Annotated in this window: 59 protein-coding genes and 1 tRNA gene; 24 read left to right on the top strand and 36 right to left on the bottom strand. The window is 72.1% G+C overall.

Translation table 11 applies throughout. The features are described 5' to 3' along the window. Window positions 1-166: 166 nt before the first annotated feature. Together ACFXOZ_RS27600 and ACFXOZ_RS27605 are read right to left on the bottom strand one after the other, a co-directional pair. Window positions 167-856 (bottom strand): HAD family hydrolase, encoded by a 690-nt coding sequence (locus ACFXOZ_RS27600; RefSeq protein ID WP_375883249.1) that lies wholly within the window; start codon window positions 854-856, stop codon window positions 167-169. Between the two features lie 34 nt (window positions 857-890). Further along, the gene (locus ACFXOZ_RS27605; RefSeq protein ID WP_380593130.1) at window positions 891-1,562 is read right to left on the bottom strand and encodes an NUDIX hydrolase; all 672 of its coding nucleotides are present in this window, start codon (window positions 1,560-1,562) and stop codon (window positions 891-893) included. A gap of 299 nt (window positions 1,563-1,861) precedes the next feature. On the opposite strand from ACFXOZ_RS27605, the gene ACFXOZ_RS27610 reads away from it, so the two are divergent. After that, complete coding sequence (locus tag ACFXOZ_RS27610) at window positions 1,862-2,629, top strand: CDP-alcohol phosphatidyltransferase family protein (RefSeq protein WP_380593131.1); 768 nt, start codon at window positions 1,862-1,864, stop codon at window positions 2,627-2,629. Window positions 2,630-2,772: 143 nt separating this feature from the next. After that, window positions 2,773-3,342, top strand: a complete 570-nt coding sequence (locus ACFXOZ_RS27615) for a hypothetical protein (protein ID WP_380593132.1) — start codon at window positions 2,773-2,775, stop codon at window positions 3,340-3,342. A gap of 3 nt (window positions 3,343-3,345) precedes the next feature. On the opposite strand, the gene ACFXOZ_RS27620 is transcribed toward ACFXOZ_RS27615, so the two are convergent. Continuing rightward, window positions 3,346-3,753, bottom strand: coding sequence for an ArsR/SmtB family transcription factor (locus ACFXOZ_RS27620; RefSeq protein WP_380593133.1), 408 nt, complete (start codon window positions 3,751-3,753; stop codon window positions 3,346-3,348). 110 nt (window positions 3,754-3,863) lie between these two features. Between ACFXOZ_RS27620 and ACFXOZ_RS27625 the strand changes: the two genes are divergently transcribed. After that, entirely contained in the window at window positions 3,864-4,853 is a 990-nt protein-coding gene (locus ACFXOZ_RS27625; protein WP_380593134.1) for a zinc-binding alcohol dehydrogenase family protein, read from the top strand. A 40-nt stretch (window positions 4,854-4,893) separates the two neighbouring features. Here the strand turns inward: ACFXOZ_RS27625 and ACFXOZ_RS27630 are convergent, their stop codons facing one another. Beyond that, entirely contained in the window at window positions 4,894-5,256 is a 363-nt protein-coding gene (locus ACFXOZ_RS27630; protein ID WP_380593135.1) for a hypothetical protein, read from the bottom strand. Between the two features lie 195 nt (window positions 5,257-5,451). Between ACFXOZ_RS27630 and ACFXOZ_RS27635 the strand changes: the two genes are divergently transcribed. After that, a complete protein-coding gene (locus ACFXOZ_RS27635) occupies window positions 5,452-6,300 on the top strand; it encodes an NmrA family NAD(P)-binding protein (protein WP_380593136.1) in 849 nt (282 codons plus the stop codon). A gap of 70 nt (window positions 6,301-6,370) precedes the next feature. Here ACFXOZ_RS27635 and ACFXOZ_RS27640 read toward each other — a convergent pair whose 3' ends face one another. The 4 genes from ACFXOZ_RS27640 to ACFXOZ_RS27655 form a co-directional block, all read right to left on the bottom strand. Then, window positions 6,371-6,925, bottom strand: coding sequence for a GNAT family N-acetyltransferase (locus tag ACFXOZ_RS27640; protein ID WP_375883231.1), 555 nt, complete (start codon window positions 6,923-6,925; stop codon window positions 6,371-6,373). A gap of 94 nt (window positions 6,926-7,019) precedes the next feature. Further along, window positions 7,020-7,787: a DUF5995 family protein gene (locus tag ACFXOZ_RS27645; RefSeq protein WP_380593137.1), complete on the bottom strand. Its 768-nt coding sequence runs from the start codon at window positions 7,785-7,787 to the stop codon at window positions 7,020-7,022. A gap of 117 nt (window positions 7,788-7,904) precedes the next feature. Continuing rightward, window positions 7,905-8,117: a DUF4287 domain-containing protein gene (locus ACFXOZ_RS27650; RefSeq protein WP_375883225.1), complete on the bottom strand. Its 213-nt coding sequence runs from the start codon at window positions 8,115-8,117 to the stop codon at window positions 7,905-7,907. Between the two features lie 68 nt (window positions 8,118-8,185). Further along, entirely contained in the window at window positions 8,186-8,851 is a 666-nt protein-coding gene (locus ACFXOZ_RS27655) for a DUF998 domain-containing protein (protein ID WP_380593138.1), read from the bottom strand. Window positions 8,852-8,994: 143 nt separating this feature from the next. Here ACFXOZ_RS27655 and ACFXOZ_RS27660 point away from each other — a divergent pair, with 143 nt between their 5' ends. The 3 genes from ACFXOZ_RS27660 (at window position 8,995) to ACFXOZ_RS27670 (ending at window position 10,745) form a co-directional block, all read left to right on the top strand. Further along, window positions 8,995-9,618 (top strand): TetR/AcrR family transcriptional regulator, encoded by a 624-nt coding sequence (locus ACFXOZ_RS27660; RefSeq protein WP_380522562.1) that lies wholly within the window; start codon window positions 8,995-8,997, stop codon window positions 9,616-9,618. A 156-nt stretch (window positions 9,619-9,774) separates the two neighbouring features. Continuing rightward, window positions 9,775-10,281: a SigE family RNA polymerase sigma factor gene (locus ACFXOZ_RS27665; protein ID WP_380522561.1), complete on the top strand. Its 507-nt coding sequence runs from the start codon at window positions 9,775-9,777 to the stop codon at window positions 10,279-10,281. 11 nt (window positions 10,282-10,292) lie between these two features. Beyond that, window positions 10,293-10,745 carry a cellulase gene (locus tag ACFXOZ_RS27670; protein ID WP_380593139.1) on the top strand — a complete coding sequence of 151 codons (453 nt, stop codon included), beginning with the start codon at window positions 10,293-10,295 and terminating at the stop codon, window positions 10,743-10,745. A gap of 71 nt (window positions 10,746-10,816) precedes the next feature. On the opposite strand, the gene ACFXOZ_RS27675 is transcribed toward ACFXOZ_RS27670, so the two are convergent. The 3 genes from ACFXOZ_RS27675 to ACFXOZ_RS27685 form a co-directional block, all read right to left on the bottom strand. Continuing rightward, window positions 10,817-11,227, bottom strand: coding sequence for a hypothetical protein (locus ACFXOZ_RS27675; RefSeq protein ID WP_375883211.1), 411 nt, complete (start codon window positions 11,225-11,227; stop codon window positions 10,817-10,819). 352 nt (window positions 11,228-11,579) lie between these two features. Then, window positions 11,580-11,852 carry a hypothetical protein gene (locus ACFXOZ_RS27680; protein ID WP_380593140.1) on the bottom strand — a complete coding sequence of 91 codons (273 nt, stop codon included), beginning with the start codon at window positions 11,850-11,852 and terminating at the stop codon, window positions 11,580-11,582. Continuing rightward, window positions 11,849-12,220, bottom strand: coding sequence for an ATP-binding protein (locus ACFXOZ_RS27685; protein ID WP_380593141.1), 372 nt, complete (start codon window positions 12,218-12,220; stop codon window positions 11,849-11,851). Before ACFXOZ_RS27685 ends, ACFXOZ_RS27680 begins: the two co-directional genes overlap by 4 nt. Before the next feature lie 216 nt (window positions 12,221-12,436). Here ACFXOZ_RS27685 and ACFXOZ_RS27690 point away from each other — a divergent pair, with 216 nt between their 5' ends. The 5 genes from ACFXOZ_RS27690 to ACFXOZ_RS27710 all read left to right on the top strand — a co-directional run bounded on the left by ACFXOZ_RS27690 (window position 12,437) and on the right by ACFXOZ_RS27710 (window position 14,199). Beyond that, window positions 12,437-13,294 (top strand): Scr1 family TA system antitoxin-like transcriptional regulator, encoded by an 858-nt coding sequence (locus ACFXOZ_RS27690; protein WP_375883203.1) that lies wholly within the window; start codon window positions 12,437-12,439, stop codon window positions 13,292-13,294. A 3-nt stretch (window positions 13,295-13,297) separates the two neighbouring features. Beyond that, window positions 13,298-13,483, top strand: a complete 186-nt coding sequence (locus tag ACFXOZ_RS27695; protein ID WP_380522556.1) for a DUF397 domain-containing protein — start codon at window positions 13,298-13,300, stop codon at window positions 13,481-13,483. 110 nt (window positions 13,484-13,593) lie between these two features. After that, on the top strand, window positions 13,594-13,779 hold the full coding sequence (locus ACFXOZ_RS27700) for a DUF397 domain-containing protein (RefSeq protein WP_380522555.1): 186 nt from the start codon (window positions 13,594-13,596) through the stop codon (window positions 13,777-13,779). A 24-nt stretch (window positions 13,780-13,803) separates the two neighbouring features. Then, a complete protein-coding gene (locus tag ACFXOZ_RS27705; RefSeq protein ID WP_380593142.1) occupies window positions 13,804-13,989 on the top strand; it encodes a DUF397 domain-containing protein in 186 nt (61 codons plus the stop codon). Window positions 13,990-14,013: 24 nt separating this feature from the next. Further along, entirely contained in the window at window positions 14,014-14,199 is a 186-nt protein-coding gene (locus tag ACFXOZ_RS27710; protein ID WP_380522554.1) for a DUF397 domain-containing protein, read from the top strand. Window positions 14,200-14,640: 441 nt separating this feature from the next. Here ACFXOZ_RS27710 and ACFXOZ_RS27715 read toward each other — a convergent pair whose 3' ends face one another. Further along, entirely contained in the window at window positions 14,641-15,030 is a 390-nt protein-coding gene (locus tag ACFXOZ_RS27715) for an RICIN domain-containing protein (RefSeq protein ID WP_380593143.1), read from the bottom strand. A 189-nt stretch (window positions 15,031-15,219) separates the two neighbouring features. Here ACFXOZ_RS27715 and ACFXOZ_RS27720 point away from each other — a divergent pair, with 189 nt between their 5' ends. From ACFXOZ_RS27720 to ACFXOZ_RS27730, 3 genes are all read left to right on the top strand, one after another. Next, window positions 15,220-15,645 carry a DUF6210 family protein gene (locus ACFXOZ_RS27720; protein ID WP_380522552.1) on the top strand — a complete coding sequence of 142 codons (426 nt, stop codon included), beginning with the start codon at window positions 15,220-15,222 and terminating at the stop codon, window positions 15,643-15,645. Window positions 15,646-15,763: 118 nt separating this feature from the next. Next, window positions 15,764-16,174: a VOC family protein gene (locus ACFXOZ_RS27725; RefSeq protein ID WP_380593144.1), complete on the top strand. Its 411-nt coding sequence runs from the start codon at window positions 15,764-15,766 to the stop codon at window positions 16,172-16,174. Between the two features lie 97 nt (window positions 16,175-16,271). Beyond that, complete coding sequence (locus ACFXOZ_RS27730) at window positions 16,272-17,147, top strand: hypothetical protein (RefSeq protein WP_380522550.1); 876 nt, start codon at window positions 16,272-16,274, stop codon at window positions 17,145-17,147. A 13-nt stretch (window positions 17,148-17,160) separates the two neighbouring features. Here ACFXOZ_RS27730 and ACFXOZ_RS27735 read toward each other — a convergent pair whose 3' ends face one another. Next, window positions 17,161-17,904: a DUF6193 family natural product biosynthesis protein gene (locus tag ACFXOZ_RS27735; protein WP_380522549.1), complete on the bottom strand. Its 744-nt coding sequence runs from the start codon at window positions 17,902-17,904 to the stop codon at window positions 17,161-17,163. Window positions 17,905-18,111: 207 nt separating this feature from the next. On the opposite strand from ACFXOZ_RS27735, the gene ACFXOZ_RS27740 reads away from it, so the two are divergent. Further along, a complete protein-coding gene (locus ACFXOZ_RS27740; protein WP_375883174.1) occupies window positions 18,112-18,510 on the top strand; it encodes a hypothetical protein in 399 nt (132 codons plus the stop codon). Between the two features lie 72 nt (window positions 18,511-18,582). On the opposite strand, the gene ACFXOZ_RS27745 is transcribed toward ACFXOZ_RS27740, so the two are convergent. The 13 genes from ACFXOZ_RS27745 to ACFXOZ_RS27805 form a co-directional block, all read right to left on the bottom strand. Further along, window positions 18,583-18,927 (bottom strand): hypothetical protein, encoded by a 345-nt coding sequence (locus tag ACFXOZ_RS27745; protein WP_380593145.1) that lies wholly within the window; start codon window positions 18,925-18,927, stop codon window positions 18,583-18,585. A gap of 124 nt (window positions 18,928-19,051) precedes the next feature. After that, a complete protein-coding gene (locus tag ACFXOZ_RS27750) occupies window positions 19,052-19,666 on the bottom strand; it encodes a hypothetical protein (protein ID WP_380593146.1) in 615 nt (204 codons plus the stop codon). Between the two features lie 105 nt (window positions 19,667-19,771). Next, entirely contained in the window at window positions 19,772-20,131 is a 360-nt protein-coding gene (locus ACFXOZ_RS27755) for a hypothetical protein (protein ID WP_380593147.1), read from the bottom strand. Between the two features lie 150 nt (window positions 20,132-20,281). Then, the gene (locus ACFXOZ_RS27760) at window positions 20,282-21,049 is read right to left on the bottom strand and encodes an ABC transporter permease (protein ID WP_375883164.1); all 768 of its coding nucleotides are present in this window, start codon (window positions 21,047-21,049) and stop codon (window positions 20,282-20,284) included. Beyond that, complete coding sequence (locus ACFXOZ_RS27765; protein ID WP_380593148.1) at window positions 21,046-22,017, bottom strand: ATP-binding cassette domain-containing protein; 972 nt, start codon at window positions 22,015-22,017, stop codon at window positions 21,046-21,048. The genes ACFXOZ_RS27760 and ACFXOZ_RS27765 overlap by 4 nt, the downstream gene beginning before the upstream one ends. Continuing rightward, window positions 22,017-22,856, bottom strand: a complete 840-nt coding sequence (locus tag ACFXOZ_RS27770; RefSeq protein ID WP_375883159.1) for a DUF4097 domain-containing protein — start codon at window positions 22,854-22,856, stop codon at window positions 22,017-22,019. Before ACFXOZ_RS27770 ends, ACFXOZ_RS27765 begins: the two co-directional genes overlap by 1 nt. Before the next feature lie 112 nt (window positions 22,857-22,968). Continuing rightward, entirely contained in the window at window positions 22,969-23,601 is a 633-nt protein-coding gene (locus tag ACFXOZ_RS27775) for a toxin-antitoxin system HicB family antitoxin (RefSeq protein ID WP_380593149.1), read from the bottom strand. A 197-nt stretch (window positions 23,602-23,798) separates the two neighbouring features. Next, complete coding sequence (locus ACFXOZ_RS27780) at window positions 23,799-24,863, bottom strand: adenosine deaminase (RefSeq protein WP_380522580.1); 1,065 nt, start codon at window positions 24,861-24,863, stop codon at window positions 23,799-23,801. 94 nt (window positions 24,864-24,957) lie between these two features. Further along, complete coding sequence (locus ACFXOZ_RS27785) at window positions 24,958-26,253, bottom strand: DUF445 domain-containing protein (RefSeq protein ID WP_380522543.1); 1,296 nt, start codon at window positions 26,251-26,253, stop codon at window positions 24,958-24,960. Between the two features lie 248 nt (window positions 26,254-26,501). Continuing rightward, window positions 26,502-27,551, bottom strand: coding sequence for a glycosyltransferase family 2 protein (locus ACFXOZ_RS27790; protein WP_380593150.1), 1,050 nt, complete (start codon window positions 27,549-27,551; stop codon window positions 26,502-26,504). 182 nt (window positions 27,552-27,733) lie between these two features. Beyond that, on the bottom strand, window positions 27,734-28,693 hold the full coding sequence (locus tag ACFXOZ_RS27795; RefSeq protein ID WP_380593151.1) for an ATP-binding cassette domain-containing protein: 960 nt from the start codon (window positions 28,691-28,693) through the stop codon (window positions 27,734-27,736). A gap of 24 nt (window positions 28,694-28,717) precedes the next feature. Next, on the bottom strand, window positions 28,718-29,545 hold the full coding sequence (locus ACFXOZ_RS27800) for an ABC transporter permease (RefSeq protein WP_380522541.1): 828 nt from the start codon (window positions 29,543-29,545) through the stop codon (window positions 28,718-28,720). Continuing rightward, entirely contained in the window at window positions 29,538-30,389 is an 852-nt protein-coding gene (locus tag ACFXOZ_RS27805) for an ABC transporter permease (RefSeq protein WP_380522540.1), read from the bottom strand. The genes ACFXOZ_RS27800 and ACFXOZ_RS27805 overlap by 8 nt, the downstream gene beginning before the upstream one ends. A 281-nt stretch (window positions 30,390-30,670) precedes the next feature. Between ACFXOZ_RS27805 and ACFXOZ_RS27810 the strand changes: the two genes are divergently transcribed. Beyond that, a complete protein-coding gene (locus ACFXOZ_RS27810; protein ID WP_380522539.1) occupies window positions 30,671-32,983 on the top strand; it encodes a transglycosylase domain-containing protein in 2,313 nt (770 codons plus the stop codon). A gap of 55 nt (window positions 32,984-33,038) precedes the next feature. Here the strand turns inward: ACFXOZ_RS27810 and ACFXOZ_RS27815 are convergent, their stop codons facing one another. After that, window positions 33,039-34,208: a winged helix DNA-binding domain-containing protein gene (locus tag ACFXOZ_RS27815; RefSeq protein ID WP_380593152.1), complete on the bottom strand. Its 1,170-nt coding sequence runs from the start codon at window positions 34,206-34,208 to the stop codon at window positions 33,039-33,041. 9 nt (window positions 34,209-34,217) lie between these two features. Next, entirely contained in the window at window positions 34,218-35,120 is a 903-nt protein-coding gene (locus tag ACFXOZ_RS27820) for a LysR family transcriptional regulator (protein ID WP_380522538.1), read from the bottom strand. Window positions 35,121-35,257: 137 nt separating this feature from the next. Between ACFXOZ_RS27820 and ACFXOZ_RS27825 the strand changes: the two genes are divergently transcribed. Further along, window positions 35,258-35,977 (top strand): SDR family oxidoreductase, encoded by a 720-nt coding sequence (locus ACFXOZ_RS27825; RefSeq protein ID WP_380593153.1) that lies wholly within the window; start codon window positions 35,258-35,260, stop codon window positions 35,975-35,977. A 26-nt stretch (window positions 35,978-36,003) separates the two neighbouring features. Here the strand turns inward: ACFXOZ_RS27825 and ACFXOZ_RS27830 are convergent, their stop codons facing one another. Together ACFXOZ_RS27830 and ACFXOZ_RS27835 are read right to left on the bottom strand one after the other, a co-directional pair. Next, on the bottom strand, window positions 36,004-36,306 hold the full coding sequence (locus tag ACFXOZ_RS27830; protein ID WP_380593157.1) for a GroES family chaperonin: 303 nt from the start codon (window positions 36,304-36,306) through the stop codon (window positions 36,004-36,006). A 212-nt stretch (window positions 36,307-36,518) separates the two neighbouring features. Continuing rightward, on the bottom strand, window positions 36,519-36,860 hold the full coding sequence (locus ACFXOZ_RS27835; protein WP_375883121.1) for a DUF3618 domain-containing protein: 342 nt from the start codon (window positions 36,858-36,860) through the stop codon (window positions 36,519-36,521). A 156-nt stretch (window positions 36,861-37,016) separates the two neighbouring features. Between ACFXOZ_RS27835 and bcp the strand changes: the two genes are divergently transcribed. Next, complete coding sequence (bcp, locus tag ACFXOZ_RS27840; RefSeq protein ID WP_375883119.1) at window positions 37,017-37,490, top strand: thioredoxin-dependent thiol peroxidase; 474 nt, start codon at window positions 37,017-37,019, stop codon at window positions 37,488-37,490. Between the two features lie 120 nt (window positions 37,491-37,610). On the opposite strand, the gene ACFXOZ_RS27845 is transcribed toward bcp, so the two are convergent. Beyond that, window positions 37,611-39,968 (bottom strand): chitinase C-terminal domain-containing protein, encoded by a 2,358-nt coding sequence (locus ACFXOZ_RS27845; RefSeq protein WP_380593158.1) that lies wholly within the window; start codon window positions 39,966-39,968, stop codon window positions 37,611-37,613. Between the two features lie 450 nt (window positions 39,969-40,418). On the opposite strand from ACFXOZ_RS27845, the gene ACFXOZ_RS27850 reads away from it, so the two are divergent. Then, window positions 40,419-40,502, top strand: a tRNA-Leu gene (locus ACFXOZ_RS27850). A gap of 70 nt (window positions 40,503-40,572) precedes the next feature. Here the strand turns inward: ACFXOZ_RS27850 and rdgB are convergent. From rdgB to ACFXOZ_RS27870, 4 genes are all read right to left on the bottom strand, one after another. Beyond that, window positions 40,573-41,178 (bottom strand): RdgB/HAM1 family non-canonical purine NTP pyrophosphatase, encoded by a 606-nt coding sequence (gene rdgB / locus ACFXOZ_RS27855; protein ID WP_380402746.1) that lies wholly within the window; start codon window positions 41,176-41,178, stop codon window positions 40,573-40,575. Window positions 41,179-41,209: 31 nt separating this feature from the next. Further along, complete coding sequence (locus tag ACFXOZ_RS27860; protein ID WP_375883113.1) at window positions 41,210-41,602, bottom strand: hypothetical protein; 393 nt, start codon at window positions 41,600-41,602, stop codon at window positions 41,210-41,212. Window positions 41,603-41,759: 157 nt separating this feature from the next. Further along, a complete protein-coding gene (gene rph / locus ACFXOZ_RS27865; protein ID WP_375883110.1) occupies window positions 41,760-42,485 on the bottom strand; it encodes a ribonuclease PH in 726 nt (241 codons plus the stop codon). A 121-nt stretch (window positions 42,486-42,606) separates the two neighbouring features. Next, window positions 42,607-42,840: a glucose PTS transporter subunit EIIB gene (locus ACFXOZ_RS27870; RefSeq protein WP_030060521.1), complete on the bottom strand. Its 234-nt coding sequence runs from the start codon at window positions 42,838-42,840 to the stop codon at window positions 42,607-42,609. A 403-nt stretch (window positions 42,841-43,243) separates the two neighbouring features. Between ACFXOZ_RS27870 and ACFXOZ_RS27875 the strand changes: the two genes are divergently transcribed. The 4 genes from ACFXOZ_RS27875 to ACFXOZ_RS27890 all read left to right on the top strand — a co-directional run bounded on the left by ACFXOZ_RS27875 (window position 43,244) and on the right by ACFXOZ_RS27890 (window position 49,168). Continuing rightward, window positions 43,244-44,545 (top strand): PTS transporter subunit EIIC, encoded by a 1,302-nt coding sequence (locus ACFXOZ_RS27875; RefSeq protein WP_380522536.1) that lies wholly within the window; start codon window positions 43,244-43,246, stop codon window positions 44,543-44,545. Window positions 44,546-45,151: 606 nt separating this feature from the next. Beyond that, a complete protein-coding gene (locus ACFXOZ_RS27880; RefSeq protein ID WP_380522535.1) occupies window positions 45,152-46,411 on the top strand; it encodes a PTS transporter subunit EIIC in 1,260 nt (419 codons plus the stop codon). Between the two features lie 418 nt (window positions 46,412-46,829). Beyond that, window positions 46,830-47,885 (top strand): LLM class flavin-dependent oxidoreductase, encoded by a 1,056-nt coding sequence (locus ACFXOZ_RS27885; protein WP_380593154.1) that lies wholly within the window; start codon window positions 46,830-46,832, stop codon window positions 47,883-47,885. Next, window positions 47,882-49,168, top strand: a complete 1,287-nt coding sequence (locus tag ACFXOZ_RS27890) for an LLM class flavin-dependent oxidoreductase (protein WP_380593155.1) — start codon at window positions 47,882-47,884, stop codon at window positions 49,166-49,168. Before ACFXOZ_RS27885 ends, ACFXOZ_RS27890 begins: the two co-directional genes overlap by 4 nt. On the opposite strand, the gene ACFXOZ_RS27895 is transcribed toward ACFXOZ_RS27890, so the two are convergent. Continuing rightward, a partial coding sequence (locus ACFXOZ_RS27895; protein WP_380593156.1) for an IS630 family transposase occupies window positions 49,165-49,574 on the bottom strand: 410 nt, incomplete at its 5' end. The two genes, ACFXOZ_RS27890 and ACFXOZ_RS27895, sit on opposite strands and share 4 nt — an antisense overlap.

Here is a 49,574-nt window from a genome sequence, read left to right on the forward strand (position 1 = left end):
GGAGGGCGGGCGGGGCGGCGTTGGGGTGCGTGCATCGCAAGGCGGAGGAGGGAGCCCAATGCAGCGCATTGGCGACCGACGACAACGCGGCGAGGCGCGTGCCCCGGCGTCGGCCCGCAGATGGGAGTTTGAAGACGGACCCCAGGTCTGGAGCCGGCGCGTTCGCTCAGAAGTGGCGCAGCAGCTCAGGGAAGGTCGCGAGCTGCAGCGTCGCCTCGTCCGGGCCGAGGTCCTCGTGCTCCAGCACCCAGGTGTGCTCGTGCGGGATGAAGACGGTGCGCAGGCCGGCCCGGCGGGCGGGGGCGATGTCGGACTTGGGCGAGTTGCCGATCATCCAGGTGCGGTCCGGGTCGAGGCCGAGCTCGGCGGTGAGCTGCCGGTAGGTGTCGACGGACTTCTCGGCCACGATGTGGATCCCGCCGAAGTGGTGGTCGATCGTGGAGGCCGTCACCTTGGCCTGCTGCTCCTCCTGGTCGCCCTTGGTGAGCAGGAGGAGCCGGTGGCGGCCGGCCAGGGTGGCGAGGGTGTCGGCGACGCCGGCGATCAGTTCGACCTCGCCGCGCCGGGTGAGCGGGGTGAGCAGCTCGTCGATCCGGGCGAGCTCGGCCGCGGTGGGGGTGCGGTCGCCGTTCAGCTGCCGCAGGCAGTCGGCGAGGCTCTGCCGGAAGACGGTGGCGCCGTAGCCGAGGGCGGCCACGTTGGCGGCCTCGATCCGGTCGAACAGGGCCCGGGCGCCGTCGCGGCCCTCCGGGGCGGCGGCCCAGTCCAGGAAGCCGTCGATGACGCGCTCGAAGAGGACGTTGTTCTCCCAGAGGGTGTCGTCGGCGTCGAAGATGAGGATCTGGTCGGTGTGCATCAGGGGTGGGGTCCTTGGGTGAGGGCGGCGTGGTTCAGCCGAGCAGGCGGGCGGCGCGGTCGAGGGTCTCGCGGAAGTTCTCCTCGGTGGTCCGCTGCCGGGCCTCCTCGATGCTCAGCCACTCCAGCGGGGAGGCCGGGTTCTCCGGGCGGGCGTCGTCCGGGCGGTCGGTGGCGAGCAGGAAGCGCAGGTCGGCGTGCTCGTGGGCGGGTTCGACGGGTGAGGCCGGGACGGGCACCACGGCGAGGTGGACGAGGGTGGCGTCGGGCCAGGGGGTGAGGTCGGTGAGGCCGGTCTCCTCCAGGCCCTCGCGCAGGGCGATGTCCAGCGGGAGGGTCTCCCCCGGGTCGCCGTGGCCGCCGACCTGGAGCCAGGCCTGCTGGCGGACGTGCCAGCGCAGCAGCACCCGGCGGGTGGGCGGGTGGACGATCAGCGCGGAGGCGGTGAAGTGCAGCGGGGTGCCGCGGTCCCAGACGTCGGCGGCATCGGCTGCGTCGGCGGCATCGGCAGCGTCGGTGTCGTCGGAGGCGGCGGCGGCGGCAGCAGCAGCGGCGGAGGCGGCGACCAGGGCGGTCGCCCTGGCGTGGTCGGCGGTCTCGACCGGGCCCTGCGGCCGGTGTCCGGCCAGGAGCCGGGCCAGGTCGGGGCTCTGCGGGGCAGGACCCTGCGGCTCGGGGCTCTGCGGGGCGGTGTCCGTGGTCACCATGGTGCTGGACTCTCCTCGTTCCGCCCTCGGGGCGCGTCCGCTCCGCCCCGCGCCGGAGCGCCGCGCACCGGACCGCGTCACGCCGGGCGGCGTCGCGCGGAACGGCGTCAACGGGCTTGCGGGGACGGGCGATCGGGCCCGGGGGCTCCGGTTCCGGTGAACCCGCGAAGCCTAGCCCGGGGGTGTTCGGGCGGCCCACCGGTTTTCCCGGACGCCGGGGGCGTACCGGCTGGTCAGGCGCCCCCTCCGGAGGCCGTAGCCTGTGGTGATCGTTTCGGGACAGGTGGAGGGATGTCGTCATGGTGGCTGCTCCGGCGCTCGCCGAGCTGCGCGAGGTGTGCCAGCCGCAGGCCAAGTTGCAGAGCCGCAACGGTGAGCACTGGGCGGGCCGGCTCTACATGCGGGCGCTCTCGCTGCGGACCACCCGTCAGCTGGTGCGCACCTCGGTCTCGCCGAACACCCTGACCTGGGTGATGGTGGTGTGCGGGGTCGGCGGCGGCGCGGCCCTGCTGATCCCGGGCCTGACCGGCGCGGTGCTCGCGGCGGTGCTGTTCCAGCTGTTCCTGCTGTTCGACTGCGTGGACGGCGAAGTGGCGCGCTGGAAGCGCCAGTTCAGCATGGCCGGGGTGTACGTGGACCGGCTGGGCGCCTACCTGGCGGACGCCGCGCTGATGATCGGCGCGGGTGTACGGGCGGCGCGCGGCGGCTCGGAGCTGTGGGTGTCGGCGGGCCTGGCGGCCGCGCTGGGCGTCGTCCTGCTCAAAGCCTCGACGGACCTGGTGGACGTGGCCCGGGCGCGCAGCGGGCAGGCGCCGGCGGACGAGGAGTCCACCCAGCCGCGTTCCCAGGGCATCGCGACGGCCCGTCAGCTCGCCTCGATCTTCAAGATCCACCGGGTGACGAACGGCATCGAGGCCTCGCTGGTGCTGCTGGCGGCCGCCGCCGTGGACGCCGGACTGCACAACCTGGACGCCACCCGGTGGACGCTCGCCGGGATCACGGTGATCACCTGGGGGATGGTGGTGGCGCACCTCGCGTCGATCCTGTCGTCGTCGCGGCTGCGCTGAGACCACCCACCGGCGACCGCGGCGGGGCTGCGGTAGGGCTGCGGCAGGGCTGAGACGCCCCTCCCCCAGCCGGGGGAGGGGTCCGGCGCAAGCCCGCCGCCGAGCGGACGCGGCACCACCGGCCCGCACCGGAGGGTGGGGCCATGACGACGCCGCAGCCGACCACCGCCCCCCGCACCACTGCCGCTCCCGACTCCACCGCTCCTGCCGCCGCGGCCGTTCCCGCCCCGCCGCGCTGGGCGGTCCGGGCCGCCCACGCGGCCGCGGTGACCGCGCTGCCGGCCGGGCTGTGGCGGCTCGGGCTGACCCTCGGATGGCACGGCGGGTACACCGACGCGGGCTACCACGCGGCGGGTTTCACCGGCTGGAACGCGGTCTGGCCGCTCACCCTGAGCGTGCTCACCGAGGCGCTGGCGCTGCTCACCCTGGGCCTGGTCCGGCCGTGGGGCACGGTGCCGCCGCGCTGGGTCCCGCTCCTCGGCGGGCGGCCGGTGAACCCGCGCCGGGTCGTCCTGGCGGCCTCGCTGGGTGCGGCCGGGCTGACGGCGCTCTGGACGCCGTTCCTCGCCTGGTGGACGGTGTCGCACCCGGACATGACGCCGCGGGGGCACCTGCTGGTCGGCTTCCTCTACCTGCCCGCGGTCGCCTGGGGCCCGCTGCTGGCGGCGGTCACCGTCTCGTACCACCGTCGGCACCGCGCGGCCGCCGCCTGACTCCTAACCGTGCCAGGCCGGTTCGGCACCGGGCTCATCTCCGAGCTCTTCTCCGGGCTGCTCTCCGAGCTCTTCTCCGGGCTCATTGCGGGCGAGCGCGGCCAGGACGGTGTCCAGCAGCCCGGGGAAGCGCCGTTCGAGGTCGACCGTCCGCAGTGCGGAGAACCGGCGGTTGGCCTCCTCGCGCTGGCTGATCACACCGGATTCGCGCAGCACCTTGAAGTGGTGGCTGAGCGTGGAGGGCGCGACGTCCACCGGGAAGGTGCCGCAGGCCCGTTCGGGTTCGGCGCGCAGAACCCGGACGATGGTCATCCGGGTGGGGTCGGAGAGCGCGTGGAGGACGTCGTACAGGTCGATCTCCTCGACCGCGGGGTGGACGAGCGCCGGCCGGCGGCGGGTGCTGCGCGGCATCTTCCTACCTCCTCTGATCTGCGATGTTCGACAAACGCCGAAACGCGGTGGTACCACTGTGCCACGGCAATTTCGTCGTTCGTCGAACATCGTAGTCGAGGGGGACCGACATGCGCGCACTGGTGATGACCGCACCCGGTGGAGCCGAGAACTCCGAGATCCAGCAGATCGAGGCACCGCGACCCGGCCCCGGCCAGGTCGCGATCGACGTCGCCTGGGCCGGACTGAACTTCGTGGACGTGATGGCCCGCCGCGGCGACGGCGGCTACACCGCCGAGTGGCCGTACCTGCCGGGCAAGGAGGTCGCCGGTACGGTCCGGGCGCTCGGCGAAGGCGTCACCGGGCTCGCCGTCGGCGACCGGGTCGCGGCCGCACCCGTCGGCGGCGGACTCGCCGAGGTGGTGCTCGCCGACGCCGTCCTGACCCTCCCCGTCCCGGACGGGCTGGCGCTCAGCGCGGCCGCCGCCGCCCCGCTCGGCCTCGCCACCGCCGTCCTGCTGCTCACCGACGCGGGCCGGCTCACCGACGGGGACAACGTCCTGGTCCACTCGGCCGGCGGCGGGATCGGCAGCGCCGTCGCCCAGCTCGTCCCGCTGCTCGGCGGCGGGGGCGTCCTGATCGGCACGGTCGGCCGCCCGGAGAAGGCCGCAGCCGCCGTCGAACTCGGCTACCACCACGCCTTCGCCCGCGACGAGAAGCTCGCCGACGCCGTCCGCACCGCCACCGACGGCCGGGGCGTCGACCTCGTACTCGACCCGCTCGGCACCGCCGCCCTGGACCTCGACCTCGCCGTCACCGCGCCGGGCGGCCGGATCGTCCTGTTCGGCAACGCGGGCGGCGGCGAACTCGGCGACCTGCCGCCGCTCGGCCGGCTGATGGGCGGCAACCTCTCCGTCACCGGGTTCAGCCACCGCAGCTACGCCGCCACCGCACCCGAACGCCTCGCCCGGGCCATCCGCACCACCCTCGACCTCCAGGCGCACCGCGGCCTCACCGTGCCGCTCACGGAGCTCGCGGACCTGGAGGCCGTACCGGCCGCCCACGACGCGATGCAGGAGCGGCGGGCCACCGGCAAGTACGTCGTGCGGGTGGGCGGTTGACCGTTCGCACCGACCAGGCAGGTCGATCCGGCCGGGCCCGTCAGACCGTGAGCACCGCTCCCGGATCGGCGTGCCCGACCGGGCCGGCGAACCGGGACGCGGCGCGGGCCACCGCCTCCGCCTCGCACAGCAACAGGTCGCCGTCGGCGGCCAGTCCGGTGAGCGCGGCGCGGGGCGCGGTGTCGCCGGAGTAGACCATCGAACGGCCGCCGGCGTCCGCCCGGAGCGCGAAGGCCGGCATGCCGGGCGGACCGTGGAGCGGGATCGGCGCGGCGAGCCGCACGTCCGCGGACAACGCGCCGTGGCAGGCGGTGAGTAGGTCGGCGCGGTGGTCGGCGTGCAGGTGCGAGATCCAGATCGCGTCCAGCCCGTCCAGCCCGTCCAGCCGGACGTACCGCTGCAACCCGCACGGAAAGCCAACCGGTCGGGCGGTGCGATGGTCGGGCGGTGCGATGGTCGGGCCGCACAGGTGCGTCGAGGCCGGGGAGCGGTGTTGACAGACCCGGGTCGTCATCACCCACTCTCCCGCAGCGGACGGCTCGTGGTCCGGGGCCGCGCGAGGGGAATAGGCCGGTCCGGTCGGGCAGTTGGGCCCGGCATGACCAAGGTTCTGGTGATCGGCGCGAACGGCAGTGTGGGCAGGCACGTGGTGGCCTCACTGGTCGAAGGCGGGCACGGGGTACGGGCGTTGGTGCGGAACCGGGCCACGTCCGCGCTGCCCGCCGGGGTGGAGGTCGTCGAGGGCGACCTGGCGGAGCCGGAGAGCCTGACGGCCGCGCTGGACGGCGGGGTGCACGGCGGGGTGGACGCCGTCTACCTGATGTGGCCCGGGATCCCGGTACAGCCGCGGGTGGTCGAGCTGATCGCCGAGCACGCCGAGCGCGTCGTCTACCTCTCGACGGACGTACCGGACCTCGCGGACGACGAACCGGCCGTGATCTTCCACCAGGAGATCGAGCGGCTGATCCGCCACTCCGGCACGGCCTGGACCTTCGTCCGCGCGATCGACTTCGCGGGCAACGCGCTCGGCTGGGCCGACCAGGTCCGCACCGGCGTGGTCCGCTGGCCGTACGGGCGGGCGCGCCGCTCGCTGGTCCACGAACGCGACATCGCGGACGTGGCCGTCCGGGCGCTCACCGAGGACGGGCACGACGGCAGGAAGTACCTGGTCACCGGCCCCGAGTCGCTCACCCACGCCGCGCTGGTGGGGATCATCGGCGAGGAGCTCGGCACCGAGGTCCGCTGGGAGGAGCTGGCGCCGGAGGTGGCCCGCGAGCAGCTGACGGCGGCCTGGGGCAACGCGGCCTTCGTGGAGTCCCGGCTGCGGGCCTGGGAGTCGTTCACCCGCGAACCGGAACGGGTGACGGACACGGTCGAGCAGGTGCTCGGCCGCCCGGCCCGCAGCTTCCGCTCCTGGGTCCGGGACCACGCGGACGACTTCCGCTGACGGCGGGCGGCGGGCGGCAGCCAGGCGGGGAAGCAGCCAGGCGGACAGACGGACAGACGGACAGCGAACCTCAGCCCCGCTCGACCGCCAGCTCGATCTCCCGGTGCGTCGCGTCCCCCGGCACCGGCACGGAGACCCCGGAGCGGCGGAAGCCGGCCCGCAGGTACATCGCCTCGGCACGGGCGTTGTCCTCGTGGACGAACAGCCGGACCCGCTGGACCCGGGGCTCGGTGAGCGCCCAGGAGCAGTCCTGGGCGGCCCGGATCAACTCGTGTGCCAGGCCGGTGCCGCGCGCCTCGGGGCGGACGTAGACCCCGACGACGTGGGTCTGCGGGACGCTGACGACGTCGCCGCCGAGGGCGCCGTCCCCGCCGGGCCGCTCGACCAGGACGGTCATGCTGCCGAGCCAGCGGCCGTCCGCGGCCTCGGCGACGAGCTGGTGCACCGCGTCGCCCTCGGCGGCTCCGGCGGTGCGCTCCTGCCAGAACTCGTCCGGCTTGGCGGCGGCGTTCTCGTAGGTGTCCAGGAAGGCGATGCCCGCGACCGGGTCCTGCAGCGCGGCGAGGCGGAGCTCCTTGACCCGCTCCCACTCCTCGGCCCGTACCCGTCTGATCACTGTGCTCATCGCATGATCGTCAGCGGTGCGGCGCCTCCGCGCAACCCCCTTTCCACCTCCGCCCCGAGGACCGCCCGGCGACCGCGGGCAGCGACCACTCCCGTCAGGCGGCCGGCGGCGGGATGACCGGGACGAGGATCACCCTGCTGGTGGCGTTCACCGAGCCGACCATGCCGGTGAGCACGATCTGGTACTTCATCGGGTTGTTGCGCGCGTTCCACAGCTGGGTGGCGTTGAACCAGGCGACCTCGCGGGCGGTGGACATGCTAAACGCGCTGACCGCGTGCTTGAGCTGCTCGGCGGGCGCGGTGGCGACCTTGACGAGCTGCAACTCGAACTCGGCCCGGATCTCGGCCTCCACGCTCGCGAGCAGGTCGTTGACCTTCTCGAAGTCCTCGTGCACCGGCGGGTTCTCAGGCGCGGTGCCGCGCTCCTGGCAGGTCTCGACGACGGCGAGGGCGAGGTCGTGGTTGATGTGGGCGTTCATCCCGGCCAGCGCGAACTGGATCGGCCAGATGACCCGGTTGCCGCGCACGTCGAACAGCGGCTGCCAGGAACCCTCGACCTGGCGTCCGGCCTTGGCGGCCTCGACGTTCTGGAGGTAGTGCCCGGCGAAGATGACGTCCATCCGCTCCAGGAAGGCGCCGTCCTTGAAGGTGCCCTCGGTGACGTGCTGCTTCACCAGCTTGGTGACTTTCAGGTACACCCGGTTGAAGCAGGCGACGCCGTCGTGCGGGTCGAGTTCGCGGTCGATCTGCTCCATGCGGGAGATCACTTCGTCGATGGTGGCCGGGAGTTGGGTGGTCACGGCGAGCCTTCCGTGCGACGGGTCGGTGCGGATGCCGAACAACTCCGAACGCCGAATGGTCACGGAGCGTGGCAGTGCAGCACGAAAGGTAGTGCACGGACGAAGGGAATCCCCGGAAGCCGCACCCACCTCGCCCCACGTCACACGACAGCAGGCAGCGGGCGGCAGGCAACGACCCGGTCAGCCGGCCGTGCGCTCGGCGAGGGTGTGGGCGACGAGCGCGTTGGCGTGGCCGTGGCCGAGGCCGTGCTCACCCTTGAGCCAGGCGACGAGCTCCATGTGCTTGGTGAGCGGCGAGCTGCGGATCAGGCCCTGCCACTCCTCGACCGGGCGGCCATACTTCTTCTCGATCGCGGGGAAGTAGCTGGCGGGGCCTTTGACGGGGGTGGTCATCGCGCGGGTGTCCTGTTCTCTACTCGGGTTGAACGTAGCTGTTCTGAGGTGACGTCACTGCTCCGACGCTAGCGGTCGGCACCGACAAGGGCGCCGGCCCGCAGGATCGCCGCGGTGAGGGCGAGGAGGCCGAGGCCTGCGCCGAGGGTGAAGGCGATGACGGTGGCGCCGGAGCCCGCGAAACCGGCCAGGACGCCGACCGGGACGATGCGGAGGGCGAGGGCCCAGCCGCGCTCGCCGCGCGCGGCGAAGTGCCGGGCCAGGGCGAGGAAGGCGAGGCAGAGCGCCAGGTAGCCGAGGGTGCCGCTGAGCAGGTGGACGGTGCCGTGGCCGCTCAGCTCACCGGGGCCGTCCGGCGTTCCGGCCGGGAAGCCCGCGCCGGGGTCGGCCTTGAAGACCCCGGCGAGGAGGAAGGAGGCCCCGAAGGCGGCGATCAGCCTCGGGGCCCAGGTGCCGCCGGGGGTACCGCCGATGGTGCGGTGGAGGCCGACCGCGCCGGCGGCCAGGAGCAGGCCGGTGAGCAGGAAGCTCGCGACCTGGATCCAGCCGAGGTCGCCGAGGCCGAGCTGGCTGATGGCGTTGCGGGAGAAGTCGAAGCCCTGGCGGGTGAGGCCCTGGGCCACTCCGAGGCCGAGGAACAACGGGCCGGCCAGGGCGCCGCCGACCAGCAGGGCGCGTCGGCCGGTGAACGTGGTGGCAGAGGTGGAAGCGGTGTCGATCGCCTGCCGAGCCATGGAAGTCCCCCCAAGGACGTGAGGCCGCCAGAACTGGACTGTCCAGTACTGCGGAACTGGACGGTACGGTACTGGGAGAGGAACTGGACTGTCCAGTACTGTTCCGTCCAGAACGAGAAGCCGAGAAGGGGAGGGAGACGAGATTGGAAGCGAACGAGCCCGGCAACCGGTCGGCCCGCAAGCACCAGGCGATCATGGAAGCCGCGACCACGGTCTTCATGGCCAAGGGCTACGCGGGCACGAGCATGGACGACATCGCCAAGCTCGCGGCCGTGTCGAAGCAGACGGTGTACAAGCACTTCGCCGACAAGGAGAAGCTGTTCGCCGAGATCGTGCTCGCCACGACCGGCCGGATCGAGGCCATGATCGACCTGGTGTCCGACATCCCGGCCGACCCGGCCGCCCTGGAGGAGAACCTGGGCACCCTCGCCCGGCAGTTCCTCACCACCCTGACCCGGCCGCAGGTGCTCCAGCTGCGCCGGCTGATCATCGCCAACGCCGACAACTTCCCGGAGCTGGGCGCCACCTGGTACGAGCAGGGCTTCGAGCGGGTGCTCGCCACCCTCGCCGACACCTTCCGACGACTCGCCGACCAAGGCGTGCTCACGGTGGACGACGCGCTGCTCGCGGCGAACCACTTCTCGGGGCTGCTGCTCTGGATCCCGGTGAACAAGGCGATGTTCCACGGCAGCCCGCAGCACACGGACGCCGAGCTCGAGCGCTACGCCGAAGCCGGCGTCCGGGCGTTCCTCGCCGCCTACCGCTGAACCGCGCCGAACCGGGCTGAACCGCGCTGAACCGCGCCGGACCGCGCCGGACCGGGCGCGCGAGTGATCCAGTTCACAGGGAGGGGTGCATAGCGGGCCGGGGGCCAGTGCCTTTCCACAGGTACAGGCGTTCGGAGATCGGAAAGGCGGTGCTGGATGAGGCATGCGCGAGCGGATGGTTTCGATGAGTTCGTCGCGGCCCGCTGGTCCGCGCTGTTCCACCTCGCGCGCCTGCTCACCGGCGGAGACCGGCACCGGGCCGAGGACCTGCTCCAGGAGGGGCTGCTCAAGTTGTGGTCCGCCTGGCCGAAGGTCGCCGCCCAGGCCCCCGAGGCGTACCTGCGCCAGGTCCTGGTGCGCGCGGCGGCCCGCTCGGCCCGTCGGCGCTGGTGGGGCGAACGCCCCACCGAGGAGCTGCCCGAGACGGCCGGCAGCCAGGACCTGGCCGCCGTCGTGGAGGAACGCACCCGGCTGGAGGCCGCGTTGGCCCTCCTGTCGGCCCGCCAGCGGGCCGCGGTCGTCCTGCGCTACTACCAGGACCTGCCCGAGGGGCAGGTCGCCGAGGTGATGGGCTGCCCGGTGGGCACCGCCCGCTCCCTGGCATCGCGCGGGGTGGCGAAACTGCGGGAGGCTCTGACCGAGGTCGGCGAGCCGGTGAGGTGACGGAGGAACCCATGGATGATTTCGAACAGGAGCTGGCACGCATGATGCGCGACGCCCAGGAGAACACCCCCTTCGAGACCCGGCACCGCGAGCGCCTCCAGGCCGGCGTGCGGTCCCGCCGCCGCACCAAGGGGGCCCTCATGGCCGGCGGTTCCCTGCTGCTGATCGCGGGGGTCGGCGTGGGGCTGCCCGCCGCCTTCGCCCAGGACCACGCCACCACGGCCCCGGCGTCCACCCCGACCGCCACCCCCACGCCCGCCCCGACGGGGACGCCGACGTCCACCCCGACGGCGACCCCCACGCCGCTCGGCAAGCCCGGGACTTCGACGGGGACCCCGACGGGAACCCCGACCGGGACCCCGGTCACTCCGGGCGGCTCCTCGATTCCGACGGGGACGCCCACGGCGCCGGGCGGCTCCCCCGTGACCCCGACGGCCACCCCGACCTACCTCCAGGGCCGCTAGGGAAGGGTCGGCCCGGAACCACGGGTGCCCCGCCCTCCGCGGTGGAGGGCGGGGCACCCGTAGCCCAGGCCCTAGAAGTTCGGCTTGAGGAAGCTGCCGAAGGTGTAGGAACCGACGTTCAGCCAGCGCGTCGCGTCCAGCACGGCGGGGGCCGCGGAGCTGTTCTTGAGCTGGATCTTCGAGTCCAGGAAGTAGTAGTCCATGCCCTGGGTCAGGCAGTCGGTCCAGACGTAGGTGCCGGCGGCGAGCTTGACGGTACTGCTCACCATCGGGGCCATGTCGACGAATCCCCAACCGTAGGAGCCGGCCGCCAGGTTGAGGGTCCGGGACGTACAGATCGAACCCAGGTTGCCGGTGTCGTTGATGACCACGGTCTTCGTGTCGTACAGCGTGGCGCCGGTCGCGGAGGCGGACGTCGCGGTGCCGAGGACACCTGCGGCGGCCACGGCCACGGCCGCGACGGCAATCTTCTTGGTGAACATGAGAAGTCTCCCCGTGTCGATGAAGGTGCTTTCGAACTCGCGTTGATCGCACTGGAGTTCGCGCGGTCGCAGACTCTTTCAACGGCATGATGGGACGTCAAGTCCCTTGTGCAGCAAGGATGTCGATGCGCCACTTTGGTCGCAGGAGTGTTTACTGATCTTGCGCGCGAGGCCGGGGCGGGCGGGGGTGTGCGTAGGAAGTCGACCGGGCCGACTTCCTACGTACGGGCCGGAATCGGCTACCGAGGGCGGGCGCCACCGGACGGGGGTCGGACGTCGGTCGGTTTGCGCCAAAAGCGGGTGGAGCGGGTTTCGCAGAGCGCGCCGACGAGGGCGGCCAGGAGGTTGATGATCAGGAGCCCAAGCATCGGCGGGGGCCGCCGTCACGGCTGCGCTTGTACTCGCGGAGGAGCGCGAGGAGGTTGATCAGGGTGCTCGCCGGAACGTTGCCGAAGTTCACGAGCCGACGACCGGCCAGGTTGCTCTCGCCCGGGTGGACGGAGGGCCAGAGGAGGCCGAACTCGCGTCCCTCTGTGCGGAGTTCGACGAGGAGTTCGGTGAGCTGGCGGCCGGTGAGGTGGAACAGGGCCGGATCGGCGGGGTGGATCGGGTGGTGGGCGCTCACGCGACACCGTCCAACTCGAACCAGGTGGTCTTGCCGAGCTTCCGGGGGTCGACACCCCAGCGGTGGGTGAGGCCTTCGACGAGCCGGAGGCCCCGGCCGGACTCGGAGCAGGGATCGAAGGGGCGCTGCTCGGGGAGGGCGGAGGAGCGGTCGGAGACCCCGACCCGGAGGGTGTTTCCGCGGAGGAGGATGACGACCGCCGGGGCGGGGGTGTTCGCGTGGCGCCAGGAGTTGACGATCAGTTCGACCATGGCGAGCTGGGCGTCGGAGATGAGGTCCGGGGGCCAGTCCAGGCTGGTCAGGGCCTCGCGGAGGGCGTCGCGGGAGACCGCGAGGGAGGGGAAGGGGGAGTTGAGGAGGTTGCGCACAGGGATCTCCCAGAGGGGAACGGGTGAGATCGACGGATGCGTCGCCGTGAACGAGCCCACTGGACATGGGTGTTCTTCGGAGCCCGAGCGGCGTTACTGACGATCCGTTCGGTGATCGGTGCATCACAGACTGTAGGGCATTGGACGGTACATGTGCGACCACTTCCAGTACATGTACCCCTAAATGCGGCTGGACTCGCTGTAGCGCCCCGGTAGATGCTTGAGCACATGCCACCTATCCCCAGTGCACGCAAACAGCGGGTTGGCATCGAGCTGAGGAAGATGCGCGATGCCGCCGGTTCGACCACCACAGAGGCGGCCAAGGTCTTCGGCGTGGACCGCACGAAGATCACGCTCATCGAGCAGGGGGCCTACTCGATCACTCCCGAACGAGTGGTCGCCCTTGCGCACAAGTACGGAGAGCTCGACACCGAGTACATCGAGGCCCTCGCCACCATGGCCGGCGACAAGGGCAAGGGTTGGTGGGAGGAGTATCGCGGATCCGTTCCGCAAGGCTTTCTCGACATCTGCGAATTTGAGTACCACGCGAAGGGCATGTACTCGTACCAAATCTGCCACCCGCCGGGCCCGATGCAAACGGAGCGATACAGCCGTGCGATCTTCCAGGACGCACAAGTCCGCCTGACACCACGCATCGTCGAGACACGGGTCGAGCAACGAATGCTGCGATCCGAGATGTTGATGGCGAAAGGCACGCATCCCTACACGGCGATCGTCCATGAGGCCGCACTGCGCATGCAGTTCGGCGGCCGCGATGTGGCGCGGGAACAGCTGGACTGGATGTTGGAGTTGTCCCAGCTACCGCACATCACGCTACGAGTGGTCGGCTTTGCTGCCGGAGGCTTCAAGGGGCCCGGTCAAGCCATCTACTACGCGAACGGGGCCGTACCTCGGCTCGACACCGTCAGCTACGACTCGATGGAGGGTCCGGTCTTCCTCCACATGCCCGACCATCTGGAGGAATACCGCTCGATGGTTGAGCAGATGGCTGACAGGTCGCTTTCGGTCGAGGGCTCTCGCGATCTGATCGCGAAGATCAAGAAGGAGATATAACCGATGGAGAAGCACTCCTGGATCCGCCCCAGTGCATGCGCCAATGCGGGCAACTGCCCAGAGGTGGCCGTCACCCTCGACGCCGTCTACGTCCGCAGCAGCCTGCTCCCCGACGCCATAGCCCAGCTCACCCCAGCCGAGTGGCGCGACCTCGTCGCCGCCATCCGCAACGGAGAGTTCGACGCCTGACCCCCAACCCGACCGGCCGGCCCCGCCGACCAACTCCCGGACCACTCAACTCGATCCGTCCGTCTCCCGCGATGCGATCTCCAGCATCATGAACAGCCTGTGGGGCCCCGGTGGAAGAACTCGTTTGGCAGAAGCCCAGCGCATGCGGCGATGGCAACAACTGCCCGGAGGTGGCCGTCGCCTCCGACGCCGTCTACGTCCGCAGCAGTCTGCTCCCCGACGCCGTCGCGCAACTCACTCCCACCGAGTGGCGCGACCTCGTCGCCGCCATCCGCAACGGGGAATTCGACACCTGATTCCGCGCAAAGGAGACACAGCCCATGGAGAACCGCCCCTGGACTCGCCCCGGTGGTTGCCCCGACGGCTCAAGCTGCCCGGAGGTGGCCGTCACCCCCGACGCCGTCTACGTCCGCAGCAGCCTCCTGCCGGACGCCGTCGCGCAACTCACCCCGACCGAGTGGCGCGACCTCGTCGCCGCCATCCGCAACGGAGAGTTCGACGCCTGATCCCGCACAGAGGAGACACAGCCCATGGAGAACCGCTCCTGGATTCGGCCCGCCGCATGCGCCAATGCGAACGCCTGCCCAGAGGTAGCCGTCACCCCCGACGCCGTCTACGTCCGCAGCAGCCTGCTCCCCGACGCCATCGCCCAGCTCACCCCCGCTGAGTGGCGCGACCTCGTCGCCGCCATCCGCAACGGGGAGTTCGACGCCTGACCCCCAACCCAACCGGACCGCCCGGGCCCGTTTTGGATCATGCACTCTGAGCTGCTAACGTTCTTCTCGTCGCAAGGAACACAGTTCCTCGCCAGGCGTCAGTGGTACTACCAGAGTACGTCCTACTTTCAGTAGGAAGAGTCCGTGCAATCCGGGCCTGGCGCTCCACAGTCGGACGGCCCGGCACCTCTCACAGGTGCCGGGCCGTTCGCGTTCCCGGGCAACGACTGCCGCCCACTCCTCGATTCGAACCATGGGCGTTGAGCTGCTAATGTTCATCTCGTCGCGAGGGGCATGAAACCTCGTCAGGCGTCAGTGGTACTACCAGAGTACGTCCTACTTTCAGTAGGAAGAGTCCGTGCAATCCGGGCCTGGCGCTCCACGGTCGAACGGCCCGGCACCTCTCACAGGTGCCGGGCCGTTCGCGTTGCCGCCCCCGACTCAGGCCGTGCTGACGTCCCACATCTGACGCGGGTTGCCGTCGTAGAACCCCTGGAACACGGGGTTGCCGGTCGGGGTGGACTCGATGACCTTCTGCGGGTCCTGCTGCAGAGCGATCACGTGCTTGTCACCCACCTGGGGAAGCACCCACCACTGGGTCGGAACGTACTTGTTGCACGTCACCACGACGATCGGGTCGCCGAGGTTCTCAGGCGCCTGGAGGCACTGGCCGACCCGCGCCCTGCTCTCGATCTGGAGACCACCCTGGCTGCCGAAGCGCAGGATCCAGGCCTGGTAGTCCGTGCCGTTGGGCGCCCATGAGAGGGCGACGTTGCCCCCGACGGCGAGGCAATCAGCCGCCCAGAGCACCCGCAAGGGCGGTTGATCCAAGTGGAGTCCGCATGCGAATCGAATTGCCCCGAACCGCCGCAGGCACACGGAGCCGTTCGCGTCACCGGAGCCCGCCCGCCGCCGACCGGCCCGCGACCACCTGGGCACTTACCGCACGTTCCTCCGGTTTCTCATCATCCGGACGATCCACCCTCGACCGCCCGCCGCCGGTCGAGCAGACTGCTTGTCATGGACTTACACCGATTCGTGTTCCTCGACCCGGACGGCACAGCAGGCCGCTGGCTGTACGTGGTCGTCGCCGCCCCCACCGGAGTCCACTACCAGCAGCAGTACGGCGGCACCTCCTGCCACCAAGGCGAACTACAGGGCTTCCTGGTCCCGGTGACCGGCCCCGACGGCCTCACCGCACTCCGAACACTCTTCGAGCGGGACTTCCGCGGCGCCGGAACCCAGCACCGCCCCTGGTCCGACGGCGAACTCGACCGGCTCCGGGACGCCCTGCGCGGCATCACCTACTGGGCCTGCGACGGGGACGCCGAGGAACCGCACGAACTGCGGCTCGACGAGGACCGGTTGGCCGAGACGGACGAAGCCTGGGTGCCCGTGCTCACCCCGGACGGCCCCGGCGTCCTGGTCTGGCCCAACTCGGACTGAGGACGGGCCGGACCTGGGCCCGCCGGACTAGGACCGGCGCCCGATGGCACCCGCCCCCGGGATCCCTAGGCTCGCTGCTGTCCCCGCCCCCTCCCCCACCCGCCCAGGAGCCAGAACCGTGCCGGCCGACGCCACCGCCCACGTCCGCATCGCCCGCCCCTCCCGCGACCTCGCCGCCGCCGAGCACTTCTGGGCCGCCGGCCTCGGCCTGGACGTCCTGTACCGGCACACCACCGACGGCACCCCCGACGAGCACTCGCTCCTCATGGTCGGCTGGCCCGGCGCCGCCTGGCACCTGGAACTCGTCCACGACCCCGCGGCCCCCGTCGAACCGCGGCCGACCGCCGACGACCTGCTGGTCGTCTACCTCGGCCGGCCGGTCGACGAGGAACTGATCGAGCGGCTCGAACAGCACGGCGGCAAGCGCGTCCCCGCGCACAACCCGTACTGGGACGCCTGGGGCGTCACCGTCCAGGACCCGGACGGCTACCTCCTGGTGCTCTCCACCCGCTTCTGGTCCAACACGTAGCCACCGCACCGGCCCCACCCGGCGAGCCCACCCACCACGCGGGCTCGGCGCCCGACCGGGATTCGGGAGTGTCGTACCGGAAGGGCACAATCGGCGCATGCCCGAAACCTTCACCGACCTGGGAACTTTCACCGACCTGGGAACCGTCACCGCACCGTCCGGCCTGCTGGTGCTCGGCATGGCCGGCTGGATCGACTTCTGGCCGGAGACCGGCGCGCCCCTCGGCGAACGTGCCCGTGCGGCGACCGCCACCGCGAGCGGCGCCCACCTCCGGGACGGGGACTGCGAGGCCTTCGCCGTCCGGGCCGCCGCCGACCGGCCGCTGCGGGTCCGGGCCACCACCTCGCCGTCACCGTTCGACGAGGAACCGAGCATCGCCACCCTGGAGATCGAACTCGGCCTCCCCTGGCCCGCCGACGCCGACCCGGCCGTCCCGATCCCGCTCGGCGACCTGCCCGTCGACCGCTGCGGCACGGTGATCGGCGACGCCACCACCCTGGAGGCGTGGACGGGACTGGACGGCGAATCCGTCGACGGCCTCGCCGACGTCACCTACTGGGGCCGCCACGAGGACGACGCCCACGCCCACTTCGGCGGCGAACGGATCTTCTGGCACGGCGTCGACGGCCCGCACGGCTGGCTCGACCTCCCGCTCGCCGAGGCCGCCGCCCGCGCCGCCGAACTCACCACCTGGCGCGGCGGCCTCCCCGGCACCGGCGTCGCCGTCGGTCTCGACCCGCACACCGACCACTACCTGGCCGAGCGGGCCGGCTGGGACCACCCGCTGCGCGTCGGTGCGGTCGAGGTCGGCGGCTGCGCCGTACTCGGCATCGGCTGGGACCAAGGCGACCACGCGGTCCGGCACCACGGCGAACGCGGCTGGGGCCAGGTCTACCCGGTCACCCTCGAAGCCGCCCCGGGCGGCGGCACGGTGCTGCGCTGGTCCATCCCGCCGTACGAGGAAGAAGACTGACGAGCGGCGGCCGTCAGGCGTCCTCGTCGCTGCCGAGCACGGCCGGCCCGAGGTCGGCCGGCAGGTGGGCGACGGCCAGCGCGACGGCCTCCGCCGCCGTCCCGGCCTCGGCGACCACGCCGCCGTGCGGGAACCGCCGCACCTGGTACGAGCGGCCGTCGTCCGCGGGAACGATCGCGATCACCGGTTCGGACGGGAAGCCGGTCCGGCCCGCGAGGAGCAGCCTCCCGTGGCTGACGGCCGGGGACAACTGCCGGAGCCTCGGCTCCGCACCGGCCGCTGCGACCAGCAGGCCGAACTCCGTGGACTCCGATTCCCTCAGGGCCCGTTCCCTGACCCAGCGCCATTGCAGCCCGACCACGGCGGCAACCCCGTGCTCATGGGCCTCGGCGAGCTCCGAGGAGGAGAGGAACGGGAACCGCTCGCGCAGCTCCGCGAGGCTCCGGCCGCTCCCCCAGGCCGCGGCGGCCCGGACGACGTCCCGGAGTTCGGCCGTCCACCCCGTGATCAGCTCGGCGCCCAGGCTCCGGCCGGAGACGCCGAAGCTACGCCTCGCGGCGGACAGGTGGACCTGCAGCGGCCGGCGCGCGGGCCCCGAGGGCACCGCGCCCGCCGGGGGCGCGATGCCCGCCGAGGCCGCGTCGCCCCAGGTCCCCGGCACCAGGGTGATGTCCACGGCCAGTTCGGCGGCGGCCGATTCCAGTGCGGCGGCGAGGCTCCCGGCTGCGGCCACGTCCGGGTAGAGATCAGGATTCACCCACCCAGTCTGACGATACGAGTTCCCCGGAGCCAGAAAACGTCCTGATCCGATCACTTCCGAACGAACCGTACGGAATCGGGTTTTCCGCTCTCGGACGCCGGGGTAGTGCGGAGACGTTCGCACTCCGACGATCCCCCGGGACCGGAACGGAGGCGAATCCTCGGAGTTCTCGGAATTCTCGGAATTCTCCCGGAAGGAATCCACATGAACAGGCTCGTCCGCAACGCCCTCGTCACCGTCGTCGCCGCCGGCGCTCTCACCGCCGCCGTCGCACCCGTCGCCATGGCCGCCGACCAGACCCGGACGGCCGGCACCGCCCAGGCCCGGCTCGCCAACCCGAAGACGGTCAAGGCCGCCGCCTACAACCAGGCCCGCAGCACCCTCGCCCAGGCGGGCAGCCAGACGGCCGCCAAGTCCCACCCGGCCCACGGCACCAAGGACGTCCCGGTCTCCTACGGCACCAGCCTGCTCGCCGCCGCCCGCGACGAGTTCCGCGCCGCCGACAAGAACCTCCCGGCCGGCCAGAAGAAGTCCGACATGTCGATCCCGCACTACAACGCCATCCACAGCGCGGCCGACACCATGGGCATCACCGTCTGGTGACGGACCCGGCCAGACCCCCGGCCAGACGACCGGCCAGACCCCCGGCAACTCCTCGGCGCGGGCCCGGATCTCCTACGGACGACGGAGAGCCGGGCCCGTGCCGAGGAACGCCTGGCGCAGCGGCGCAGCGGTGACGAACACGAACAGCCCGAACAGCGTCATCGCCGGCAGCCCGACCATGCCCTGGAGGTAGGCGAGCGGACGGCGCAGGACGTCGTCCCAGTTCGCCCACCAGTTGGCCGTCAGGTCGGCCGCCATGACCCCCGCCCCGAGCCACACCCCCGTCGGCCGCGCCCGGGCGACCAGCACGGCGGCCAAGGGGTCGAGCACCAGCAGCGCGTGGAACAGCACCTGGCTCGGCACCGGCCACCACGCGTAGGCGTGCAGCCCCCCGCTCCCGACCTGGTACGCGTGCACCGCCGCCCCCTCGGCGAACCCCGCCGCCCACACCGCCGCCACCCTGCGCGGCCGTACTCCCCGTCCCCCACGGATCCCCTGCGTCACCACGCCAGCCTAGGCGGGCGGTTGATCGGCCTCGGGTTCAGGATCCGGCTCCGACCGGCGCCGGCTTGGGGAGCACCCGGGGCTCGCCCAGACTGCCGTCGGGCAGGACCTCGAAGACGGTGAGGGAGGTGCGGCCGGTGACGGTGATCCGGTCCGGCCCGGACCAGTCGACGCGGATGAATTCGCCGTCCCGGGTGTCCCAGGTACCGATGCTCCAGTGGCGGGTAAACCAGCCGGTGCCGGCCTCCAACTCCACCTGGTAGACCGGGTCGATGGAGAAGCCGGAGACGTTGGTGACGCTCAGGATCCGGTCCGGGCGGCTCGGGCTGACGAAACGGTCCTCCCGGCCTCCGTCACCACTGAACACGTAGGACAGGAACAGCACCGGCACCCCGGCGACGACGAGCGGGGCCAGCAGGGCAGCGCAGCCGATCTGCGAGAACCAGGTGCGGAACTCCAGCTCGACCACCAGCGAGACCACGATCAGCACCACCGCCGATCCGATCAGCAGGACCGGCCGGTTGAGCCAGTGCTCGACCACCACCAACCCGCCCGAACGGGAGGCGTGCCAGCCCGGCAGGTACACCAGCAACGCCGCGAGTGCCAGACCTCTGAGCACCCACGCGACCTGCTTGCGGCGCCTCGCCGTCATCCGTCCCCCCGGGCGGTCTTTTGCCGAGCTTTGCGCGGACTTTACTACAAGGGGCCGTTGTTGATCAGGGGTCGCCGTCAGCAGGGCGCCGCCGGCAGGTCACCGTCAGCGGGGCGTCACCGTCGGGCGGCCCGGGTCGGCGGCGAGGAGGACTTCGTCACCCTGGAGGAGATCGGCACCCCGCGCGACTTCGCCGCCGAGGGCTTCGAACCCCGCGACAGCGATCTGGACGAACCCGGCGCGGGCCCCGCTGCTCGCCCCGACCCGGGACCCGGCACCGAGCACCGCGGAGACCACGAGCAGCACCACGGCCGCACCGAGCAGCGGCACCGGACGGTCGAGCAGGCGCTCGACCTCCACCAGGCCCCCCGAGCGGGAGGCGTACCGGCCCGCCGCGTAGGCCAGGAGCGCGGCCAGGGCGCCGGCCCGGAGCCCCTGGACGGCCCACCTGCGACGTACGGTCATCTCCCGCCCCCCTGCGCCGGTTTGCCGAACTTTGGCGCGGACCCTACTACAGGGGCCCGGCGGTGGAGCGGGGCCCGGAACGCCACGGCGGCCCGGGTGGCGGGTGTCCCCGCCTCCCGGACCGTCCGACGGCTACCGGCCGTACCCCCGTCACCGCCGGTAGAAGACGCTCCGCGACCAGAAGTAGCCGAGCAGCGTCAGCCCGGTGCACCAGGCGAGGGCGATCCAGCCGCTGTTGCCGATGCCGGTGCCCATCAGCAGACCGCGCAGGGTCTCGATGATCGGCGTGAAGGGCTGGTACTCGGCGAACCACCGCAGCACGGTCGGCATCGAGTCCGGCGGCACGATCGCACTGCCGATGAAGGGCAGGAAGGTCAGCGGCAGCGGCGTGTTGCTCGCGCTCTCCGGCGTCTTGGAGACCAGCCCGATCCCCGCCGATATCCAGGTCAGCGTCAGGGTCACGAACAGCAGCAGGCCCGCTGCCGCCAGCCACTCCAGCGGCCCGGCGCTCGACCGGAACCCCATGGCGAAGGCCGCGCCGGTCACCACCACGAGCGCGACCACCGTCTGGATCACGCTCCCGACCACGTGTCCGGTCAGGAACGCCGAGCGCGAGATCGCCATCGTCCGGAACCGGTTGACGATCCCCTCGGTCATGTCGACGCAGACACCGACCGCCGTGGCGACCGCCCCCGACGTCGCCGTCATCAGGACGATCCCCGGCGTCACGTAGTCGATGTAGCTCCCGCCCCCGATGCCGGCCCCCAACGCGCCTCCGAAGGCGTAGTTGAAGAGCAGCAGCATCATCACCGGCATCACCACGACGGAGAAGGTCATCGCCGGGTACCGCTGCGCGCGCTTGAGGTTGCGCCTCAGCATGGTCAGCGAGTCGCTGACCACGTACGTCGCCGTGCTCATCGTGCACCCTCTCCGGTGAGTTGCAGGAAGACGTCGTCCAGGTCGGCCGTCTCCACGACCAGCGACTCGGCCGGCACGGAGGCGTTGTCGAGCGCGTCCAGCACCGCCCGCACGGTGAGCACGGAGTTGTCCCCCGGGATGTCCAGCCGCAGGGCCTCCGCGTCGGCGGTGGCGTAGTCGAACAGCGCCGCGGCGGCGGCGAGTCGGTCGGTGTCCGAGAACTGGAGCCGGATCCGCCCGCCGGGGACGATCCGCTTCAACTCCTCGGCCGTGCCCTCGGCGACGATCCGGCCGTCGTCCAGGACGGCGATCCGGTCGGCGAGTTGGTCGGCCTCGTCCAGGTACTGGGTGGTGAGGAAGATCGTCACCCCGTGGTCGGCGACCAGGCCCCGGATGATCTCCCACATGGTGCGCCGACTGCGCGGGTCCAGCCCGGTGGTGGGCTCGTCCAGGAAGATCACCTCGGGGTCGCCGACCAGGGTCATCGCCAGGTCGAGCTTGCGCCGCATGCCGCCGGAGAAGGTGGCGACCGGCCGGCGCGCGGCTTCGTCGAGCTCGAAGCGCCGCAGCAGTCCCTCGGCTCGCCTCCGCCCCTCCCGACGGCGGAGGTGGTTGAGGTCGGCCATCAGCATCAGGTTCTCCTCGGCGGTGAGGAGGTTGTCCACCGCCGAGAACTGGCCGGTGACCCCGATCGCCTTCCGCACCCCGTCGGCCTGGCGGGCCACGTCGTGCCCGGCCACCCGGACCGTGCCGCCGTCGGCGGGGATCAGGGTGGAGAGGATCTCCACGGTGGTGGTCTTGCCCGCGCCGTTCGGCCCGAGCAGGGCGAAGACGCTGCCCGCCGGGATGGACAGGTCGACGCCCCTGAGCACCGCCTTGTCCCCGTAGTTCTTGGTCAGGCCGGTCACCGAGATCGCCGCGGTGCTCGCGACCGGGGCCGTCGCCGGGTTCGCCGTCGTCGCCGCCATCAGGCCCTCCGGATGAGGATGCTGCCGATCTGGGTGGTGCCGCGGACCTCGACCGTCTCCCGGGCCTCGCCCGGACCGGTGGCCGTGTCGAGGGCGTTGCGGACGGCACCGAACTTGCTGTGCACGTCGAGCCAGGCCGCCGTGCCCTCCGCGATGCCGACCTCGATGTCCCCGACGCCGACCTGGAGGCCGACCTTGCCCCGGACGACCTGGCCGACCCGGATGTGGCCGTTCGCGGTCTTGGCCTCGACGTCCCCCTCGGCGAGGCCGATGTGGATCCGGCCGTTGGAGGCGTTCGCCGCCAGCTCGCCGCGCACCTCGTCGATCTCGGTGTCGCCGTGGCTGTTCTTGACCGTCAGCCGGCCCCCGACGGAGCCGACCTCGATCCGGCCCGAGCCCGTCACCTCGGCGTCCCCGGTGACGGTGCCGACCCGGATGTCGCCGATGTCGGTCTTGAGCCGCGCGCCGGCGGCCCGGTCGAGCTGGATCCGGCCCATGGAGGTCTTGATCCGGCAGTCGCCGAGCGGGCCCTCGGTGACGAAGTCCGCCATCGGGGAGTCGGCGTGCACCTCGGAGCCGGCGGGCAGCTCGACGGTGAGGTCGATCGAGCCCTTCTTGCTGGAGAACACGGTGCGCTGCTTGGGGCCCTTGACGGTGAGCCGGCCGCCGGAGAAGTCGACCTGGGTCAGCTCGGCGGCCTTGACGTCCGCGTCCCTGGCGGCGCTGGTGGGCCGGACCTCGACGACGGTGTCGGTGCGCTTGCTGGCCCGGATCCACACCGAGCCGATCTCGAACTCAAGGGAGACGGAGATCTGTCCGTCGGTCTCGTACGTGGGCATGGCTGTGCCGTCCTCTTGACTCGTGTGAGTGTTCCCGCTGGTCGGTGCGGGGGTGACGTTGCAGGGGCGGTGGGTCTGGCGGGGCCAGCAGGACCGGCGGTGCTGCGGGGCGCTAGTGGACCCAGCCGGTGAAGCCCTGGCCTCCGACGCCGCGGACGGCGCGGGACCCGAGCTCGGCGGCCGGGCGGGCGGCCCGGGCACCGCCGTCGACCGCTCCGGCGACGGCCCGGACCAGCCAGGCGTTGAGCGAGAGGCCCTCCTGCCCGGCGGCCTCCTCCGCCCTGGCCTTGAGGTGGGCGGGCAGGCGCAGGTTGATCCGGGCGGTACCGCTGTCGTCCGACTCCGGCGTCACGGACGGGGGCACCGGCAGCGCGGGTGGCACTATCGGTGGCACCACGGGCGGCGCCACCGGTGGCGCCACGGGCGGCAGCGCGCCCGACGCCGCGGGCGACAGCACGCTCGGCATCGCGGGCGGCACGTCGCCGTGGAAGCCGGCGGAACCGGGCGGCGCCGTCACCACGAACTCGGGGTCGAGGCCGCGCAGTCGCACGTCCACCGAGCCCGGGGCGAGGTCACGGGTGACTTCGCCCATGGCGGCGGAGAGGGCGTTGAGCAGGGTGAGCCGCACGGCCGACTCCAGCGGGAGCGTCAGCCGGTCGGCCAGCGCCCGCGCCTCGTCCCCACCGGTGGCGGCGGCCACCGCGAGCTCGTTCCGGAGGTTTTCGACGTACGGCGTGAGGTCCATGGCTAGAGCATGGCACAGCCGTGGTGCCATGTCGAGGCGTTTTTGGCACCACTTTGGCGCCACACCCGGTGCCACCTCCGGCCACGCCCGGCGCCACCCTCGGCACCATGTCCGTCGCCACCTCCGGCGCCGCACCTGCGGCACCACGCGAACCGCCCCGCCGACGACGTCGACGGGGCGGTTGACCTGCGGGAACGTCAGCGCTGCTGCTGCCAGCCCGCCAGGTAGGAGTCGATCTCGCCGGCCAGCCGCGCCTTGCCCGCCTGCTCCAGGAAGGAGGCCTCGACCGCGTTGCGGGCCAGCGCCGCCACCCCGGTCTCGTCCAGCCCCAGCAGCCGCGCCGCCACCGCGTACTCGGTGTTGAGGTCGGTGCCGAACATCGGCGGGTCGTCGCTGTTGACGGTGACCAGCAGCCCGGCGTCCACCATCCGCTTGATCGGGTGGTCCTCGATCCGCTCCACCGCCCGGGTGGCGATGTTGGAGGTCGGGCAGACCTCCAGCGGGATGCGGTGCTCGCCCAGGTGGTCGACCAGCGCCGGGTCCTTCACCGCCTGGGTGCCGTGCCCGATGCGCTCGGCGCCGAGCTCGCGGATGGCGTCCCAGACCGTCTCCGGCCCGGTGGTCTCACCGGCGTGCGGGACGGAGCGCAGCCCGGCCGCCCGGGCCCGGTCGAAGTACGGCTTGAACTGGGGCCGCGGCACGCCGATCTCCGGGCCGCCCAGGCCGAAGCTGACCAGGCCCTCGGGGGCCAGGTCGGTGGCCAGCCGGGCGGTGATCTCGGCGGCCTCCAGGCCGGCCTCGCCCGGGATGTCGAAGCACCAGCGCAGCACCACGCCGAGGTCCTTCTCGGCGCGCAGCCGGGCGTCCTCGATCGCCTCCATGAAGGCCACGTCGGGGATGCCGCGCTTGACCGAGGAGTACGGCGTGAGGGTCAGCTCGGCGTAGCGGATGTTCTGCCGGGCCATGTCCTCGGCCACGCCGTAGGTGAGCGCCCGGACGTCCTCGGCGTCGCGGACGAGGTCCACCACGCTCAGGTAGACGTCGATGAAGTGCGCGAAGTCGGTGAAGGTGAAGTACTCGGCGAGCGCCGCCGGGTCCGTCGGCACCTTCGACTGCCCGGCGTAGCGGGAGGCCAGGTCCGCGACGATCCGCGGCGAGGCCGAGCCGACGTGGTGGACGTGCAGCTCCGCCTTGGGCATCCCGGCGATGAACGCCTCGATGCTCCGGTCGCCCGGCCCGGTCCTGCTGGGGTTGGGGCCGATCCGACTTCCGTCCGGCTGGACCACGGTGGTTCCCTCTTCTCTGCTTCTACGCGCGTACCGACTGGTGCTGGCAAGGATAGGCCCGGGCCCGGGATCACCCGCCGAGGGCCACCGCCACGGTGTGGATCAGCAGCCCGGCCAGGGCGCCCACCACCGTGCCGTTGATCCGGATGAACTGGAGGTCCCGCCCGACGTTGGCCTCGATCTTGCGCGAGGCCTCGTCGGCGTCCCAGCCCGCCACCGTCTCGGAGATCAGCGAGGTGATCTCGGTCCGGTAGGTGTCGACCAGGTACTGGGCGGCGTCCTGCAGCCAGCCGTCGACCTTGGCCTGGAGCTTGGCGTCGGTGGCCAGGCGCTCGCCGAAGCGGCGCACGCCGTCGCGGATGCGCCGGCGCAGTTCGCTGTCCTCGTCCTCGGCCGCGCCCATCACCAGGGTGCGCACGGCCGCCCAGGTGGAGTTGATCAGGTCCTGCACCTCGGGGCGGGCGAGCAGCTCGCCCTTGGCGCGCTCGACCCGGGCGATGGTCTCCGGGTCGTTCTGCAGCTCGGTGGCGAAGTCGGCGAGGAAGTTGTCGATCGCGCCGCGGGCCGGGTGCTCGGGGTCGTCCCGGATGTCGGTGACGAAGCGCAGCAGCTCCTTGTAGACCCGCTCGCCGACCTGGTGGTCGAGGAACTTCGGGGTCCAGCCCGGGGTCTTCTGGGTGACCTTGCGGACCACGTCCTCGTGGTTGTCGGTCAGCCAGCCGTGCGCCCGGACGGCGACCAGGTCCACCACCCCGTGGTGGCCGCCGTCCGCGACCACCTTGCCCAGCATCCGGCCCATCGGCTCGGCCACCGAGGTCGCGGCGGCCCGCCTGGTCACCGCCTCGGCGACCACCGCCCGCACGTCGTCGTCGCGCAGCACCGCGAGCAGCCCGCGCAGCGCCGCCGAGGCCTCCTTGGTGACCCGCTCGGCGCTCCCCGGTGCGGCCAGCCACTCCCCCAGCCGGCGGCCGACGCCGAGCGCGGCCAGCCGGCCGCGCACCACGTGGCCGGCCAGGAAGTTGTCGCCGACGAACTCGCCGAGCGAGCGCCCGAAGGCGTCCTTCTTGGTCGGGATGATCGCGGTGTGCGGGATCGGCAGGCCGAACGGACGGCGGAACAGCGCCGTCACGGCGAACCAGTCGGCCAGCGCGCCGACCATGCCGGCCTCGGCGGCGGCCGCCACGTACCCGGCCCAGGGGCCGGCACCGGCCGCCTTCGCCCAGGTCGCCAGGGCGAAGACCAGGGTCGCGAAGGCCAGCAGGCCGGTCGCGATAGTCTTCATCCGGCGGACGCCGTGTCTCTTCTGCTCGTCGGCCGCGGTGAACCGGACCCCGGGGCCGGTCCCGCTGAAGGCTTCGTCACTCACCCCGCCAGTCTGCCCGCTGACCGGCGCGGACGGGGGCGTGCCCCGCGATCACACGCCCCCGGAACCGAAGCGCACCCGGGCCGGGCCGCCTCCGACCCGCCGCACGCCCCGCCCAGCACGCCCCCGAACCGCTCACGCCCCGCCCCGCACGCCCCCGAACCGGCCGCCTCCAGCGGCCACGCAGACGTCCGGACCGCCGACGTCCGAACCGCGATCGTCCAGGCCCACGTCCAGGCCCGCATCGGGGCTCACCCCCGCCCTCCGTTCACCGAGTTGGCGAGCCGACGCCACACCGGGTGGCGCCGCAGCCCGCGCCGCAGCTGCTCCGGGACGACGCCGCGCCACAGCTGCTGGGCGAGGTTGAGCGGCGGGACGTCCACCGGCAGCGGCTCCTCGCCCAGCAGGAACAGCCCGTCGGGCAGGCCGAGCCGGGCGTCCCGGAACGCCGGGTACCCCGCGTAGCGCCGCCGGCCGACCGCCACCACCGGCGGGTCGCCGTGCGCGGCCTCGTAGCGGATCTGGTCGCGCAGTGCCCCCGGCCGTACGGCGGCGGCGAGTTCGAGCCGCAGCCGGGCGGTGACCGGCAGCCGGTCGTACACCGCGCGGGCGCCGAAGCACTCGATCATCCGGCCGACCTCGGCGCACACCCGCCGTTGCAGCCCGTCGTCCAGCAGCAGGAAGCCGTCCTGGAGCAGCCGGGGCACGTCCCAGGCGAAGCTGCGCACCCGAATGGCGTCCAACTCCTCCCCGGGATCCGCGAGTTCGGCGGCCACCTGCTGGAGGGCGGTGATCCCGCGCAGCCGGTCGAGCACCGAGGCCCGCTCGGTGGCGTTGCCCCGGTCCTCGCGCAGCACCAGGACGTAGTGGTCGTAGTCGGCGGGGACGGAGACCCGGACGGCCCGCAGGCAGGCCTCCAGGGTGAACGGCCGGTCCGAGAGGACCACGTCCGAGCCCCAGGCGTCGGCGGCCGCGACCAGCCGCTCCAGCGCCTCCTCGCCGAGCCGGTCGTCGGCGCCGAGGAAGAGCACGTACCGCCCCCGGGCCAGGTCCGCGCCGCGGTCGGTGGGGCCCGCCGGGCCACCCGGGTCGGGCTGGTGGACCACCCGGAACACCCCGGGGTGCCGGGCCGCGTACTCGTCCAACAGCACCTCGCCGCCGTCCGTGGAGCCGTCGTCGACGACCACCACCTCCAGCCGCCCCGGCTCCAGGGACTGCCCGACCAGCGAGTCCAGGCACGCGGCGAGGTACGGCACGGTGTCGTAGACCGCGACCACCACGGTCACGTCGGGTACGGTCATCGGGCGGCGGGCCTCCGGGGCAGCGGCGGTTCGCCGGCGCGCTGACCGGCGGCGATGCACGGTCCAACTCGGCCGCCCGCCGGGGAGTCACCTGCCCTCCCCGGACGGGTGACGCGCACCGAACGCCCGCCCGAACCGTCGACCCCCGAACGGCCGCCGCCCCGGCCCGGGCCGCCCCGCCCTCAGCCGATCGCCACCTCCGCGTACATCCGCGCGATCACGTCCTCGATGGCCGGCTCGCGCACCGAGAGGTCCACCAGCGGGTACCGCGCCGCGACCGCCGCCACGATCGGCGCCGCGCTCTCCTGCGCCGGGAAGGCCAGCCACTGGCGCGGCCCCTCGACCTTCACCACCCGCGCCCCGGCCACCTCGATCGCCGGCCGGGCCTCGGCCAGGTCGACCACCAGGGTCCGCTCGCTGCGCCCGGCGGCGTGCAGCCCGTCCAGCCCGCCGTCGTGGACGACCCGGCCGTGGTCGATCACCATCACCCGGCCGCAGAGCTGCTCGATGTCGGTGAGGTCGTGGGTGGTGAGCAGCACGGTGGTGCCGCGGTCCCGGTTGACCTCGCGCAGGAACTCCCGCACCCGGCCCTTGCTGACCACGTCCAGGCCGATGGTCGGCTCGTCCAGGTAGAGCACCCGGGGGTCGTGCAGCAGGGCCGCCGCGAGGTCGCCGCGCATCCGCTGGCCGAGCGAGAGCTGCCGTACGGGGGTGTCCAACAGGCCGCCCAGGTCGAGGAGTTCGACGCAGCGGCCGAGGTTCTCGCGGTACCGCGGGTCGGGGATCCGGTAGATCCGGCGGGCGAGTTCGAAGGAGTCGCGCAGCGGGAGGTCCCACCACAGGGTGGTGCGCTGCCCGAAGACGACGCCGATCCGGCGGGCCAGCGTGACCCGTTCGCGGGCCGGGTCGACCCCGGCGACGCGCAGCCGGCCGGAGCTGGGGACGAGGATGCCGGTGAGCATCTTGATCGTGGTCGACTTCCCGGCGCCGTTGGGCCCGATGTAGCCGACGCACTCGCCGGCCTCGACGGTGAAGCTGAGGCCGTCGACCGCGCGCACCTCGCGCTTGACCCGGCTGAACCGGCCGGTGCGGGCCCGCACGGTGAAGGTGCGGTGGACGTCCTGGAGTTCGATCAGTGCCACGGTGGGTCCTTTCGGTACGGGGGGTCAGCTGCCGGTGCCGCGGTAGGCGCGCAGTCCGGCCCGCCAGGCCAGCCCGGCGGCGGCGACGCAGAGCGCGGCGGCGACCGGGGAGGCGTACTGGAAGGCGGTGGGCAGCCCGAGCGGGTCGGGCCGGTCGAGGATGCGCAAAGTGGGCAGCCAGTTGACGAAGGCCAGCGGGACGCCGAAGACCGCCCCGGCCACCAGTTCCTTGGCGAAGACCGTCGGCGGGTAGTGCAGCAGGGTCGCGCCGCCGTAGGTGAAGGAGTTCTGGATCTCCTTGGACTCGCCCCACCAGAACTGGACGGTGGCGCCGCCGACGTAGATCGCGCCGAAGATGACGCTGCCGCACACCAGCAGGACGGGCACCAGCAGCACCCGGTCCCAGGTCCAGTGCACGTCCAGGGCGGTCAGGGACCAGCCGAGCACGATCACGGCCTGGAGCGGGCGGCCGAGCCGGCGCAGGGTGAACCGCTCGGCGCACAGCTGGGAGAGCGCCGGCGCGGGGCGGACCAGCATGGTGTCCAGCGAACCGTTCATGATCCGTACGCCGAGGCCGTCGGCCGAGCCGACCAGCAGGTTGGCGATGCCGAGCGAGAAGGTCGCGGTGGCGTAGAGGAAGGCGATCTCCGGCAGGCGCCAGCCGCCGAGCTGGTCGGTGTGCCGGAACATGATCACCAGCACGACGAAGTCGAGCGAGTGGGTGACCAGGCTGGCCAGCAGGTTGAGCAGGAAGGAGGCCCGGTAGGCCATCATCGAGCGCATCCACATCCGGGCGCAGATCCACCAGGAGCGGACCGCCCAGGACGTCCGGGCGAGGAACGGCTCAGCCACCCTGCACCACCACCCGGCGGGTCGCCAGCCACTGCGCGCCCCGGCCCGCGGCCAGCAGCACGGCCGCCCAGCCGAGCTGGAAGCCGAGCGCCCGGAGCAGCCCGGTGCCGCCCGCCCGCTCCAGGAAGACGTCGGTCGGCACCTTGACCAGGGCCGCCCAGGGCAGCACCCGGGCCAGGTCGCCGAGCCAGCCGGGGAAGAGCACGATCGGCAGCAGCATCCCGGAGAAGAACATCGAGACCACCAGGCTCACCGCGCGCACCCCCTCCGAGTCGTGCAGCCAGAAGCCGGTGATCGAGACCAGGAACCGCACGCCGAAGCTGACCAGCAGCGCGAGCAGCACCGAGAGCAGGAAGAACACCCAGGTCAGCGGCCGCTCGGGCATCCGGGTGCGGAACACCAGGGCACCGAACAGCATCGGCACGGTGCCGCGGACCAGCGCCTGGAAGCCGGCCCGGCCGAGGTCGGTGGCCAGCCACCAGCCCTGGAAGTCGACCGGACGGTAGAGGTCGACGGCGATGTCCCCGCTGCGGAAGCGGTCCTGGATCTCGTCCTGGAAGCCCCCGCCCCAGACCGCGACGGTGACCAGCAGGCCCTGGCTGACCCAGATGTAGGTGACGGCCTGGCCCTGGTCGTAGCCGCCGAGGTTGGGGCGGGCCTGCCAGAGGGCGAGGAAGGAGGAGGCCAGGATGACCCCGAAGACGGTGTTGGTGAAGGTCCCGGCCAGGGTGGCGGCCCGGTAGGTGGAGTAGCGGCGGAAGGCGCCGCGGGCGACGGCGGCGTACAGCCCGAGGGCGGTGCCGGTATCGGGAGGCCTCGCCTCCGCGGTGGAAGCTCCGTGCATATTGTCTCCTTATCGACATTTGCAGGCGCAGACGGGCGCCGCGCGACGTCGGCGCACACCCCAGCGGCCCCGACCGACCGCCCCCGGGGGTACCGGGCCGGACGTGCGGAGCTGACGAAGTGGACGCGCTATGCGATTTGCACCTTTCACCGTACCGCCGGCCCCCACGGCCCGCACCCGGATTTCCGACGCACCCCGGGGCGCGCGCACCGCCACGCGCAACCACGCAGTTCAGACCCCCGCCGCCGCTGAACCCACGTCAAATAGCAGATAATCCCGCCATGACGTTGAGCACCCGCCGCCAGGCCAAACGGGCCGCCCGCCGCGAAGCCCGCCGCGCCCTCCCCCTCTGGCGCCGGCTCCTGCCCACCTGGCGGATCACCCTCGGCACCCTCACCGCGCTGCTGCTGCTCGCCGTCGGCGCCTTCGCCGTGCTCTACGTCATCGTCCCGGTGCCCGACCCCAACGCCCACGCCACCGCCCAGAACAACATCTACCTCTACGCCGACGGCACCACCGAGATCGCCCGCACCGGAGCCGTCAACCGCACCGACGTCACCATCGAGCAGATCCCCCTGCCGACCCAGCAGGCCGTCGTCTCCGCCGAGGACCGCACCTTCTACCAGAACCGCGGCATCGACCTGAGGGGCATGGCCCGGGCCGGCTGGAACACCCTGCTCGGCAAGGGCATGCAGGGCGGCTCCACCATCACCCAGCAGTACGTCAAGAACTACTACCTGACCCAGGACCAGACCTTCGAACGCAAGGGCCGCGAGCTCTTCATCGCCCTCAAGGTCGACCAGCAGCGCAGCAAGAACGAGATCCTCGCCGGCTACCTCAACAGCAGCTACTTCGGCCGCGGCGCCTACGGCATCCAGAGCGCCGCCCACGCCTACTACGGCGTCGACGTCTCCCAACTCACCCTCGGCCAGGGCGCCTACCTCGCCTCCCTGCTCCAGGCCCCCAGCCTCTACGACGTCCGGACCGCCACCCCCGCCAACCGCGAGAAGGCCCTCGCCCGCTGGAACTACGCCCTCGACGGCATGGTCCAACTCGGCTTCCTCACCAGCGCCGACCGCACCGCCACCACCTTCCCCGAACCCATCGACCCCCAGCCCGCCACCGGACTCGCCGGCCAGGCCGGCTACCTGGTCGGCGTCGCCGACGACTACCTCATCTCCTCCGGCACCATCGACGCCGCCACCCTCAAGGCCGGCGGCTGGCGGATCACCACCACCTTCGACAAGCCCCGCCAGGACGCCTTCGTCAAGGCCGTCCAGTCCGAGCTCACCAGCGAACTCGACCCCAAGGCCCGCCCCGCCACCGACACCGACGTCCGGGTCGCCGGCGCCTCCGTCGAACCCGCCACCGGCCGCGTCGTCGCCGTCTACGGCGGCCCCGACTACGCCAAGCAGCCCTTCAACGACGCCCTGCGCCAGGACAACCAGATCGGCTCCACCTTCAAACCCGTCGACCTCGCCGCCGGCCTGATCGCCCAGCACTCCGTCGACGGCCGCCCGATCACCACCGAGACCCGCTACGACGGCACCAGCGAACGCCCCGTCACCGGCGGCCCCACCCCGTACGCCCCGCCCAACGAGGACGACGTCGACTACGGCAACATCACCCTGCGCTACGCCATGGTCAAGTCCGTCAACTCCGTCTACGCCCAGGAGGGCGTCGACGCCGGACTCGGCCGCGTCCGGGACACCGCCGTCAAACTCGGCATCCCCGACAGCGTCCGCGGCATGGACCCGGCCAACACCTCGATGACCCTCGGCACCGCCACCCCCAGCGCCCTCGACCTGGCCGGCGCCTACGCCACCCTCGCCAACCACGGCCAGGCGCACACCCCCTGGTCCGTCCAGAAACTCGAACGGGTCAACCCCGGCGGCGCCATCGACGTCCCCAAGATGCCCGACCACAAGGCCACCGACGCCGTCGGCCGCACCGTCGCCGACTCCGTCACCGACGTCCTGCGCGACGTCGTCAGCCCCCGCGGCACCGGCGCCGCCGCCCTCGACCTGGGCCGCCCCGCCGCCGGCAAGACCGGCACCACCGACGCCAACCTCTCCGCCTGGTTCGCCGGCTACACCCCCGAACTCACCACCACCGTCGGCCTGTTCCGCGAGAACCCGAAGACCCACGCCAAGGAGCCGCTGGCCGGCACCGCGGGCCTCACCCGGGTCAACGGCGGCGCCTTCCCCACCCGGATCTGGACCGACTACATGACCGCCGCCCTGAACGGCACCCCCACCCAGCAGTTCGACCTGCAGACCGGCCGCGGCGACCAGGGGCCCGACACCTGGACCCCCACCGCCGTGCCCAGCACCAGCACCTCCCCCACCAGCACCCCCAGCACCGCCCCCACCGGCGCGCCCGCACCCACCGCCCCCAGCCACGCCCCCAGCGCCCCCGCCGCCACCGAGCAGCCCGGCCCCGACGCCCCCAGCCCGCAGAACCCCCAGCCCACCCCCAGCCAGGAACAGCCCACCCCCAGCACCCGGCCCACCCCGACCCGGCCCGCACGCCCCAGCAACCCGCCCACCGCCACCACCGGGCCCACCGGAACGGCCACCGCCCCGGCCCAGTGAGCGACCGGGTGACGCCGCGCCCCGCCCCCCGCCAGGGCCCGTCCTCAACCTCCCGCTACGCCACCAACTCCCGCTCCAGCGGCGTACGGAAGCGCGGCGTCACCCGCACCTCCCCCAGCCACCCCGCCAACCGCCCCGCCTCCGCCGCGACCGCCCGCTCCGCCACCGCCCCCACGTCCCGGAACAGCCGCCACACCACCTCACCGTCCGCCCGCTGCGCCCAGCCGCCGACCACCTCGCCGCACCACCACACCGTCGGCCCCGCGTTCCCCGCCCGGTCGAACAGCGCCGGCACGTCCTCCGGCCGCAGGTACCAGTCCCGCCCCCGCCACCCCATCACCGCCGGATCCAGCGCCGGCAACAGCGCCGCCCACGGCTCCGGGGCCGCCACCGGCCCCTCGTCCCCCGGCAGCACCACGGCCGCCGCACCGCCCGCCAGCGCCACCGCCCGCGCGTCCACGTCCGCCAGCGCCCGCCGGACGTCCCCCAGCGTCCAGCCCGTCCACCACTTCACGTCCTCGACCGCGGCCGGCCCGTACGCCGCCAGCCAGCGCCGCACCACCTCCGCCTTCGCCTCCCGCACCGGCACGTCCGGCCACTGCGGCACCAGCGCCCACGGATAGCTGCTGCTCAACCAGGACCCGCGCGGACGGCACCGGCGCACGTGCCCGTCCGAGGCCAGCAGCCGCAGCAGCCGACTGCCCACGCTCTGCTTCGCCTCGTACGCCTTGCCCGCCGACATCAGCATCGTCTCCCGCAACTGCGGGACGTCGTCGCCGAGTTCCTTGGTCGTCGCCTCGCCGCGCACGGCCAGCGCGGCCAGCACCGCACGCTCCGCCTCCGCCAGCCGGGCCTCGTCCCAGCCCTCGGCGTGGTCGCGCAGGTGCTTGAGCAGCCCCGCCCGCTCCTTCGCCGCGATCGCCCGCGCCGCCCCCGAACTCACGTACGGGGCCAGGCCCTCCGTCACCGCGAAGATCGTCCGCCGCATCGACAGCAGCTTCACCAGCGAGACGTCCTCGTACAGCGCCCGGTCCACCTCCGCCACCGAGGGCTCCGCCAGCCGCGCGCACGCGGACAGGTACACCGTCGCCGCGTCCGTGGCGTGCAGCCCGACCACCGCGTCCGCCACGTCCTCCACCCGCGCCGCCCGCACAGACGGCGCCAACAACTGCCGCCGCCCCAACCGGGCCCGCCGCTCCACCTCACCGATCACCGGGACGCTCATGCCCGGACCCTAGCGGCTGCCACCGACAGAACCGAGGTGCTCCGCCGCGGACCCGGCCAACTCCGCGAACTCCGCGAGCAGCGGCGACGTCCGCCCCGCCGCCCAGGCCACGCACACCCGGTGCGGCGCGAGGTCCGACACCGGCACATGCACCACGTCCGCACGGGTGTAGAAGGCGGCCATCGACAACGGCAGCACCACCATCCCCTCCCCCGCCGCCACGTACTCCAGCTTCTCCTCCACCGTGTCCACCCGCGGCCGCGACCGCTCCGGCCGCCGCCCGGACACCCCCGGCAGATCCCGCCACTCCGGCACGAAGTCCGGATCCTGCAGCAGCAGCTCACCACCCAACTCGGCCATCACGACCGACACTTCACCCGCCAACCGGTGCCCCGCCGGCAACACCGCCACCCGCGGCTCGGCGAACAGCGGACGCAGCACCAGACCCTGCCGGTCCACCGGCAACCGCACGCAGGAGACGTCCACCCGGCCGTCCAGCACCATCCGCGCCTGATCGGCCCAGGAGGTCCGCACCACCTCCACCGCCAGCCCCGGATGCCGCCCGCGCAGCCCCCGCACCGCCGCCGTCACCGCCACCCCCGGCATGAACCCCACCACGAACCGCGCCGGACCCTCCCCCGACCCCTCCCCCGACCGCCCCACCCGGCGCCGCAACGCCTCCGCCGCCGCCAGCAACGGCGGCGCGTCCTCCAACAACTGCCGCCCCGCGTCCGTCAGTTCGGTCGACCGCCGGTCACGCCGGAACAACTGCGCACCGAACTCCGCCTCCAACGACCGGATCTGCCGCGACAGCACCGGCTGCGCGATGTGCAACTCCACCGCCGCCCGACCGAAGTGCAACTCCCGTGCCACCGCGACGAAATACCGCAGCTTCCGCAGATCGACGTCCACCGCCACCGCCACCCCGCTCACCACTCCCCGCTGATACCCCGAGGGTATGACAGCCGACCGAACAGGTCTTGGACGCCACCACCCCGCCCGGAGCACCATCGACCCAAGCCCCCCGCCCCACCACGAAAGGCACCACCATGCCCCTCAAGGAACAGCACGTCGTCGTCCTCGGCGGCACCTCCGGCATCGGCCTCGCCACCGCCGCCCTCGCCGCCGAACGCGGCGCCCGCGTCACCGTCGTCTCCAGCCGGCCCGACAGCGCCCACCGCGCCCTCGCCACCCTGCCCACCGGCACCGCCGCCGAGACCGCCGACCTCACCGACACCCACCAGGTCAGCGCCCTCTTCGACCGCCTCGGCCCGCTCGACCACCTGGTCTACACCGCAGGCGACCCGCTCGCCCTGATGACCGTCGACGCCATGGACCTCGACGCCGCCCGCGCCCTCTTCACCCTGCGCTACTTCGGCGCCCTCGACGCCGTCCGCGCCGCCACCCCGCAGCTGCGCCCCGGCGGCTCGATCACCCTCACCTCCGGCACCGCCGGCCTGCGCCCGGTACCCGGCTGGAGCGTCCCCGCGAGCATCTGCGGCGCGGTCGAAGCCCTCGTCCGGGCGCTGGCCGTGGAACTCGCCCCGATCCGGGTCAACGCCGTCCGGGCCGGGATGATCCGCACCCCGCTCTGGTCCGGCCTCCCCGAGACCGACCGCGAGCAGCTGTACGCCCGGACCGCCGCCGCCCTCCCCCTCCGCCGGATCGGCGACCCCGAGGACACCGCCGAGGCCTACGCGTACCTGATGGAACAGCGCTTCGCCACCGGCACCGTCCTCACCGTCGACGGCGGCGGCCTGCTCGCGTAGGGCACCCGGCCAGCAGGGCGGCCCGATCAGAGGTACAGCCCGGTCGTCCCCTCCGTGTCCCCGAAGCGCGACGCCGCCACCGCGTGCAGGTCCCGCTCGCGCAGCAGCACGTAGGTGGCGCCGCGGACCTCCACCTCCAGCTTGTCCTCCGGGTCGTACAGCACGCGGTCACCGGGCTCCACCGCGCGCACACTCTGGCCGACGGCCACAGCTTCCGCCCACGTGCACCTTTTACTTAGCTCCGCGGTCGCCGGGATCAGGATGCCGCCGGTCGAGCGGCGCTCGCCCTCGCTGCCCTCGATGCGCACCAGCACGCGGTCGTGCAGCATCCGGATCGGCAGCTTCTCGCCCAGCCGGTCGTGCCGCACCTCGTCGTGCCCGTGGTCGGAAGGGGTCGGTTCGTCGTTCGTACTCACGGTCCCGAAGGTACCGCCCCCGGGCGTGGCGCGTGACGCTGGCCCGGCATGCGGAAGGGCCGGGCCGCCCATCGGCGTCCCGGCCCCTCCGGACGTCCTGCCCGATCCGGTGTCCAGCCCTCTGCTCAGTCCTCGCGGCGCTTGCGCGAGGAGGACAGCAGCACCACCAGGCCGAGGCCGACCAGCGCGACCGGGACGATCCGCTCCTTGCGCGGCTGCCCCTTCTCGTCCACGAACTGCGCCTTGACCTTCTCCACCAGGCCGTTCGCGGCCACGTACGCCCGGGCCGTCTTCTCCTCGACGGTGGCCATCGCCTTCGCCTTGACCTGCGCGGAGATGGTGCTCGGGTGGATCCGCACGGCCAGCTCGTCCAGGTTCGACGCCAGCCGGTCACGGGTGCGCTCGATGTCCGCCTCGATCTGCGCAGCCGTCCGCGCCGGCTTGTCCTGCGTGCTCGCGTCGCCCACTCGGGCCACCCCATTCACTTGCCGATGTAGTCCTGTCGTCCTCTGCGACCAACCCAGTTTGTCAGCTGCCACGCACGGGCGCGCGGCCCCACCCACCAACGGAGGTAAGTTTGCCGTGGTACGACCGTCCGTCCCAGCCTCCAGGAGAGTACGACCGTGACTGAGCGTCTCCAGCCCGGCGACACCGCACCCGCATTCAGCCTGTCCGACGCCGACGGCAACCAGGTCTCGCTCGCCGACCACCTGGGCCGCAAGGTCATCGTCTACTTCTACCCGAAGGCGCTCACCCCCGGCTGCACCAAGCAGGCCTGCGACTTCACCGACAACCTGGCGGTCCTCTCGGGCGCCGGCTACGACGTCATCGGCATCTCCCCGGACCAGCCGGAGAAGCTCGGCCAGTTCCGCGAGAAGGAGGACCTCAAGGTCACCCTGCTCTCCGACCCGGACAACAAGGTCCTGGAGGCCTACGCCGCCTACGGCGAGAAGCAGAACTACGGCCGCACCTACCAGGGCGTGATCCGCTCCACGATCGTCGTGGACGAGCAGGGCAAGGTCGAGCGCGCCCTCTACAACGTCAAGGCCACCGGCCACGTCGCCAAGCTGCTGCGCGACCTCAAGGTCGAGGCCTGAGCCTCCCGAACGAGAACGAAGCGGTGGCGGCCCACCCCCCGACCGGGTGTGCCGCCACCGCCGTTCCTCACCTCGGGTGACTGCCGTCAGCCGTCAACCCTCAGCCGTGAGCCGTCGGGCTCAGCAGGCCCCGAGGTCGTTCCAGACGCCCCAGGCGCCACTGGCGGAGGGGTCGTCGCCCTTGGTCCACCACTTGTTCTGGTAGTAGTGGCCCTTCCAGGACACCTTGGTCGGCGTCGCGTAGGTGGTGCCCGCGTCCCAGCCCGGGGCGGCCGTGCAGGCGCCGGAGGTCGGGGTCGCGGTCGGGGTCGGCGTACCGGTGGGCGTGCCCGTCGGGGTCCCGGTCGGGGTCGGCGTCGGAGTCGGCGTGGCCGTCCCGGTCGGCGTCGGGGTCGGGGTCGGGGTCGGCGTGCCGCCGTCCACCGCGCCCCGGGTCAGGTCGCCCTTGATCCCGTACAGCGTGCCGCCCACGTTGACCGTCCAGTTCGACGGCGTGGACACCGGCAGGTAGTAGACGAAGTCGATGTCCACCGAGGCGCCCGGCGCCAGCGACTGCCAGCCCGGCAGCTTGACCGACACCCGGTTGTAGGTGCCCTTCAACCCGCCGACGTTGCCCGGGCCCGGGTTGTCCTGCCTGATCACCTGGAGCCCGAAGCCGGACTGGTCCTTGGCGTTGCCCGGCGCCGAGTTGCTGTAGTCGAACTGGAACTCGGTGCCGCCCGGCAGGGTCACCGTCGAGTTGTTGACGATGTGCAGCTTCGGGTTGATCGGGTAGTTGGAGTCGCCCAGCGCGAAGTTGGTGAACGACACGTCGATCGGCAGGGTCTGCTGCGGCAGCGCCACCGTCGAGCGGAGCGCACCGTACGGGCTCGCCGCCTTGAACTTGTCGTACATCAGCGAGGTCAGCGTCGAACCGGGCACGTACTCGCCCTTGCCGCCGTTGGCGGTGGCGTCCCAGCGGTAGTCGCCCGCGAGCTCCCAGATCATCGTGCCGCCGGCGCCCTGGTTGACGATGTAGTCCGCCTTGGCGCCCACCGACTGCTCGTCCTCGGTGGACAGGAACACCTTCTTGGTGTCGTTCCACAGCCACGGCGCCACCAGCGAGGAGCTGTAGTTGCGGGTGTAGCTGCCCTGGAGGGCGGTGTCGGTCACGCCGTACTTGGCCAGGTAGTCGGGCAGGATGCCCTTCTCCAGGTTCTTCGCGTGCCACATCGGGTTCGACCCGGCCGGGGACTCCTTGCCCGCGTCGTCCTTGTCGTTCCAGATGTTGTCGATGCCGACCGCGCCGTCACCGCAGGAGGTCAGGCCCGAACCGGCCGGGCAACTGGTCGCGGAGGCGGTGCCCCAGAGGCCGTTGGTGCCGCCCTGGACGTTCTTGAAGCCGCGGGTGTAGTACGGCAGGCCGACGTTGATCCGGCCGGCCGGCATCGCGCCGCGGAAGTAGTGGTACGACCAGTCCGCGTTCAGGTAGCCGATGCCGCCGTACTGGCCGGTGCCGTACACGTTGGCGGCGGCCAACTCGCCGTCCTTGCCGTCGTCGTAGAGCGAGGCGTTCGGGCCGACGTACTTGTTCCAGGCGCCGTGCAGGTCGTACGACATGATGTTGACGTAGTCCAGGTACTGGGCGACCTGGAAGGTCTCCATGCCGCGCAGCAGGTACCCGGAGGACGGCGCCGCGACCGACAGCAGGTAGTGCTTGCCGTCGGCGGCACCCGCCTTGTCCAGGTTCTCCCGCAGGGACTTCATCAGCGCCGCGTAGCCCTTGGCCAGCGAACCGCGCTTGGCGTTGGCGAGCTGCCAGTCCAGCGGGTTGCCGGCGTCCTTCATCGAGGTCGGGTACTCGTAGTCGATGTCGACGCCGTTGAAGCCGTACTTGCGGATGAAGTCGACGGAGGAGGCGGCGAAGGTGTCGATCCCGGCCTGGTTGACGCTGCCGTCCGGGTTGACCGTCATCGAGTAGAAGCCGCCGGAGTTCACCCGCTTGCCGTCGTCCCCGAAGTAGCCGCCGGTCTCGGTCCAACCGCCGACCGAGATCAGGGTCTTGACGTTCGGGTACTGCTTCTTGAACTTCGTCAGCAGGTTGAAGTGGCCCTTGTACGGCAGCGTCGGGTCCAGCTCCGCCCCCGGCACCCCCGGGAAGGAGATCCCGGTGGCCTCGTTGGTCGGGCCGTCCGTGCCGACCGACAGCTTGTTGTCGCCGCCGACGTGCCCGAAGGCGTAGTTGAGGTGGGTGACCTTGTCCCAGGGGATGTCGCTCACCAGGTAGGGCTGGTCGCCGTTCTTGCCGGTGCGCCAGCCGGTGAAGTACCCGATGATGCGGCGCTGGTGGTCCGCGCCCATCTTCTCGCGCCCGCTCGTGTCGTAGACCGAGCAGTACGGGACGTCCACTCCGGGCGTCTGGTACAGCCCGTCCGGCCGACAGGCCGCGTTGTCGACGGCCGCCGACGCCTGCGAGGGCGCCGCACCCAGCGTCGCCATCAACAGCCCCGCCAGCGACACCGCCGCCAACGACGCCACGCCCGCCCGGGCACTCTTGCGGCGGATCACAGCGGTGGGACGCCGCTCCGCCGTACTACGGATCAACACTCGGTCCTCCAGGAGAGAGTGTCGGCGCGTACCTGTGGGGGAGCACGCACGTGGGGGATTCCAATTGGCGCAGAAGCTATGTGGTCTGAACCACATAGGTCAATAGGTCTGTACCAATTGGTAATCAACAACCAAACATCACAGGTCGGAACCCCTCGACAAACCGGTCACCCCTGGCCGAAACCCGCCCGGTCGGGAGTCCGGCCCACCACCCGCCACCCATCCCGCCCGAACTGCCACCCCATCGGCAGCGGCGACCGTCCGCGACGGCGCCACGAGCCCGCGGCGCCACCGCGAATCGCGGTGTTGCCACCGGAGCCGAAGCTCTAGACTGAGAGCCTTGCGGCCTTGGCGTAACCGGCAGCCGCGCGGGTTTTAGGTGCCCGTGGGAGAAATCTCGTGAGGGTTCGAGTCCCTCAGGCCGCACTAGCCTAAGAATCGAAGGCCCGCCCCGGATCATCCCGGGGCGGGCCTTCGGTGTTCAGCGGACGGTGCGTCAGCCGATGAGGTCCTTGACCACCGGGGCGAGGCCGCGGAAGGCCTTCCCGCGGTGGCTGATGGCGTTCTTCTCGTCCGCCGTCAGTTCCGCGCAGGTGCGGGTCTCGCCGAGGGGCTGGAGGATCGGGTCGTAGCCGAAGCCGCCGTCGCCCGCCGGGGTGGTGCGCAGGGTGCCGAGGAGGCGGCCCTCCACGACGCGCTCGGTGCCGTCGGGCAGGGCGAGGGCGGCGGCGCAGAAGAAGTGGGCGCCGCGGTGGGGTTCGGCGATGTCGGAGAGCTGGGCGAGCAGCAGGTTCAGGTTGGCGAGGTCGTCGCCGTGCTTGCCGGCCCAGCGGGCGGAGAAGATGCCGGGCGCGCCGTTGAGGACGTCCACGCAGAGGCCGGAGTCGTCGGCGACGGCGGGCAGTCCGGTGGCGCGGGCGAGGGCGTGGGCCTTGAGGAGGGCGTTCTCGGCGAAGGTGACGCCGGTCTCGGGGACGTCCGGGATCTCGGGGTAGGCGTCGGCGCCGACGAGTTCGACGTCCAGGCCGGCGTCGGCGAGGATGGCGCGCAGCTCGGCGACCTTGTGCTGGTTGCGGGTGGCGAGGATCAGGCGGGTGGACATATCGCCCACCCTATCGAGATCCGGCGGAGGGTCAGCCGGTGCAGACCGAGGTGAGGTTGCCGGCCGCGTCGCCGAGCGGCTTGAGGTCGGGGGCCTGGTTCCGGTCGACGGCCTGCTGGACCTTGTCGGCCTGCGTCTTGAGGTCGGTGACGGCCTTGGCGACGTCGGTGTTCTTGGAGTTCTTGCCGATCTGGTCGAGGTCGCCCTTGAGCTTCTGGAGCGCCTTGCCGGCGGCGGCGGAGTCGTTGCTGGAGTTGTCGTAGGCCTTGGTGAGGTCGGCGAGGTCGCCGGTGACCTTGACGGCGGTGTTGCCGCAGTCGATGGCCTTCTGGGCGGCGGAGCAACTCACCATGCTGAGCGGGAGGATCGCGATCAGTGCGGCCACGGCGAGGGCGGCGGGGCGGGCGATGCTCGACGAGGCCATCCGGTCCTCCTGGGGCGCGGGTTCCGTGGGGAGGACGCGCGCGGACGGGGCGCGGTTCCCGCAGCGGGGTGCTGCGGGAACCGTACGGGCTGCGGGCCGCGCGTGTACAGCGGGCCGGGCCCGGTTCAGCCCGAAGGGTTCTGCCCCGGGGGGCGGTTCAGCCTTCGAGGGCCTTGCGCTGGATCTGGTCGAGTTCGGCGCAGCCGAGGGTGCCGAGGTCGAGCAGCCGGTCGAGCAGGGCGCGGTCGAAGGGGGCGCCTTCGGCGGTGCCCTGGACCTCGACGAAGCGGCCGTCGGAGGTGCAGACGATGTTCATGTCGGTCTCGGCGCGGACGTCCTCCTCGTACTGGAGGTCGAGCATGGGGACGCCGTCGATGATGCCGACGCTGACGGCGCTGACGCCGCCGGTGATGGGCTGTCCCTTGGCGCGCAGGAGCTTGCGGTCGCGGGCCCAGGAGACGGCGTCGACGAGGGCGACGTAGGCGCCGGTGATGGCGGCGGTGCGGGTGCCGCCGTCGGCCTGGAGGACGTCGCAGTCGAGGACGATGGTGTTCTCGGCGAGGGCGCGGTGGTCGATGACGGCGCGCAGCGAGCGGCCGATGAGCCGGCTGATCTCGTGGGTGCGGCCGCCGATGCGGCCCTTGACGGATTCGCGGTCGCCGCGGGTGTTGGTGGCGCGCGGGAGCATGGAGTACTCGGCGGTGACCCAGCCTTCGCCGCTGCCCTTGCGCCAGCGCGGGACGCCTTCGGTGACGCTGGCGGTGCACAGCACCTTGGTGTCGCCGTAGGAGACGAGGACGGAGCCTTCGGCGTGCTTGCTCCAGCCCCGTTCGATGGTGATGGGGCGGAGCTGGTCGGGGGTGCGGCCGTCGATACGTGACATAGCCACTGAGCGTAGCCGTTCCGATCGCCGGTTCCGGATGTGCCTCGGCCCGCCGTCCCCCTGAGCGGGTCGGCGGGCCGTGGGTGGTGGAGCGGTGGTGTGCGAGCCCGGGTGGCTCAGCTCACATCATGTCCTCGATGTCGGCGGCGATCGGGTCGGCGTCGGTGCCGATGACGACCTGGATCGCGGTGCCCATCTTGACGACGCCGTGGGCGCCGGCGGCCTTGAGGGCGGCCTCGTCGACGAGGGAGGCGTCCTTGACCTCGGTGCGCAGGCGGGTGATGCAGCCTTCGACCTCTTCGATGTTGTCGATGCCGCCGAGACCGGCGACGATCTTCTCAGCCTTGCTGGCCATGTGGTTTCTCCCTCTGTCTCGGCCTTCGGCGGCTCTGCCGGGTGCCGTCCTGCGCTGTGCTGGGGTTCGGTCCTCGACCGTCGGGTGGTGAGGTCCGTGCCGGTGGCTGACGCGGGTTCAGCTGGGGTCGCGCTGCCGGGCAGCGCGACCAGCATGACCCGAGCAGGTCCGGTCTGCCACGTTAGTCCACTTTTGGCCCATTCCGGCGCGCAGGCTCCGGGCCGCCACCCGAGGATGACGATCAGCGGGGCTCGCGTCCCGGCGTCCGGCCTGCGTCCCAAAGTGGTCTACACCAATATATGTGTACTCCGATGAACGCAGGAAGGACCCCGGGTGTTCCTGACCCCCGCCCGAGGGTCCCGCAGGGGCCCACCGGTCGGCAACCGCGCTCGGAGGGCGAAGGATGAGTTCGGCAGGCGCCACGGCCCCGCAGAACCTGTGGTGGCACACCTTCTACGGCGGCCTCCAGAAGATGGGCCGCTCCCTCCAGCTCCCGGTCGCGGTGCTGCCCGCGGCGGGCATCCTCAACCGGCTCGGCCAGCCGGACGTGTTCGGCAAGGACGGACTGGGCTGGAACAACGTCGCCAAGGTCTTCGCGGCGGCCGGCGGCGCACTGCTCGACTCCTCGCTCGGCCTGCCGCTGCTGTTCTGCATCGGCGTGGCGATCGGCATGGCCAAGAAGGCGGACGGTTCGACGGCGCTGGCGGCCGTGGTCGGCTTCCTCGTCTACTACAAGGTGCTGCACGCGTTCCCGGAGCACTGCAAGGCCGGGACGGTCCAGATCCCCGACGCGTGGACCGCCCAGTGCGTCGACTACGGCTCGGCCAAGGTGGCGGCCGCGACGTACCAGAACCCGGGGGTGCTGGGCGGCATCCTGATCGGCCTGATGTCGGCCTGGCTGTGGGTCCGGTTCCACCGCGTCAGACTGGTCGACTGGCTGGGCTTCTTCAACGGCCGCCGCCTCGTTCCGATGATCACCGCCGTGGTCGGCCTGGCCACCGCCTGCGTCGCCCTGTGGGTCTGGCCCCCGATCGGCCGCGGCCTCAACGACTTCTCGCAGAACCTCGCCGATCTCGGCGCGGGCGGCGCGGGCATCTTCGGCCTGTTCAACCGCGCGCTGCTGCTGATCGGTATGCACCAGCTGCTGAACACCTTCGTCTGGTTCCAGTTCGGCGAGTTCACGAAGGCCGACGGCAGCATCGTGCACGGCGACATCCCGCGTTTCCTCGCGGGGGACCCGACGGCGGGGCAGTTCCAGTCCGGATTCTTCCCGATCATGATGTTCGCGCTGCCCGCCGCGGCACTCGCGATCGCGCACTCGGCCAAGCCGCACCGCCGCAAGGAGATCTACGGCCTGATGCTCTCGGTCGGCCTGACCTCCTTCGTCACCGGCGTCACCGAGCCGATCGAGTACTCCTTCGCCTACATCGCCCCGGCCCTGTACGGCCTGCACGCGCTGCTGACCGGCGCCTCGATGGCGGTCACCTGGGGACTGGGGGTGCACGACGGCTTCAGCTTCTCGGCCGGCCTGATCGACTACGTGATCAACTGGGGGCTCGCCACCAAACCGTGGCTGATCATCGTCATCGGGCTCTGCTTCGCCGCGGTGTACTACGCGCTCTTCCGGTTCATCATCGTCAGATTCGATCTGAAAACACCGGGGCGCGAGGACGAGGACGAGGTCGAGGACGTCACCAAGGCCTGATTCCCCGACCGTACGGAACGAATTCCCGGAGAACCTCCGGCAAAGGCCCTCGGACCCACCGGCCCGGGGGCCTTCGGCATTTCACCGAAGGACGGAATTCCCTACCCGGGAGTCACCGAAAGGGTAATTCGGTCGCGATCCGGCCGGCCGGACGGCCGTCGGGACGGGTGCCGACAGCGGTCAGAACGGGTGCCGGCGGCGGTCGGGACGGGTGCCGACCGCCGTCGGAGGGCGCCCCACCGGGCACGTCCGCGACCCTCCGGTCACTCTCGGCAGCCGTCGCGCACGCCCGGGAGCGGCCGGATCGCCCGGACCCGGCCCCGACGGTGGCCGCCGGACCCGCCACGACCCGGGCGCCGCAAGGGCCCGGCGCTTTTTGTTGCGCAAATAGCCAAAATCACAATCGCGACTGAAATCATGATCAACGCTCCGGATCCAGGTTTCGATTTCATAGCGCTTCTCGACAACCCCGCTATCCGGGCTTCCCCGAGTTCTCCACCCGTGCTACAAAACTGGTCTACACCACGTGTGGTGTAGACCAGTTCGCGGTTCGGCCCCCGTGCCTTCCCCCCGACCGACCCGCCATGCCGTTAGGAACCCACCCCCATGAGTCAGTCTGCGCAGGCACCGGCGCCCGCCAAGGCTCCGGCGCCGATCAAGAAGTTCGGCAATGCCGTCCTCCCCGGTCTCCAGAAGGTCGGTCGCAGCCTCCAGCTGCCGATCGCCGTGCTGCCGGCGGCCGGTCTGCTGGCGCGTCTGGGCCAGCCCGACGTCCATGAGAAGTGGCACTTCCCCGCGAAGCTCGTCGAGGTCTTCGGCGCTGCGGGTACCGCCATCACCGGTGCGCTGCCGCTGCTGTTCTGTGTCGGCATCGCGATCGGCTACGCCAAGAAGGCGGACGGCTCCACGGCGCTGGCGGCGCTGGTCGGTTACCTCGTGTTCAAGAACGTGCTGACCGCCTTCCCGGCGGACGGCACCGTCACCGCCGCCCTCCCCGCGGGCAAGCCGCAGGACCCGGGCGTCCTCGGCGGCATCGTGGTCGGTCTGCTCGCGGCCATCCTGTGGCAGCGGTTCCACCGCACCAAGCTGGTCGACTGGCTGGGCTTCTTCAACGGCCGCCGCCTCGTCCCGATCATCATGGCCTTCGTCGGCACCGGCCTGGGCGTCCTGTTCGGCCTCGGCTGGCAGCCCGTCGGCGACGCGATCTCGCACGTCAACAACAGCCTGGTGGGTGCGGGCGCGGTCGGCGCCGGCATCTTCGGCCTGGTCAACCGCGCGCTGATCCCGATCGGCATGCACCAGTTCGTCAACACCTACGCCTGGTTCCAGACCGGTGACTTCACCAAGCCGGACGGCACCGTCGTGCACGGCGACATCAACCGCTTCCTGGCGGGCGACCCGACGGCCGGCCAGTTCCAGGCGGGCTTCTTCCCGATCATGATGTTCGCGCTGCCCGCCGCCGCCCTCGCGATCGCCCACTGCGCCCGCCCCGAGCGCCGCAAGGCCGTCATGGGCATGATGATCTCGATCGCGCTGACCAGCTTCGTCACCGGCGTGACCGAGCCGATCGAGTTCACCTTCCTCTTCATCGCCCCGGTCCTGTACGCGATCCACGCGGTGCTGACCGCCGTCTCGATGGCCGTCACCTGGGGCCTCGGCGTCCACCACGGATTCAGCTTCTCGGCCGGTCTGATCGACTACACGATCAACTTCAGCCTGGCCAAGAACCCGCTGCTGATCATCCCGATCGGCCTGGTCTTCGCGGCGATCTACTACTTCACGTTCCGCTTCGCGATCACCAAGTTCAACCTCAAGACCCCCGGTCGCGAGGACGACAGCGAGATCGAGGACGTGACCAAGGCCTGACGCCGGTCCCGCCCGTTCCGAAGGCCCCGCCCCACCGCCGCTCCCCCGGCGGCCGGGCGGGGCCTTCGGCGTTCCCGGGAGGTTCCACCGTGCGGAAACGGCGGTTGACGAACCGCCGGAGGCCCTGGTCAACTGAACCGGTGAACGCCTCGTGCCCGCTGGTGACCCGCAGCCACATCGACTTCGGTCGCGTGTGGTCGGCGGCGTGTCGCGGCTGAGCCGATCCTTCGCCCCGCCGCCGCCCGGCTGAGTCCCCGCCCGGCGCCGGCCGCCCTCCTCCCCCGCCCGTCGCGGGCCTCCGCCTGCCCACGGGCCGTCACCGCGCAACCGCGCCGCGCGTGACCGCACCCCCGCACCAGTACGGGGCCGCTGTCCATGCACGGCCGCGCACCTCCGCACGAGGAAAGCCAGGCTCGCCATGCCCCGCCAGTTGCACCTCTCCGCCGCCATCGACAGTCCCGGCCACTTCGACGCCGCCCACTACGCCGGCCTCGCCCTCCTCGCCGAGCGCGCCGGCCTGGACTTCGTCACCCTCGACGACTCCTTCGCCCCCGAGCCGCGCCGCCCCGACGCGCTCGCCACCCTCGCCCGGATCGCCCCGCTGACCTCGCGGATCGGCCTGGTCCCGACCGTCACCACCACCCACACCGAGCCCTTCCACACCTCCATCTCGCTCAACACCCTGGACTGGGTGAGCGCGGGCCGGGCCGGCTGGCTGGTCGGCGTCTCCGGCACCGAGGCCGAGACCAGGGCCTTCGGCCGCCGCCCGGTCGCCCCCGAGGACGAGCTGTGGGCCGAGGCAGCCGACGCCGCCGAGGTCGCCGCCCGGCTCTGGGACAGCTGGGAGGACGACGCGGAGATCCGCGACACCGCCACCGGCCGGTTCGTCGACCGCGACAAGCTGCACTACATCGACTTCGAGGGCCGCCACTTCTCGGTCCGCGGCCCCTCCATCACCCCGCGCCCGCCGCAGGGCCGCCCGGTGGTCGTGGTGCCGGTGTCCGCCGCCGACCTCGTCCCGGACGCCACCCCCGGCGGGCGGGCCCGGGTCGCCACCGCGATCCGGTACGCCGACGTCGTCGTCCTGGACGCCCCCGACCGGGCCGCCCGGCTGACCGCCGCCACCGAACTGCGGCTGCGCTCCGGCGAACAGCTGCGCATCCTCGCCCGGCTCGACGCCGCCCTGCCCGACCGGGCCGCCGAGCAGCGGCTGCTCGCCGAACTCAGCTCCACCGGCACCGGCGTGGACGGCTTCCACCTCGTCCCCGCCGAGCCCGCGCGCGACCTGGCCGCCCTCGCCGAGCGGACCGCCCCGGCCCTGCGCGCCACCGGGCTGCTGCGCGCCGGCCACTCCGGCCGCACCCTGCGCGACCACCTCGGACTGCCCCGCCCGGCCAGCCGCTACGCCGCCGCCGCGGCCGCGGCGAGCGTCCCCACCACCGACTCCCCCGCCCTCGCCGAGGTGACCCGATGACGGACCGTCCGCTCAAGCAGATCCACCTCGCCGCCCACTTCCCCGGCGTCAACAACACCACGGTGTGGAGCGACCCGGCCTCCGGCAGCCACATCGAGTTCGACTCCTTCCGCCACCTCGCGCAGACCGCCGAACGCGGCAAGTTCGACTTCTTCTTCCTCGCCGAGGGCCTGCGGCTGCGCGAGACCAACGGCCGCATCCACGACCTGGACGTGGTCGGCCGCCCCGAGTCGATCACCGTGCTGAACGCCCTGGCCGCCGTCACCGAACGGATCGGCCTGGCGGCCACGGTGAACGCCACCTTCAACGAGCCGTACGAACTCGCCCGCCGCTTCGCCTCCCTGGACCACCTCTCCGGCGGCCGGGCGGCCTGGAACGTGGTCACCTCCTCGGACGCCTTCACCGGGGAGAACTTCCGCCGCGGCGGCTACCTGGACCGGGCCGACCGCTACACCCGGGCCGCCGAATCCGTCGAACTGGCAAGGGAGTTCTGGGACACCGGGGCCGCCGGGGTGCGGCACTCCGGGCCGCAGTTCGAGGTCGAGGGCCGACTCTCCCTGCCCCGCCCGCCGCAGGGCCACCCGGTGGTCATCCAGGCCGGGGACTCCGACGAGGGCCGCGAGTTCGCCGCGTCCGCCGCCGACGTCATCTTCAGCCGCCACTCCACCCTCGCCGACGGCCAGGCCTTCCACCAGGACGTCAAACGGCGACTGGCCGCCTACGGCCGCAAGCCGGACGAGTTGAAGATCCTGCCCGCGGCCACCTTCGTCCTCGGCGACAGCGACGCCGACGCGGCCGAGCGCGCCGCCGAGGTCCGCCGGGCCCAGGTCGGGCCGCAGACCACGATCAACTACCTGGAGCAGGTCTGGGGCGTCGACCTGTCCGACCACGACCCGGACGGGCCGCTGCCGGACGTCGACCCCGACCCGGACAGCGCGCTGGTCCAGGGCCGGGTCCGGATCCCGGACCCGGTGGGCACCGCCGCACGCTGGCGGGCGCTGGCCGCGGAGAAGAACCTGACCAGCCGTGAACTGGTCATCGAGGTGACCGGCCGGCAGTCCTTCATCGGCTCCCCCGCCACCGTCGCCGGGCAGATCGACCACTTCGTGCAGAACGACGCGGCCGACGGATACATCCTCGTCCCGCACCTCACCCCGGGCGGCCTGGACGAGTTCGTCGACCGGGTCGTCCCGCTGCTCCAGGAACGCGGGGTGTTCCGCACCGACTACACCGGCCCGACCCTGCGCGACCACCTCGGCCTGCCGGTACCCGGCCGACGCTAGTGTCCTGAGTCTGGAATTCGCTTCAGATATCCGGCGAGGCGTTCGAGGATCTCGTCGGCGGTCTTGGTCCAGATGTAGGGCTGCGGGTCGGTGTTCCAGGTGGCGATCCAGTCGCGGATGTCGGCTTCGAGGGCCTGGACGGACTTGTGGACGCCTCGCCGTATCTGCTTGTTCGTCAGCTCGGCGAACCAGCGCTCGACCAGGTTGAGCCATGACGAGCCGGTCGGGGTGAAGTGCAGGTGGAACCGGGGATGCGCCACCAGCCAGGTCTTGATCGCCGGGGTCTTGTGGGTGGCGTAGTTGTCCAGTATCAGGTGAATGTCCAGGCCCTGGGGGACCTCCTTGTCCAGCCGGAGCAGGAACTTCTTGAACTCCTCGGCCCGGTGGCGGCGGTGGAGCGAGCCGA

Source organism: Kitasatospora sp. NPDC059160, from assembly GCF_042755465.1.
Taxonomy (GTDB): domain Bacteria; phylum Actinomycetota; class Actinomycetes; order Streptomycetales; family Streptomycetaceae; genus Kitasatospora.

Bases quoted from the DNA above. Each gene is read 5' to 3' on its own strand.
- ACFXOZ_RS27815 (WP_380593152.1), bottom strand. From the start codon at position 34,208: ATGAGCGTCCCGGTGATCGGTGAGGTGGAGCGGCGGGCCCGGTTGGGG.
- ACFXOZ_RS27705 (WP_380593142.1), top strand. From the start codon at position 13,804: ATGGAGAACCGCCCCTGGACTCGCCCCGGTGGTTGCCCCGACGGCTCA.
- ACFXOZ_RS27870 (WP_030060521.1), bottom strand. From the start codon at position 42,840: ATGGCCAGCAAGGCTGAGAAGATCGTCGCCGGTCTCGGCGGCATCGAC.
- ACFXOZ_RS27805 (WP_380522540.1), bottom strand. From the start codon at position 30,389: ATGCACGGAGCTTCCACCGCGGAGGCGAGGCCTCCCGATACCGGCACC.
- ACFXOZ_RS27670 (WP_380593139.1), top strand. From the start codon at position 10,293: ATGGATGATTTCGAACAGGAGCTGGCACGCATGATGCGCGACGCCCAG.
- ACFXOZ_RS27610 (WP_380593131.1), top strand. From the start codon at position 1,862: ATGGTGGCTGCTCCGGCGCTCGCCGAGCTGCGCGAGGTGTGCCAGCCG.
- ACFXOZ_RS27690 (WP_375883203.1), top strand. From the start codon at position 12,437: ATGCTTGAGCACATGCCACCTATCCCCAGTGCACGCAAACAGCGGGTT.
- ACFXOZ_RS27860 (WP_375883113.1), bottom strand. From the start codon at position 41,602: ATGGCCTCGTCGAGCATCGCCCGCCCCGCCGCCCTCGCCGTGGCCGCA.
- rph (WP_375883110.1), bottom strand. From the start codon at position 42,485: ATGTCACGTATCGACGGCCGCACCCCCGACCAGCTCCGCCCCATCACC.
- ACFXOZ_RS27890 (WP_380593155.1), top strand. From the start codon at position 47,882: ATGACGGACCGTCCGCTCAAGCAGATCCACCTCGCCGCCCACTTCCCC.
- ACFXOZ_RS27655 (WP_380593138.1), bottom strand. From the start codon at position 8,851: ATGGCTCGGCAGGCGATCGACACCGCTTCCACCTCTGCCACCACGTTC.
- ACFXOZ_RS27710 (WP_380522554.1), top strand. From the start codon at position 14,014: ATGGAGAACCGCTCCTGGATTCGGCCCGCCGCATGCGCCAATGCGAAC.
- ACFXOZ_RS27755 (WP_380593147.1), bottom strand. From the start codon at position 20,131: ATGACCGTACGTCGCAGGTGGGCCGTCCAGGGGCTCCGGGCCGGCGCC.
- ACFXOZ_RS27600 (WP_375883249.1), bottom strand. From the start codon at position 856: ATGCACACCGACCAGATCCTCATCTTCGACGCCGACGACACCCTCTGG.
- ACFXOZ_RS27845 (WP_380593158.1), bottom strand. From the start codon at position 39,968: ATGGCGACGCTGGGTGCGGCGCCCTCGCAGGCGTCGGCGGCCGTCGAC.
- ACFXOZ_RS27605 (WP_380593130.1), bottom strand. From the start codon at position 1,562: ATGGTGACCACGGACACCGCCCCGCAGAGCCCCGAGCCGCAGGGTCCT.
- ACFXOZ_RS27765 (WP_380593148.1), bottom strand. From the start codon at position 22,017: ATGGCGGCGACGACGGCGAACCCGGCGACGGCCCCGGTCGCGAGCACC.
- rdgB (WP_380402746.1), bottom strand. From the start codon at position 41,178: ATGTCCACCCGCCTGATCCTCGCCACCCGCAACCAGCACAAGGTCGCC.
- ACFXOZ_RS27640 (WP_375883231.1), bottom strand. From the start codon at position 6,925: ATGAGCACAGTGATCAGACGGGTACGGGCCGAGGAGTGGGAGCGGGTC.
- ACFXOZ_RS27770 (WP_375883159.1), bottom strand. From the start codon at position 22,856: ATGCCCACGTACGAGACCGACGGACAGATCTCCGTCTCCCTTGAGTTC.
- ACFXOZ_RS27740 (WP_375883174.1), top strand. From the start codon at position 18,112: ATGAACAGGCTCGTCCGCAACGCCCTCGTCACCGTCGTCGCCGCCGGC.
- ACFXOZ_RS27825 (WP_380593153.1), top strand. From the start codon at position 35,258: ATGCCCCTCAAGGAACAGCACGTCGTCGTCCTCGGCGGCACCTCCGGC.
- ACFXOZ_RS27790 (WP_380593150.1), bottom strand. From the start codon at position 27,551: ATGACCGTACCCGACGTGACCGTGGTGGTCGCGGTCTACGACACCGTG.
- ACFXOZ_RS27775 (WP_380593149.1), bottom strand. From the start codon at position 23,601: ATGGACCTCACGCCGTACGTCGAAAACCTCCGGAACGAGCTCGCGGTG.
- ACFXOZ_RS27675 (WP_375883211.1), bottom strand. From the start codon at position 11,227: ATGTTCACCAAGAAGATTGCCGTCGCGGCCGTGGCCGTGGCCGCCGCA.
- ACFXOZ_RS27620 (WP_380593133.1), bottom strand. From the start codon at position 3,753: ATGCCGCGCAGCACCCGCCGCCGGCCGGCGCTCGTCCACCCCGCGGTC.
- ACFXOZ_RS27615 (WP_380593132.1), top strand. From the start codon at position 2,773: ATGACGACGCCGCAGCCGACCACCGCCCCCCGCACCACTGCCGCTCCC.
- ACFXOZ_RS27875 (WP_380522536.1), top strand. From the start codon at position 43,244: ATGAGTTCGGCAGGCGCCACGGCCCCGCAGAACCTGTGGTGGCACACC.
- ACFXOZ_RS27885 (WP_380593154.1), top strand. From the start codon at position 46,830: ATGCCCCGCCAGTTGCACCTCTCCGCCGCCATCGACAGTCCCGGCCAC.
- ACFXOZ_RS27810 (WP_380522539.1), top strand. From the start codon at position 30,671: ATGACGTTGAGCACCCGCCGCCAGGCCAAACGGGCCGCCCGCCGCGAA.
- ACFXOZ_RS27830 (WP_380593157.1), bottom strand. From the start codon at position 36,306: ATGCTGCACGACCGCGTGCTGGTGCGCATCGAGGGCAGCGAGGGCGAG.
- ACFXOZ_RS27665 (WP_380522561.1), top strand. From the start codon at position 9,775: ATGAGGCATGCGCGAGCGGATGGTTTCGATGAGTTCGTCGCGGCCCGC.
- ACFXOZ_RS27880 (WP_380522535.1), top strand. From the start codon at position 45,152: ATGAGTCAGTCTGCGCAGGCACCGGCGCCCGCCAAGGCTCCGGCGCCG.
- ACFXOZ_RS27650 (WP_375883225.1), bottom strand. From the start codon at position 8,117: ATGACCACCCCCGTCAAAGGCCCCGCCAGCTACTTCCCCGCGATCGAG.
- ACFXOZ_RS27750 (WP_380593146.1), bottom strand. From the start codon at position 19,666: ATGACGGCGAGGCGCCGCAAGCAGGTCGCGTGGGTGCTCAGAGGTCTG.
- ACFXOZ_RS27635 (WP_380593136.1), top strand. From the start codon at position 5,452: ATGACCAAGGTTCTGGTGATCGGCGCGAACGGCAGTGTGGGCAGGCAC.
- ACFXOZ_RS27760 (WP_375883164.1), bottom strand. From the start codon at position 21,049: ATGAGCACGGCGACGTACGTGGTCAGCGACTCGCTGACCATGCTGAGG.
- ACFXOZ_RS27625 (WP_380593134.1), top strand. From the start codon at position 3,864: ATGCGCGCACTGGTGATGACCGCACCCGGTGGAGCCGAGAACTCCGAG.
- ACFXOZ_RS27730 (WP_380522550.1), top strand. From the start codon at position 16,272: ATGCCCGAAACCTTCACCGACCTGGGAACTTTCACCGACCTGGGAACC.
- ACFXOZ_RS27720 (WP_380522552.1), top strand. From the start codon at position 15,220: ATGGACTTACACCGATTCGTGTTCCTCGACCCGGACGGCACAGCAGGC.
- ACFXOZ_RS27695 (WP_380522556.1), top strand. From the start codon at position 13,298: ATGGAGAAGCACTCCTGGATCCGCCCCAGTGCATGCGCCAATGCGGGC.